The organism is Rhizobium sp. 21-4511-3d (genome assembly GCF_053522545.1).
Genome location: NZ_JBNWCF010000010.1, coordinates 1 through 55,556 on the forward strand (window position 1 = coordinate 1; position 55,556 = coordinate 55,556).

A 55,556-nucleotide genomic window follows, 5' to 3' on the forward strand; every position below is an offset into this window, starting at 1 on the left:
GCTATCAATCCCATCTGCAATCTCCCACGCATCCTTCAGATCCGGGGAGTGTGACATTCCAACTTTGCAGAAACAGGACATTCTAACTTTGTGGCTACAAGGATGTATCGCATAATCTATCTTATGGAACTTTATGTACGGCTCAAGGACGCGCTACACTTATAGGATATAAGCCCTAGCTCAAAAACGGCACCTGTCGACCTCTTCGAACCGAACCAGCGCTTCTTTCTTGCAGGCGGCTCCCAAAAACTCCTGAAGACATCAGGAGACCGACATGACGATCCCGCACCCTTACAGATACCCCGCCGCTGTCGATTTGCGCTGAGAGTTGGCTCTGACGCACTTTTGCTGATGTGCAGCCCCTACGACGCGCCTATCAACCGCGCCTGCAGCAGATCGAGTTTTGCTCTTCCGTACATCTGGCGCTTGATGAGCATCAAGCGTGTGATCTGACCTTCTGTTTGGCCGTTCGACCAAGGTGAGATAATTGCATTTCTGACGGCATCGAGGTCCTTTCCAATGCCCGCGGCAAACGATCCGACCAAGCTGCTCCTGGCAGCTTCCAGCCATTCGTCCAGCTTACGCGCAGTCTTCGAGCGGATCATGGACTGGAAGTCCCCGATGACCGTGCGGGCAACCACAAGGTCCGGGACGTTCACTTCGATCGCCGCGACGAGGATCGCTTCGGACTTTGCAAGGTCATCGCGCGCGGTGGTCATGAGCCGAGCGATGACACGTGCCGATGGCGTTCTGGCGAGCCCGCTCTGATTAGCCTTTTCCGCAAGACGACGGCGTTGAGCCCATTTCGATACGACGCCACTCTGTCCCGTAAAGCCCTTCGTCTTCAGTTCACGCCAGAGTGCCGAAGCGCGTTACGTGCCCCTTCTTCTCAGCGGTTGTGAGCCAAGGCAGCCAGCGATCCAGAGAGCTGGGCCGTGTTCGGAATACGTCGAGACGCTGCCCCCTTGAAACGCGAAAGAGCTTTCGGCTATGGGCGGTTTGCCGCACAATCTGCCGAATTGATGTTCCATTCTTCGACAGCTCACGAACCGCCTCGTTCGTTTCCTGGCGGCGTAGATACCCTTCATACTGCAGCTTTTCAGCGTATGTGAGAAGCTTGGGAGCAACAACATTGCTGCCGACCGCCTGCCTGATCTGTCGCATCGTCTTGCTGACTGTATCGAGGAAGGCTCGACTGGAATTTTCCATTAGATGCCAGCGATCAGCAACCTGCTCAGCATTGGGCAATGCGTTCGCTATGGCCTCGGCAACGGTATGCGCAACCCATTATTGAAACTAGCGTTAAATTCGAGCGGCCGTCCAAGCCTTGCCGTGCCAGGATCGCGTATCCTTCTGGTATCTCGTCCCTCCTGGGCTATCACCGGCGTTTTCCCCGTCCGGTCCAGAACCTCGATCGCCATTGCAATCCGTGGATCATCCAGCGGCCGCAGCTCGGCGGAATCCGCCCAATAAAGGTGGATCGATCATTCGCCTGTCTCGAAGGTGCCAGGCACCGTGACAGGAGCAAGCGCATCCTTGAGCGCGCTGTCGTCACCGTAACGTCCATTACGACGGACGGATTTCCGAAGTAGGGAGGCGCGACGGGTGACGCCCTGCCCCGACCACCCGCGCTATAGTGTTTCCCCAAGTCGTGCGCCGAACCCAAAAGCCCGGGCCGCCGGCCTCCGTTGAAGAAACCCTGTTGAGCTGAAAGCGGCTGCCTGAGCAGCCGCCAATAACAATCACTTACCAGCGGCTGCGTCTTCGATGACTTTCGCTACCTTCTCAGGGTGGGAGACCATTACGACATGGGACGCGCCCTTCACCACGACCGTCTCTTTGGAGTGAGCTCGTTCTGCCATCCAGCCCAGCGCCTCAGGTGGGATGTTCTTGTCCGCGTCACCATATACAAACCAGGAGGGGACCGTCTGCCAGCTTGCGACAGTCGAAGCCTCGCCGAGTGCCTTGTCGGCGATCGGTCGCTGGGTAGCAGCCATCAGTTTACCTTCACTTGCCGAGACATCAGCGGCAAACTGGTCGTGAAACTTATCCTGCTGGATGTAGAGATCTTTCGATCCATCATCCAGGGAAACGGGCTCTGCGAGTGTCGGTGCCAGCGTGCTACCGGGGAACTTCCCCGAAAGAGCGAGTGCTGTTTCGCCAACGTCAGGCGCAAATGCGGCGACGAAGACCAATGACTTCACGTTTGAGCTGCCCTTGGCTGCCTCGTTGATGACCGACCCACCGTATGAGTGGCCTACGAGAACCACGTTGGTCTTAAGGCCTGCCAGTACCTTGCGGACGTAATCGCCGTCGCCCTTCACGCTTCTCAACGGATTGGCGACTGCAACAACGGGATACCCGTCCTTCTCCAACCGAGTGATCACTCCATTCCAGCTAGAGGCGTCAGCAAACGCTCCGTGGACTAGCACCACCGTGGGCTTATCTGCAGCATGGGCACCAAACGCCAAGCCAACGGTCAATGCTGCTGCGGTGAAAACTTCTTTGAACATGGTCACTCTCCTATTTGATTGTGCACAATCTATTTACGCGCAATCGTTTGTTTTGCAAGTGTCGCATACGGCGATCACTCGGATTTGAACAGCTCGCGACTATCTGGCGCGCCCCGGGCATCGAGAACCCGACCTACTGCAACCGTTTCCCAAAACACAACGTACCCTCAGGGGGCATCCGCCGGTCTATCGCCATTATTGGCTCGACACTGGCCGTTACGGACCTCGCTGACCGCCTACTCGTACCCTGTCATCTCGAGATAACCTACGCCTGTGGTATAGCCTTCAAAAAAGATAGGGCCTTCCCAGTACGGCGTGGACGTAGCCATCCAAGATTGATCGTTCACCGGCTGAGTTTGAACATCAAGCGATTTCGACGGGACCTCAATCCGCCAGGACACCGGGACCTGCTTCCCATCGACCGTCGCGGTCCGCAGTGGGGTGAGACGAACTTGGTCTCCGGTCAGCGGCAATGTGCGCCCATCAGGAGAGATCCAGTTTGCCGAGATAAACCCGTTCTTGTCATCGCGGAGACGAAAAGCCATCAGCTTCTCGCCGCTCGCCAAGTGCAGCGAGAACCAATCCCACCCCGTCTGGTTCGAAGCCAGCGGTTGCGAGGACCACTCCCTGTCAAGCCACGCATTGCCACTCACTGTGATAGGCTTCCCCGACACCTCTATTGTTCCGGAGACTTCATAGAACGGCTGAGAATAGTAGTAGCTCGCCTGGCCGCTTGCCGACTTCACCGAGAACCCGTTGTCGCCCTGGAGCACAAGCGGACCGTTTGCCTTGAGGTTCAAAGCGTAATTAAAGTCTGGCCCAGCGGCTTTTAGTGAGAGGTTTGCCAAAGGATCGGAGCTGGAATTGTCGACGGCGGACATTGTCCATTCGTCTATCCAGGCGCGGAAGGGCGCAGCCTTGACCCCCGCTTGGCCCACGCCGCCACGGCCGAGCCGCTCCGCGACGTATTGGTGGTCGGGCGTCGTGACAGCGGCAAGTCCGATCCATATCTGAGGGTCAGCGAAGCCAGCCTTGCTTTCCGGGGCGAGTGCTGATCGGAAAAGTGTCCACTGCGCTCCGTATCGCTTGCCGTCCTGCCCCTTGAGATTGGCAGTGACGTACCACCATTCGATGCGATACTCCGGATGCGCCCCATGATCTCTCGGAAAAGATAGTTCATGGCCGCGCTCTGGAATAGCGAAGCCCTGGGCGTCCGATCCTAATCCAGCGAACCCTTGCCCTAGCGTTTCTCCCGCTGAACCCATCATGGCGGCGACCACCAAAATCAAAGCAGCTGCTCTACCGCTCATTGGCAAAAATCCTAAGCAGATCGGCCGGATTTATCGTCGCAAGGCGACGGACAGGAAGAAACACCGAAGCGAGCGCCGCAAGAAAGGCGATTGCACCAAGCAACAGCCAGTCCAGGGGGAATACGTACATCGGCAACCGCCATCCAAAGGCTTCAACATTCACAATTGCCAGCAACACCCACGCTAATACAAGACCGACGGGTATTGCCGCGATAAACGTAGCTAGCCACAGCGCCAACGTTCGGGCGACCTCATATAAAGCTGGATTACGCCGACGCACCCCATCGCCCAGACGGGCGCAAGTTGGGGAAGCCGGATTGCGGAAAGGGTCAGGAGACTGGAGAACATGGCGAAACCGGCTACGGCCAAGGTGAGGAAGTTTAGCGCATCAGTAACCTTGAATGTCTGGTCGAAAATCGCTCGCGATTGCCTCTTCAACGCGGCTTGATCTACGACAGCAGTCTCCGGGAGGCCGAAGTCCTCGATCAATTGTCGCTTCAGATCACCCGATTTATTAGGAGAAACACGCACGCCATATCGGAGCTTGGCGACCTGCGGGTAAGGAGCAGTCAAAGCGTCAATCCCGATGATGACCTGCCCGTTTGGGTTTCCATAGTCAGAGAAGACTCCGACGACTTTTGCATTCCAGCCGCCGGGCATGGCTAGTGCGTCACCTAATTTCGCCGCACCGCCCCGCCACATCTGCTCGTTGACGAGGGCACCCTCACCTTTTGCGATCGTGTCCCAGACGCCAACCTGTGATGCGATCAGCGGCCAATGCTCGTGGTAGGTCGGGTCGTCCGCGACCCCAAAGACCTGAATCTGCTCCCCTGCAACATCGCCCTCAGTGCTCCAGATTGGCAGGACGGAGGTCGAGTGCGAGGGAAGCCAAGCCCGCAACCTCGCCGCTTCGTCTTCATCCTTGGCGGTGACGTAAAGCTCGGCGGCGAGACGTTGATCGAGCCACCCGGTAAACGTCAGCCGGAAACTGGAAACCATGGTGCCAACGCCGATGTTAGCCGACAGCGCCAGCAAAAGTGCCATCAAAGCCAGCGACAACCCGGGAAGTTGAATACGCGTGTCAGCCCAGAACCATTCGGTCATGGCGCTGCGTGACAAACGCTGCATGCCGATCAATACGGCTGCTAAAACTGACGGAAGCATGAGTGCTGCGCCCAGCAACAGGCACCCTGACACCGCGAAACCAGCCACCAGGCCCGATGCGGTCAGCGCTAAAGCGCCAGCAAGTGACAGAAGTATCCCCCCAACCCCTGCTTGGATCATCAGTCCTCGCGCAGACGCCCGTGCCCAAGCTCGCGGTTGCGCCGCGGCGAGAATTGGGAGCTTCCAGACCCTGTAGAGGCTTTGAGCGGAAGAAATCGCCGCCCCAGCAAGCGCTATACCCAGTCCAGCAAGCCACCACTCCGGGCGGATCGAGAGCGACCCGGAGACATTGGCCCCGTAAAGTCCTCGAAGGGTGGCCGCGACACCCGGCATGAGAATCGACGCAATCACGTAGCCCAGTATGACCCCGATCACGCCAGATGCCAGAGCGAGCATCGAAAGCTCAACAACGAGCATCGCTGTCAGTTGACGGAGAGAGATCCCAAGGGATCTCGAAATGTGCCGCGTCGTTGCTCGAACGTAAGACCTGTTGCCGAGTAGACGATGAAAAGACCGACGACAAAGGACAAGAAACCAAAAGCGGTTAGGTTCAGATGGAAACTATCAGTCAATCGCGCGACATCCGGTTGCTCCGCCGGTCTGCGGACAACGAGCGCGGGTGAGAACTGGCCAAGGGAACTGGCAGCTAGACTTTGCTCCGGGGCAACAACGAGACGATCGATCCGACCGCGCTTGTCCAAGAGTCGATCTGCGACAGCGATGTCCACGAAGGCTGCGCCCTCCGGCACGTTCGCGTCAATCCGGACTTTCATATCCGTATTGCCACGGAGCTGTTCAGCTGTGGTGCTGGACACCAAAAGCTGCCCGCGCGGATCGAAGAAGCTCGTGAGCTCGCTTCCGCTCTCAATGGCGACCGTTTGGCTATCTCGGGGCATGGTCAAAGGGTCTATGCCGATTAACCGGATGCGGGCTGTCTCAAGGCGCACTATCCCTTCAATAACCGGCGAGACTTTGAGACCTGAGCGCCGAATCTTCCCATAGATCTCCGTGGAGATGCCGGTGCCGTCGTTAGCCACGATTTGCGCTAGCGCTCCCTGCTCTAAGACCGAAGCCGCCCGAGCATAACTTGCCCTTGCCTCGGTATTGATCGCTTGCACACCGGACCACAGTGCCGTTGCGAGCGCGATACCCATCACCAGCGTCAGGAGCTGCAAGGGTTTCCGACGCCAGTGGGACAGGAGGGCGCTGAAAGCTTGAACGCTCATTCGGCAATCTTCCCGCCTCGAAGGAGTACGGTACGATCCAGTCGAGCCGCTAAACGGGTCGAATGCGTGACAAGCAGCAGCGCCGATCCAGCGCTTCCCGCCAGATCAAGCATCAAATCAAGTACGGCGTCACCGGTTTGTTCGTCCAGATTGCCGGTCGGTTCATCGGCAAGGATAAGCCGAGGCTTGGCAGCGAGGGTTCGGCCTATCGCAACGCGCTGTTGTTGTCCTCCAGATAACTGTTCCGGGTATCGGGTAGTGTACTGCTCCAATCCCAGGGCCTCGATCAGCTTCCTTTCCCAGACGCTGTCGTGTCGCTTCGCCAGTTTCGCGTGGAAGGATATATTTGCAGCGACCGTCAAGGACGGAATGAGATTGAACTGCTGAAATACAAGGCCGACCTTGGTTCTTCGATATCGGGCCCGCTGGTCCTCGGAGAATGTGCTCAGATCGTCGCCGTCCATGACAACAGAGCCACTGTCTGCCCGATCGAGACCGCCTGCCAGATGAAGGAGCGTACTTTTGCCGCTTCCAGACTCTCCTGTAAGAGCGACGCTCTCACGGGCCGATACACTAAGGTTGATCCCTTTCAGGATCTCGATTGGCCCTTCAGTGGATGGGTATGATTTGCGAACGGCGTCAAGGGTGAGGATCATTGTTCGCTCTGGCCACTTTCGAGGAGAAGTCGATTTGACTGACCTATGCAGAAAGCGGCCTTTCCACAAGGCCGCAGCCGGTTGATTTCAAAGCGCTCGTCCTGTGGCGGTCCGAGGGCTCTGGTCTGGACGACCTGCAGCGAGGCTCACGCAGGAGGCGGCCATGCGCATGTCGCGGTACTCTCAAACATTTGCGAGCTCACAGGGTTCCACGGCCGGTGGTTCGATGCGCGTCCATAACCGGCCACTTGAAAGCAATGACTCGAATGCGCACATGAACAGAAAGAGAACTTCAATTGGGAGCCTTCTCATGTCAAACGGTGGGTCCATTTCGAAAACTGCTATCGACAACCTGGGGGCTATCGCGAGATTTCGCCGTCAGTACCGGTCAAATAGAGGTTGGCTCGTTGGCAACAAGCGGATCCCGTCAGGCGCCATCGCTGCACTCGAGCAGAAATCTCTCCTGAGGGAGGTTGCGTTCAACGGCGAACCGACTCTCATTTTGACTGAAGACGGGAAGCGGGTCCTTGCAGAACAATCGCGCCGATAGCGGAGTACGCGTTCGAGCAACTGACGATGGTGGGCTCGCGCATACACCCCAAACTTTCCATCGGCTTGAGCAATAGACCTACCCTGCACTGACCGATCCGAACCAGGCGCCGTCGTCACACTCTACTTCAAGCCTGAGATTGCGCTGCTAGATCGCGCTGCGATAGGAAACGGTAAGCTCGCCCCACTCGAATTAAGATTTCTTCTTGAGCGCGCTCGGTTTATGAGCTGCTTTTGCTCCGGTCTTCGAACTCTCGACGATGACCTGCGGGTCTGATCGGGACGCTTTTATCTGGTGACCTTTGATTTTTGTAGGGCTGGTCTGCTTCTTGACGACGGTCCCAGTCGTCTCACCCTGGCTGGTTTTCCAGACGACATGGTCGCCCTTCTTCAGGTCCTTGTTCATGACCTACTCCATTCAACGACGCGTTCGAATCTTCAGCGCTTCGACATTACTTGGCGGTGACACGCAGCGCCCCTAGATCGCCAAACGTCCGATGGAGCGTCGTGATCTTATCATCAGCTACGTCCGCTGAGACTTCGATCTCGCCACTAAGTGTAGCGTCTTCTCGTCCATCTTCATTTGCGGACGAAGCATCACCACCACTGGCCTCAACACCCGAGGAATTCTGACGACCGGCGGCTTGAACAAACACATCTGTCCGCTCGATACCGATCTTTTGCACCAGATGCTCGACCGCGAGGTCCGCTGCTTCGCGCGTTTCAAAGGTTGCGGTCACGGTTTTGTTTTTGCTTCCTGACATTTTCGTCCTCCTTCGATAGGAATAGAAGTATCATCTGAGAACTAAGTTCCCGCACGCCAAGCTTTCAGCAACCGCTAGGTGCTCGCGATAAAGCAGGATGAGCAAGCCGCCGAAATCAAAGCCGCTCCTTAAAGACGACGATGCGCCGATCAGATCACGGCCGCGCCGCAAACGTATTCCAGACCAGCCCGCCCTTCCGACTCGGTTCCAGAGAGTTGAACCTGCGCTGGCGCTGCTCAAACAGCGGGCCGCCTTCCAGTTTGAAGCTTGGGGAGCGTTCAAGGGAGCGATCAAATGCAAAGGTAGTGTGCGAACTTCTTGACCGACCACGTAATGGCCAAATCTGCGAGATCGATAGGCATAGTTATCCCTCCACCGCGATTGCGGCGCTGTAATTTGCGATCGTGTTAATGAATTACCGGGGTTCACGGCGACTATCGTTTCCAGTCCAATAAACCTGTCGTCCAGATCCAGGTGATGAAGCGCTATAAGAAGAGCGAGGCTAAGCCCGCGACGGGCTCGTCTCACGGAATACCATCAGCGCTTCCGCAACGGTTAGGCTTGAATGCTCATCCAGAGCCGCGAGCAATCGGATGCGATCCGACAATGCGGCTTCGTGCCGTGCGTAGCGCAAAAGATCCTTGGCGTTTTTCAACCGGACGTACGGGACAGCATCGCTTTCGATCAGCTCATATGCATGCCCTGCCTCGCGCACCCAGGGCGGTGGAGCGTCATCGCGAAGGCCATCAATTGCGAAGCTGACGTCGGCACGTTTGACGACGAAGTCTGGTTCGGTCAGAGGCAAAGATTGGCACGACCAGGCCGCGACGTCATCGTCGACGTCACGCAGGCAGCCAATATCGCGGGGGAGTTGATCCCGAAACAACACCGGGCCGACGCATCGTACGGTGCTCAATGGATAGTAAATTTGAATGGGATTATGCCGCGCAACAGTGCGCGAGGAAGAGATGCTCATCATGCGCCCGGCCAAGCAGGCCAATTATCGGACCGACTTGTTCCAATCCGATCTTTTCCCGACTTGCGACGTTATAAAGAAAAGGAGCGCAGATGGCCACACTGCGGTCGGAACAACTAGACCGATAGAACGATTTAGCTGGATCAACAGGAGAACGACATGACTGCGCATCGTGCTCAATGGAAAGGCCATCTCAAAGTTGGCGAGCTGACTTGCGCAGTAGGACTATACACGGCAGCGTCGACCTCGGAACGTATAAGTTTCCACATGCTCAATGGAAAGACGGGCAACCGCTTGAAGCGCGAGCTCATTGACAGCGAAACCGAAGAAGTCGTCGAACGTGACCAGCAGGTCAAAGGTTTCGAGACCGGGAACGGTGAGTACATTATGATCGACCCGGAGGAAGTTGCGGCAGTGATGCCGGAATCGGACAAGATGCTCGAAGCCGAGGCCTTCATTCCGTGCGGCGACGTCGATGATGTGTACTTCGACAGACCGTACTTCCTCGTCCCGGCGGATGAGGAAGCAAACGATGCTTTCACCAGCATTCGAGACGCACTAAGTAAGACCAATTCCACTGCGATCGCGAGGACGGTCTTGTTCCGACGCATGCGAACCGTGTTAATTCGGCCGCACGGAAGCGGGTTGATCGCCACTACCCTGAATTTTGACTATGAAGTCCGACCTTCTGAAGAAGCGTTTAAGGACGTTGCGAAGGTGAAGGTCGAAGGGGAGATGCTCGACTTGGCCAAACACATTATCGGAACCAAAATTGGCGATTTCGATCCCGGCAAGACTGACGACCGATATGAGACTGCGCTAGCCGCGCTCGTAAAGGCCAAGGCCGAGGGCAAATCGCTCCCGAAGCCTAAGCCGGTAAAGGTTTCGAAGCCCAACGATCTCCTGAAGGCCTTAAGAGAGAGCGCCGGCATGGGCAGCGGTTCCTCAGGGAAGCCGAAAGCAGCCAACGCAAATTCTGGCAAGAAGAAATCTTCAACCACTTCTTCTAAGTCCAAAACCACACATAGGAAGGCAAGCTGACAATGGCTCCGCGTCGTCCGTATTGGAGAGGCTACCTGAAACTGTCGCTCGTTACTTGCCCTGTCGCAATGGTGCCCGCGACGTCAGAAAGCGAGAAGGTTCGCTTCCATACCCTCAATGAAAGAACCGGCAATCGTGTTGTCTCCCAGTACATTGATAGCGTGACGGGCAAACCGGTCAAGGACGAAGACGAGGCCAAAGGATACGAGCGCGGCGAAGACGACTACGTCATTCTCACCGACGAGGACCTGGAATCCGTCGAGCTAGAGACCGTGCGCACCATCGATATCGAGAAATTCGTTTCGCGTGACAAGATCGAATGGATTTATCTCGATACCCCCTACTATCTCACCGCGAACGACAAGATCGGGGACGAAGCCTTTGCCGTTATTAGAGAAGCAATGAAAGCTCAGAATGTTGTCGGTGTCTCCCGTGTGGTTCTCGGCCGCCGCGAGCGCGCCGTTATACTGGAGGCACGTGGCGAGGGTATCGTTGTCTGGACGCTGCGGTATGGCGATGAAGTTCGGCCTGAGAACGAATATTTCACCGGTATCGACAAGAAATCGGACGCAGAGGGTGTCAACGCGCTCGAAAAGGTCATCAAGAAGCGTACCAAGAATTGGTCGCCAGAGATGGTGTCCGACCCAATCCAGGAAAGCTTGTTGAAGCTCATCGCCGAGAAGAAGAAGGCTAAGAAGCCATCGAAGAAAACAGCGGAAAAGAGCCGGGATGATGACAAAACAAAGTCCGACAACGTCGTCAACATAATGGATGCTCTGAAAAAGTCAGTCCAGAAGGAATTGAAGTCTCGCAAGGCTGGCTGACAAAGCCGTGGAGACCGCTCTCCGCAATCTGTTTCGAGCGCCGGGCAGCGTACGGTCCCCCAGTCAGGCGAGGTCCACCTTGGCCATTCACGGTATCGAAGCTACCGCACGCAGTCCCGTTTTTGCTCATCGTTTGTAGACCCGCTCACATCGGCGCACCTTGTTTTCTTCTCGTCCTCAGGCGTCGCATCCGGAGCTTTCTGGGCACCAGCGGCCGAGCCGAAACCGCTCGGGTTGGTGATGTCACCCTCAACAGACGATGAAGAGGAACTTGGGCCAGGAGTGGGACCAGCTTGGTCCGGGAGGCTTTCCGCCCCGGCCACACTGGCTGTCATAAGTGAAAGCGCTATCACCGCTGTGACTAAATTCAGCATTGTTTCAACTCCATCCTAGAGAGGGAAAACTTGGCCAGACCTTGGAGGTTCCCGAGGGCATTGGAAGCCAACGTTAGCGACGGAATGGTAAGCTGTTACGGGGAGCCCATTCACCGACGACACCTGCTCTGCCGTGTGAGTAATAGCAACGTTTTGCGCTTCGCGGTTACCCAGCGAATTCTACAAGTGGAAGCCATTGGGTGGCTGTGTCATTAACAATCATGCTGCCATCGTCGCCGATTCAACGCTTTCTGCGCCAGCGCGAGACCGAGCGCCTGACCGTTTCGCGCACCGTGCGCAAGGCCACCTTTCTCGTACATCAACGCTGAGCCGCTCGCCGTGCGCTTAATGAAGTGCGGAAGACGTAGGCGCGTTTGCTTTAGTGGAAACTAAGCCTACAAAATGTGTGAGAAGGTGTTCGGTGATTTCTGAACCGCTGGCACCTTGGTTGTAGAGCATAATGGCTCGATCACACAGAACGTTTGCTACCTCTTCTTCGAAAGGTACCGAGTAGAAGCTAAACCACTCGACAATCGCCTGAAGAAGCGGAGCTTCTGCATTCTCATTAACACTTTGCACAAGCCACCCCAATCGGTTTTCCTAAGGAACAGGTAGAGATCGCGGTCGGACAGGTTGGGTGCTCGCCTGGCGTTTCGTTGCCCGCAGCGAGAAACCGGAAAAACCGCTGCGTTCACCATCCCCGTCGCGTCCGGTTGACACAGCCGCGATCTCAGAAGATGAATGACCAGGCAGCGAAGACGTTCCGCTTTCATTTTATTTCGTACGAAAGCGCACGGTCTTCGAGGACATCTGGCCACAATACGTTCGACCTGCCGGTCGACCAATCTCACTCAGCGTCATTGAAGGATTTGCGGCGCTCCGTCTCCGGTCCCGCATGACACGGGTGACGGCGAGGGTCACCAGCATTGATATCCTTCGTCCTTCAACAATGGAGGCCACGAGTGGGTTGCTTGTAAACAAGGTAGCTATTGTCACGGGTGCATCGTCAGGTATCGGCCGCGCGGCCGCATTGCTGTTCAGCGCCGAGGGTGCGGCGGTTGTGCTTAATCGGAGAAAAACAGCAGCGCTCGGCCATGTGTTCGACAGCATTCGTGCTCTAGCAGGGACAGCTGATGCAGTTCCTGGCGACGTCGGCCTGCCGGAGACAACATGACAGGCTGGTAGCACTGGCGCATCAGTCCTTCGGACGGTTAGCCATCGCCTTCAACAACGCGGTTTTCATCGGCCCCCGAAAGCCGCTGGCCGAGGTCGACTTGACGGAATGGCACAATACCGTCTCGACAACGCTGACGTATGCTTTCCTTTGCTAGCCGTATCTAAATTCCGGCGATGCATCAGACTGGAGGCGGCAGCATCATCTTTAAATCGAGCGTTGTTGGCACGAGCGTCGGGCTCCCCGGTGCCACTGCCAAGGCGGCCTGATGGGTCTGGTGAAGGGTATCACGGCGGATTACTGCTGCCAGGGCGTTGGGGCGGCCCGGCTGCACGCGATCAAACGGATCTCACAACCCGAGGAAATCGCAAATGCCGCCCTCTTCCTTGCCATGTCGAGCTTTGTTATGGGTTCACCGCTTTACGCGAATGGTGGGAATTCCGCAGTCAAATGACAGTGGCCGCCGAAGGATAGCCGTACCGGCGGCGTTCCTCTACATCAGACGGCCCTGGCTAATCAGGGCCTTCCTGCATAAGCAGTGCGAATTCCTCGGCAATAGGGCTACATCCGACATCACCGAACGATCTTCAGCTCCATCCAGTCCGCTGTCATCCGTTCACACTGAATTCAAGTCGCGCCGAGAAGCCGAGATATCGATGCCGCAAAGGCACAGGTCGATGTCGTGCCAATCTTTGCCAGCCGGCAAAGTTACAAACGGATTTTTGTCTCGCCATACGAGGCCATCCCGACAAGCATAGCCAACTCGCGGGGCGTCTCGTAGATTGTTGCTCCATCCACAACCGAGTTACACCCATCAGACTTCTAGAAAGACTGTACGATATGTCGGCTGACGGTTCGTGTCACGGCGGCTAAATTTCCAAGGGGCGGATGGGATGCCAACCACCAATAGGCTTCGATAATATCGGCGCGAACCTAAAATTCGTTCCGCCACAACCCACCGAACCGCTCTGAACCACCCTTTTTTCGCCCTTCGCCCGGGTGTAAATCTCTTCGGGAAGAAGGAGATGCGATGAGTGATGCAGTAGTGATTGTGCCAAGCAAGACAGCTGACGTGGGCAGGCTGCTCAAGCTTGCCAGGCAAGACACACGCATAGCCGTTGAGGGAGAAAGCCATCCTCCAGTGATCTCCGCTTTCGTCACTCGTGTACGCGAGACGCTAAACCGTCTCGTAATGCCTACGGCGGGGCTCGTCGTGCTCCTGGAAGGTACTAAGGACATTGTCTCGGGTACCGAGCACCGAATTTATCGAAGCGGCGACGCCTTCATTCTCAATGCCAACGAGCATGTCGATGTGGTCAATGAACCAGATCATAAATCCGGCTTTTATCGAGCCCTCTTCGTGCGCTTTGATCGCGCTCTGATCAAAGAGGCCGCACGCTTGTGGCCACAGTTCGTGAACCAGGAGCTACGATTACGGGAGCCTCTGCTGACAGACGACCTTTGCTCCGCACTTCTCCACGCGGCCGAAGCCCTGTCTTATCAAACGCGAGTTTCCCGCAGGGTCGCAGAGCACCGCTTGCTTGAGGTGCTGCTGATACTGGCTGAGCAGGGCGCGATTTCGCTGACGCCGAAATATGTGGATGGTTCAGTGGTGGAGGCTGTGCGTCTCCTCGTTCGCCACCGCCTGCACTTCCCGTGGACCACGGCAGCAGTCTCTTCGGAATTCTCGATGTCTGAGGCCACCCTTCGCCGCCGCCTCAGCGCGGAGGGCCATTCGCTTGAGCACCTTTTGCTAGATGAGCGTATGAAAGCTGCCTTCACCATCTTGAACGACCGTGACGCATCCGTTGCCGAGGCGCTAGCGGCGACTGGCTATCAATCTCGTTCGCACTTTTCGAAGCACTTTCAGCAGCGCTTTGGTGCGACACCGTCAGAGGTACGGTTACACAGGTCACAAACGCGGCTGCCTGACTGAATCCGGCCCAAAGCTGATCGGTTCGGGTCCAGATTTTCGCAGGCGCATCGGTATCCTCACCAATAGAAACAGTGAGGATAACCACTATGCACCACTACCTGCGAACAATGAGCGCTGCCTTCATTGCAGCGTTTGCCACAACGGCGGCTGGATCATCCGACATTATCGGCCTCAAGGTCACGATTCCTGGTCTTGGCAAGGCTGGACGTTTGCCCGACAAGGCCGCCTTTTGCGCGCCGTCTACTGTCTCTGGAAACAACATCAGCCCACCAGTTACCTGGTCCGCAGGACCGGGCGGCACGCGCTCCTACGTCCTACTGATGACGGACCCCGATGTGCCGAAGGACTTCAGCCAAATCAACAAGTCCGGCGTCGTGATCCACCGCAATGATCCCCGTGTGTCGGTTTTTCATTGGGTTCTCGTAGACATTCCCGCCGATCTGCGGTCGCTTGCAGAAGGGATTGAAAGCGCGGGCCTGGTTCCGCACGGCAAACCAGTTGGCGAAACAGCGCACGGACGCAGGGGCGCTAACGTCTATTCCAGCTTTCTCGCGTCAGACGCCGAAATGGCTGGGACGTACGGTGGTTATGATGGCCCTTGCCCGCCAGTGAATGATGAGCGCCCACATCGGTACGTACTGCAAGTGTTCGCACTGGACGTACCTTCTCTCGGCCTCGGTGGTGTGTTCGACGGCGAGACAGTCACGAAGGCCATGAGGGGGCATATACTTTCTACGGGCATTGCTACTGCCACTTACTCGCTCAACCCGAGCATCACCCGGCAACAACATGGCCAGTAACAAGACGATATCGAGGAACCTGGGATGATTAAGAACGACGCTGCAGCATCAACTCTGTTTTCTCGTGACGCCGAAGGGTGCGACAGCCTGCGCCGACGGTTGATCCCCTGTTTCGATAAGTTCTACGGGACCGCCCTGGAGTTAACCAAGAATGGCAGACCTGTGCCAAGTTGACGGTGTTCGACATAGGGGCCGGGGCCGGCCTCCTCTCTGCAAAGGTCCTACAAGTCGTTCCAGGTTCAAAAGATTTGCAGTGCTCGGCGGATCATCGGCCATGCCAGAGCAAGCTCGCATTCGTCTCGGGACAAGCGTGGATCTGGAGTTCCGACATGCGGAGATGGCGGACGCAGTGCTTGGGCATGCTCGCCCCTTACTAGCCTTTGGTGCGGAGGTGACATTGACCTCAACCTGCAACATCACGGGCATTCCCGTTGGCCGCAATTTCCAACGCTCGGCTTACGTCGAGATCGGTCTGGCTCGGACCTGTTGCGCGTTCGCAGGTGGAGACAGCACGGCGAGCAACAGGATCGTCCCGGCGCATTTGGCCTGTTTGACGACGGAACTCGCGCCTAATCCAGGCCTTCGTCCATGGAGTGGACTTCAACGGCCTCAAATCTTTGAGACCTTGTACCAAATCGTATCTCAGAGCCGTGACCAACGTTCCCGATACAAGTTCGCATTTTTCAGAAACAAGCCAGATACGCCGGTTCCCTACACCCCCTCCGCCAAGTGTCGTCACCACGACATAACCCAAGGAGAGGCATCATGACTGCTATCAGAACATTGTCCCGCCGAAACTCGACAACCGGCCGTGCTTTCGCATTTGCGCTGGGCTCGATCATGCTGCTGCCGGTGGTGGCCCTGCAGGATGCAAAGGCTGCCGAGCCAATCACTACGACGTCCGCCGACAAGACATCGGACGACAGTATTCGCCCTTTCAAGATCGATGTGCCACAGTCCCAGCTCGACGACATGCGCAAGCGTATCGCCGAGACCCGTTGGCCGGACAAGGAAACCGTCGGCGACATCTCCCAGGGCATCCAGCTCGCACGCGTTCAGGAACTGGTTCGGTACTGGGGCACCGATTATGATTGGCGGAAGGCTGAAAAGGAGCTGAACGACCTTCCGGAATTCATCACCACAATTGACGGCGTCGATATCCAGTTCATCCATGTTCGCTCGCGCCATCCGAACGCCCTTCCCCTGCTCCTGACGCACGGTTGGCCCGGCTCCCAATTCGAGTTTATCAAGGCCATCGGCCCGTTGACCGAGCCCACCGCGTTCGCCGGTCGGGCGGAAGATGCCTTCGATGTGGTGATTCCCTCGATCCCCGGCCACGGCTTCTCCGGAAAGCCAACGGAACTGGGCTGGGGTCCGGATCGTGTCGCCAGGGCCTGGGACGTCCTGATGAAGCGGCTCGGATACAAGAATTACGTCTCGCAGGGCGGCGACCATGGATCGGTTATTTCCGATGCTCTGGCACGCCAAGCCCCTGAAGGCCTTCGCGGCATTCACCTGAACATGCCCGCCACCGTTCCTGGCGAACTGATGAAGGGCATCAACGCAGGCGACCCCGCACCGGCCTCCCTCGCGCCCGACGAAAAGGAGGCTTACCAGTCCCTGAGCACTTTCTTTGGCAGGAACGCTGCATACGGCGCAATGATGGTCACCCGTCCGCAGACCATCGGATACTCGCTGTCTGACTCGCCGGCTGGTCTGGCGTCTTTCATCTATGAAAAATTCGCTCAGTGGAGCGATAGCGATGGGGTGCCGGAACGCGTGCTATCTCGCGACGACATGCTCAACGACATCACCCTCTATTGGCTCAACAACGTCGGCGCATCGTCGTCCCGCTTCTACTGGGAAAACAACAACAACAACTTCAGCTCCGAGACCCAGAAGACCAGGGACATCAAGGTGCCGGTTGCCATCACGGCCTTTCCCAAGGAAATTTACAAGGCACCGGAAAGTTGGAGCAAGCAGGCATACCCGACGCTGGTCTACTACAATCAGGCCGCCAAGGGTGGACATTTCGCCGCCTGGGAACAGCCGCAGCTGTTCGCCGAAGAACTACGGGCGGCATTCAAGTCGATGCGATAAAAGCGCGGGGCAGCTCCTCAGGCTGCCCCCTTTCGACGAGGCTTGGCGGGCAATCCAGGGACTGGTGAGCGGCTGTGCGATCATAGTCATCCTTGGTCGCCATCACCGACATACGCCGGCGCCGGCCACCTTCGGGCCGCTCGATAAGGACCTCCTGACGGTGCTTCGACATATCAATCGCTACCAGCACGGCGTTTGTGGGAGTAGAAAGATATTTGGTCATGGCTTGTCGCCTCCAAAGTGTTGCCTCGACAACTTCACTTTAGAGACCTGTTGACCGGCCATGACCACCGCCGGCGGCGCGCTCCGCTACACACGGCTACGCGCGCCGCCGGCTCTGTCAGAGCAAGATTCCCGATGTGCTACGGCACGGAATTCACCTCGAATGCGATCCTCGCCTGGTCGAAGGATCACAAAGTCGACTGGCATTACATCGTGCCGGGAAAGCCAATAGCAACGCATTCCATAAGCACCAGGTAATATTTAAGCAATTTCTGCGCGTTAGGCATTAGAACATTTTACGAATGCGTTTCAGGTCAGATAGGAATGGGTTCCCATTTTCCGTATTTTCATTGTGTTTTTTCAAAATGCTGCGGACATTTTGCATGACTTCCTACAGTCTTCTTTGCGCGGGAGGAGGTGTAATGCGTCGATTAAGGGTTTGTCCCGGCGGCCGTAACGGACAACTGTTCTACCGCAACGCGATCTGAACGTCGGCTTCCCGACAAGTAGGATCGGTGCCCTTGCTAGCCCACGAGCTTATGTACCGTGCCCACGGTCATGTCCCCGACCAAAGCCGCAATGACGTCCAGGCCGTATGGCTTAGGTATGAATACGGTGTCGCCGGGGAGTTCTTCAGATTGGAGCCGATGTCCGCCCGAAGCGACGATGACGGGTACGTTCATGTGGCTCGTCGAAATCATCCTTGCGAGATCGAGACCGCTCAGGCCGCCCGGCATGTCGACGTCCGTGATGACGGCGTCGATCTTCCGTTGTCCGAGGACGGCCACGGCTTCAAGGACGTTGGCAGCCTCGACCACATCGTAGCCCTCGTCGAGAAGGGTGTCGGCGAGCATCATCCGAATCAGGAATTCATCATCGACGATGAGAACCGTAGGTTGGTACATGGCAGTCTCCGCTCCGTGGTCACGAGAGGAACTCGCGTATCCACATTTAGATTGCCCCTCGAAGCGGAGTATTTGCCGACATGTTTAATAAAATGCGAACGGTTGGGGCGCCGTGAGCGAGGATTTCTGCTTCTTCAGAGTTGGCGGATTGCTGCTTGGCCTGAAGCCCGGGCGAGTCTGCTCACCTTGCAGCCGGTCGCGAACGTCAATCTGGCGGATGGCTGGTATCTCCGGTCTTTCGATGTGCGCGACCCGAATTAGAAATAAGCTCAACGTGGCTCGTGGATCGGACAGCGGTTGAACCCCTGCCGGAACTGGGCGGAATGTTCGTAAGGCGCCTTGCGCGCGCGATTGATGTTGCCGAGCGGCTGGTGGGCGGCCAAGCCCGTCCAGACGCTGAAGCGCATCCGCTCATCGACCTCATCGACTTTCTCGTCGCTCCAGCTATCCTGCGGCCCGGCGCTAACGATCGCGACCGTGACGAAGGGCGCATCCGTCTCGTCCCACTCGACGGTCGGGTCTTCGATCGGTTGATCTTCAATGTTGCGACAGAGCTGAACCTGAAATTCCCATTGCGCGCGAATATCTCGCATCTCCGCCTGGACCGTCTCGCGGATAGCATTTTCGCTCACGCTGGTATCGATCTCGCGGCCCATCAATTCCGTGAGGCCGACCGATACGGGCTTCAGCCGGAATTTAGCGACATAGTCGCCGTACCGAAACGGCGTAACGCTGAAATAGGTCTCGCCAAGCGGATCGACATTCGGAGCACCTCCGAGCGACTGCACGGCCGGGCTGGATATGCCGACCGCCTCAAGACCCTTATTGGCCGTCTGGAGAACGCTAGAGAGTACCTCCTTTGTCCCTTCCATCCGGTCTGTTATCTTGGCGAGCATCTTCAGATTGCCGAGGAATTTTTCCGCATTCGGCGCCTGGAAAACCGGACCGTTGACCATCACGAAGTCCTGGGTCGAGCCGGCCGGCCGCATCGGAAAGCCTCGGGCCTTCGACGCCGACGACTTTCATGGCGAGTCCGCGCGGAAGTGCAATCGCGTCGGGCAGAATGTCGCCGGCATTCGTCGACATCCGCATATAGACGTCGTAGTTGCCCGAACGCGAGAAAAGGCCCTGGGCGAGTTCGGCAGGTAGGTTGTCCCTGACAATCATCTTGGCTTTAAGGATTCCGTGTGCCTTTGCATGCACGGACCGGACGGCGTGGCCATAGTCCTCAGCAGTCCGTTTCAGAATGACGTCGAAGGCGTCATTAAGACCGGAGACCACTTCCTGCTCGTTAGGGTTGATCTGTTCGAGATCCGCTGAGTAGCGCACAGGGGTGGCTGTCGTCATCACTTTGCTCCTGGGGGAAATTGCGACTTATGTGACAGAACGCCAGCCGAGTGGTCTTCGTTCCGAACCACGTGATTGTCGCCTCCAAACGGCGAAACCTTCACGGGAGACCCGCTATTGCTGAAGACAAATTGGCCAACCTGGCAATCTGTCTTCGAAATGCAGCCGCGCCTTTCGAATTGCTCCCGCCCGAACTCCAACTGGTTCGATAGAGCTAGTCTAGATACCCAAGAGGGGCTGCAGCAAGCGCAGTAGCCTGCTCGAAAACTTCAGTGGTGCGTCGGTAACCGCCAGGCAAATGCAGTCTTGTCCATGCCCGGCTCGCGGAGTGTGCAACACATCGGGATCAGCCATTTCCACATCGCCACGTCTAAACGTCGCAAATTGGTCCGAGAAACTTCCAGCAAGCACAAGAGTGAGCTCGTCGCCACGATGCGTATGCTCCGGGACCGGCAGGCCTGCAGGGATACGAAGCAGACGCACGGTTGTACTTTTATCTTCGGTTGGGACGATCATCTGCGCGGCGCCGCCCGTTCCCAGCGTCTTCCATTTAAGCCCTCCAGCGCGATCGACATACGATCGAAGCGGTTGCGGTAGCAACCTGTCACCTGCCGGCCGGCGAAGTGTCACAACGTTGGGAAACTCTTCATTTTCGATACGGCTTTTTAGGCGTGACCAGCTCTCAGCAACCGCATCATCGTCCTCAATAGGCTCTTCATTGTCCAGAAAGTGTCCGCCTATCGCCTCATAGACCCCAACGCGGCCACGGCATGAGGGACAAAGCGCAAGGTGTGTCGCAACAGCAACACTCCAGCCTTCGGACAGCCTGCCGGCGGCATAGAGCATAAGCATCTCGTCTTCGAGATGATGTCGGATTATCGGCTCTGCTGTAGTGCCCATCTTAGTTTCTCGCATGCCATTCGAATTCTTGATTTCACTGTCCCTAGCGGGATACCTAGCAATGAAGAAATCGCGGAGTGCGGCATTTCCTCGAAATATGAAAGCCGCAGGACTTCAAGGTGCTCATCCTTTAGAGACCCAAGTGCTCTGGTCAACGCCTGCGCGTCCTGAGCATTAATAATCGCTCGATCGGCCGCAATCTCCTCTTGCGGGACGAAGGCAGGATCATTCTCGTCCAACTCAGGCATCCGGCGCCTAAGAGAGTCGATATAGAGGTTGCGAGCAATCCTAAAGACCCAAGTCGATACCTGACCCCGCGCGGGATCGTACTGTTCAGCTTTACGCCATACCGCAAGCATAACCTCCTGGGCGAGCTCGTCGGCAATCACGAAATCCTTGGCGAGCCGTCGCATATGCGATCGCAACCGAGGGTAAATATGCTTATAAAGCTCCTCAAATGCTGCAGGATCGCGCGTCTGCGCCACCGCCTCCAGCAGTCTTTTCAATCTCGTCTGATCGTTTTCAGGCTCCTGGCCTTCCATGCTCTGCTTCCTCACGTGCACGCGAGGCATACGCTTTAATGCCGTTCCTGCAAACATCGTTGTTTCTCACCGGCGCTTCCCACTTGCATGTACGTGCCCAGTCACGCCTGGATCAAAATTTTGTTCGCTGTAACTATGGTTGCTGCTTTTTGTGACCGATGATCGAGTTTGTCCGGCAAGCTGCCGCATGGAAGGGCGCGAATTGTCCACCCCGATTCGGCCTTTTTACCATGCGAGGTGTCGCGAGCTCGACCGGTTGTTGAACGGACCGGCTCCAAGAAAACTTCGGATGCAAGCCCGACCTTCCCAAGTTCGACCCGGGCGCCTTCAACGCCGAGCCAAGGTGCAACCAGGACGTCCGAGGGGCACGGCTAGTTTTTAGACATCCATCGCGCCGGTTGAATGTCTGTCAAGGAGCCCTGACCGGGGCAGTCACCACAACGCGCAGCCCTGGACCATTTGGCTCCTCGTCAATGCTCCCTTGAAGGCGATCAATGATCGCAGCAAGCATGCGGGTTCCAAAGCCACTCCTCCCCTTGGGTAACTTGCCCTTCCCGCGGTCGGCGACAATGAGACGCAACGAATTCCGGTGCTGTTCAAGTTTGATCAGCAACGGCCCCGCGTCGCCGCCGTAGGCATATTTTTGTGCATTGATGACAAGTTCCGTCAACACGAGGCCAATGTTGACTGCGCGATCGGTAGAGACCAGAATGGGTGACAAATCTACATCGAGGCTTTCTGACCATTTCCTGTCCATCGTTGTGGACATGTCAGATAAGAGATTCTCGAGATAGCGTGAGAGGTCGACGATTTCCAGGCTGCCGTCCTGGTAAAGCCGACGATGCACGAGAGCGACCGCATTCAAACGGTTCTGAGCCTCGTTCAAGCTGACGCGGACCTCGTCGTTAACGGTCGCACGGCCTTGCATGCCTAGAAATGCTGATACGAGTTGCAGCGAATTCTGTACTCGGTGATTGACTTCCTTCATGAGGAAGTCTTTTTGAACGAGGAGGCTTTCATTTTCCTTCAAAGTGGTTGTCAGCTCGCGATTGAGCTCGCGGAGGCGGTGGTTATTCCGATGCTCCAGCATAAGCTTGACAATGCGCGACGCAACGTCCTCTTCAGCGTGACTCCACGGCCTCGCCCTTCCCCGGACGCTCTCGGACCATTCCTCGAAGGACGCGCGCGGTGTCAGCGTTGCACCGGCTTCCAGTGGCACGTCCTTATGCGGGTTCCCGGCCCACTTTAGAACCTCCACGTGTTCGGCCCGAAACCACATGAGAATTGTCGGGACTTCCGTCGACATCGTCACCGCAAGAAGGCCGCTGGCGCGATCCCGGTATGCGATGGCCGCCTCGAAAAGGCGAGACAGACTTGCAGTTGCGATCGGCTGCGTGGCGGCCGGCACGCGCGCGTAGCTCGCGATCTCGCGCACGTCGATCGGATCCGGACAAGCTCCATAGGTAAAGAGCTCGGTTCCCTGGACCGCGGCAAATCCGTCGGCCGCGAGAAGACGGGCGATTTCCGCGCCACCGTCACTGAAGAAGTCTTCAAGTGATCGATCACTACCAAGAAGGGAGATCACTGTATCTTCCTGCGAGCGGCTTCGAATGCGCTCGCGATACTGGGCCGCCTCTTCCTTGGCGCGGATTTGCCTGGCCAGCGCGTTGGACAGCGCTTGTCCGCCCATCCTCACGGCCAACGGAATTTCGCGCGGTTCGTGATGATGGCAGGCAATCAGCCCCCAGAGAACCCCGTCCTTAATAATTGAGAAGGATGCAGAGGCAGCAACCCCCATGTTGCGCAGATACTGCAGATGGACTGGAGATACGCTTCGTAGCGTCGAATCGCTCAAATCGAGTTCGCGTAAGTCCGTTGTGATCGAGTGAATGGGCTGTGGTTCGTAAGAGACATCGGGAATAACCCTGACGCGGTTGCGAACATAAAGTGCCCTCGCTTGTCTGGGAATATCGGAAGCAGGGAAGTAATGGTTCATGAAACTCGATGAATCCTTGTCGATGCTTTCCCCGACAACCACGCCGGCATCATCGTCGACAAACTGGTAGACCATCACGCGTCCAAAACCAGTCATCTCCCGAAAGACTTGAGCGGCGGCCTTGCAGAGTTCCTCGAGTTTGCTGGTCTTCTCGAAGGCTGAGGAAGCGGCGTCCAGTTCGACCAGGAACGGCACTGCCTGTACGGTATCTCGTTCTGCTCGATCAAGTTCCACAACCAGATAGTTTCCAGACCGGTAAGCCACGGCATTGAGTGGCCCGCAAGGCGCCTCGATGCGACCGAGAACCGAAAGAGCGCCGGCGCGGAGCTTATGGGCGAGCCCCTCTAAATCTAAACCCAAAACCTCGGATAGAGATTTACCGAGCGCGGGAGACGCAAGAAACCTTTCGGGCCGTCCTGCTACGCCGATACACGTCATAGAGGCGTCGCACACCAGCATGAGGCCATGGGCTTGTATTGCCCCCGGGATGTGGATGGGCTCAAGATCGCATGCGCTGGTAAGCGCAGGATCGATGTTTTGGTTGAGCATGCACGCCTCCTGACGCATTAGGTACTGCCACGGCCGCGGCTGCTTTGCGGACTGGATATACCAAAGCTTCAGGAAATGGTCATTCAAAAAGGACATGGGGCATCACCCGTTCAGATCGTCGAAAAACGCCATCTGGGTGCGCCATCTAGATGATTGCCGATCCTGAGGCCGGACCGATCTGCGCATACCTTTCTCGGAATGTGGAGGGAGTGGGGTGGCGCAAGATAGCTTTTCCTTGTAGCCCTTCTTTTACCGGGACGCGCGACAAGCAAAATTCAAAAGCCTAAAGTGCCGAGATCAGTTCGATAAGGGAAGAAGACAATCAAGCGGGCAGGGGCGAACGTCAAGATGGACTGGCTGCGCTATCTGATCACCGGCTATGAGCCATCCGACGTGCCACAAGTCCAGATGATGGGTTTCATGCAATCGCTCCTGGTAGAGGAGATGCTCACCAGCCCGATGGTGAACACCATAGCCATCTCTGACGCCGGACTGGCAAAGCGCACACTTTATGAACTAGATCGTTCGAATTTCACACGCGAAACCTACGATCGTGCCGTCAATGTATGGATGCGGTCAATTTCGAAATCCAGGGCCTCATTCACAAAGCCTGGGGTCGGCTATGAGCGTATTGAACGGAACTGTCTACCATCGATAAGTATCCCTTATCGATGGTGATTGCTTTCGAGGCGCGCCTGCGAGCGCTGCAATTGCTCGGCTTTTTGCGTGTCGCAAATCGCTGAAGATCGCGCCGGCGCAGAGACGCGCCGGGCCGCCTCGACAGCCCCGGGGATCGAACATTGAAGCTGAATCAGCTATTCGCTACGCGCGGCCGCTTGGTGACGTTGGGCGCGGGCCAACTCGACGAACCGGCGTTTGACCTCGGCAAACAGCGCGGGAGGCAAAGGGCCGTGGTAGCCCGTGTTAGTGTTGAGCGGCCGGATATTCGGTCCTGGCCAAACAAACCGGTTGCTTTCGGTCAAGACGATCCAGGAGCGGTCGTCATCGAGGCCCAGGCGCTGTTTGGTTGCCAGCGGAATTTCGATTGCGTCCGCAGGGTTGGATGGTGGGGTATGGAAAATCGGAGTACCCGCACGGCCGGTCTGCCGTCGTCAACATGCGCAACCATCGCCAACACAAGCACCGGCCGATCCTTGTCGCCCTCTTCGCGACCTTCGAGAAACTGCCAATGCCAGAGGTACGAGTAGCGAAAGAGCCAGCCGACTTTTGGTTCAGTCGGCAGCATGCTTGCCCGTCAGGACCTCAGCATTGAGATGATCGAGCGCCTCATCCATCTCGGACGCTTCGATCGCAGCAAGGTCGTCGTCGCCAATGGCGGAGGTCAGTTCGACGCGCCGTTCGCGTTTCGTCAGCCGCAGGTAATCTTCGTAAGCGATCAGGACCGTTTTCGGGCGCCCGTTTTTGGTGATGATCACCGGGTCACGGACGGCGGCATCCTGATAGGCGCCGAAATTTTTCGAGACCGTGGCCGCCGTAACTGTAGAAGTCATGTGAGAACTGCCTTTTTACGGAATATACGGAATTTACGGAAGTTTTGTAATCCCGGGCGGTGGCGGTCCACGCAACTCGAGTTACCGGTTAGCCGGCACCCCCGTGGTCGCTCCAGTATTTATGTCACGTTTCGGACAGGGGAAAGATGAATGCCTATCCTATTTGATGTGAACGAGGCTACCGAGCGGTTTAACGAACTGATTGAACGCACGCTGCGTGGTGAGGTCTTCGTGATCTGCCGGGGCGGCATACCGATCGCGGAGCTGACCGCGATCCCGAAGGCCGCAGGAACCATGGATGACCTCCGGGCGCTCGCAGCGGAAGGGCGCGCCAGCGCGCCGCCCGGCGCCAGCTCAAACCACGACGAGTTCTACGACGAAAACGGAATGCCGAGATGAGTGCCGTCGATCGCCGAGCCAGCGAGCTCGATACGATCGCCGCGGTCCTGCCGATCGAGCGGCGCGACGAGCCCGCAGAGCTACTGACCGACCAGGACGTCGAAACCCTTCGTCATCTCGTCAACGAAGGCATGGGCGCCAATTCGCTGAGGGCTCTCACCTCGGATCTGTCCTATCTTCAAGCCTGGGCACTGGCCGCGACGGCAAGCCCCCTCTACTGGCCGGCGCCCGAGGCGCTTCTTCTCCCGTCGATCGCCATCGATCTCGGCCGGACTAAAACGAGCGACGGCAGCCGCGAGGAGACCATCTATCTGACCGGCGCACCTGTCGATGCGAAGACGAGGCTGCTCCAGAGAGTGTCATGATCAACGTACTGACCGGCCTGAGCGAGGCGAACAGCAACGTTACCAATCACGCCTACCCGGCCGAATATCAACCGGACTATCCGCATGTCGGGCGCCTCTGGGTTTCGGCAACCGCAGATAGGCACGACAATTCCTTAAACGGTCGTTGTATACGATCAGGATATAACGATCCCGATCACCGACCCTCGTATCAGCCGGCGCGAGGAGGTGATGAACTACCTCGGTCGGACATTGAAGCAGACCGGCACATTTGAATTTCAAAATGGGTATCTCTCATGCGCCAAAAAGCAACCTGCTAATGATGGCTTGACTGAGGCACTCTCCAGCATCGAAGTCAGAGCGGTTGCACAGTAAGACCAGATTTCGCGTTCGTTCTATGCCCGGTTTGCGGCGGGGTCAGCGACCGCTTTTTGGATCGCAGTGCCTCTGACCTCGCGGACCGACTGGCAAAGTCTTCAAAGTGACGGTGTTTGCGACCGGTTAATCTGGCTCGGTTCGAAGCGAGTCGACTGTCGCGCGCGTAAGGCCAGCATGGCGTCGGAATAATACAGTCAGGCCGACGCGCGCTCGATTTCTGCTATCACCGGGCTTCGATTTCTCTTGTTGGCGCGAAAGACTGCTTCAGTAATCAGCGACAGAGGAAGACCAATGAAAAAAGGAATGAAGAAATAGATCGCGCGGAAGGCGACAAGTGATCCAATTGAGGCCTGGTCTCCCATTACATGGGTGACTGTGGCCTCCAGGACGCCGAGGCCGCCTGGAGCGTGCGTGGCGAGAATAGCGATATTAGCCAAGGTGAAGGCGGTCGCGGCCTTGAGATAGCTGACATCGCCGCCCACTGCCATCACTTCGCGCAAACATGCGGAGACCAGTGCAAAGTTGACTGTCCCGACGATCACTTGGAGGGCGGCAATCCGTAGCGTCGGCATCTGGAATGTCCATGAGCGGATGTGCAGCGGGGTCCTTAGAAAGGAAGCAAGCAGGAGATATGCCGCCACCGCGACTATACTTGCAATGCCAATCGATCTCACCGCTGCTTCACTGAGACCGAGCACCGCACTGGCGTCTGCAGGGTTCAATGTCAAAACGATGCCGGATAGCATTGCCATGCCGACACCGACTGTAACGCCCGACAGGAGAACGATTTTGGCGACATCCTCGGTGCTCAATCCCCAACGCGCGTAGTACCGGTATCGCAGTGCGCCGCTGCTAAGCCCCGAAAAGCCGACGCTTTGGCCAATCGACAGCGCGATGAAGGATGCCAAGCCGATCTTCGGGTAAGGAAGGTCGCTGTGAACATGACGGACGCCTGCCCAGTCGAAACCGGTCAGGCAAATATATGAACCGAAGGCAAAGAGCATCGCCAGGGCGAGGTTCTGAGCAGGAATCTCTCGAACGGAACCGATGACCTCCCGCAACGAGTATTCGCTGAATGTCTCGTATAGAAGGTACGCGGCGGCGCTGATACCAACTATGATCAGCATGTACGTCAATATCTGCCTGCCCGTCATCGCGCCAACCATTCCTGTTTGCGCTGCAACGGCGATCAGGATGCTTTGGTTCCACAAAACAGCGCCGCGCGCGCTCAAACCAATACTTGTCGCCTCTCACCGCACCAATCGATGACCGCTCCGACTGTTCAACCGGCGCCGGTGTCCGCCGATACGACCCGCCCCGGTCTTAGGCAAGGAAAATCGTTGAAGACGATATGAAGCGTTCTTCGCCGCGATTCATATAGTAAGCGGTCAGTACGCTGCCATCCTGTCGGCTTACCGCACGAGGATAACCGAGATCAGGCAGCAGGCCATCCGACCGGATAATGCTTTCCACCGACCAATGCGTGCCATTCGTCGTGCGCTTCATTCTTATGCCGGCGGGGCTGCCCCTGTAGCCATAGAGCAAGGCATATTCACCGCTGCCTATCGCGACCAAGGCGCCAGGATTACCGCCAGGCCCAGTGCTACCCCCAGCGGCTCCCAAGTCTTTCCGTAGTCCATTGACCGAAAGGCCTCAAGCCATCCGCCCTCCTCGATACCGCGGCCGCGTCGAACGACAGTCAAAACGGAACGATCTGGCAGTACGCTTGTGGGCATGATGGCATAGCCGTCACCATCGAATGGAAGATCGCTTTTCCAAGAAAAGCTTAACCCTCCATCGATCGTCTCAACGCACATGCACTGCCCTTCGTTGCCGTCTCTCTTGGAACGGCTAAGCATGAACAGTGCATGATTGCGGTCGATCGCGATCAGATCAGTTCGGGCCGCAACCCCGGTTTGATGCAGGCCAGTAAAGGCGTGAGGCCCACTCCACGTTCGTCCCCTGTCGCGGCTGACATAGAACCAGCTTTCAGCGCCTCCATCGATGCCTGTGCGGGCTGCCATGAATACGACTTCCGGATCCTGGAAATCGATTCTGGACGACTGGCTGCTTGACGGGAGTAGGTCTATCCTTGGACCGGACCGGAGTGATTGATCCACATGTTCGTTCGCCGACAGGCTGCGGCCGCCGGGCACGATCCCGCAGAAAGGTTCCGATCGCCATGTCCTACCTCCGTCGAGGCTCCGGCTCTGAACTGGCAGGCAGTCGCTATGCTTGTCGCGAGCATGTAGCCTGCCTTGGTCTCCAAGAACTCCAACCGCAAAAATGACAAGAGCTTCCCTCTCCCACAACCACATGCCGTAGTTTGCGGGCCAGCCGGCGAAACTCCCCTTTCTCGCGAACACATCATGATGCTTTACCGACGAAACCTGCATGTTACCGATGCCCGATCATCTTGATGGTCAGGATGAATGCAGATAGGCAGAAGCAAATCGAATTGGTCAGAATGATTGGAAGCTCGCCGCGAAGGACACCGAAGCCCGTCCACAGCGCGAAACCGGTAACTGTCAGAGCGTACATCCACCCCGAAATCGCCGCGGTGTCTCTCGTGCGGATGACCTTTGCGGCCTGGGGCACAAAGCTAATGACCGAACACGCGGATGCGCAATAGCCAACGATCGAAGGCGTATCCATTCTATCCTCCCGTATGCGGCCCCGTGCCATGCAAGGCTCTCAACAGTTTATATGCGCGACCCTCCCAAGGGGCGTAGATATTGAAGCCGGAGGGTGCGCAGTCCTCGGCTCGCGCTCCTCGCTTCCGCAGGTGGCCGCATGGGCCTTGAACCTGCAACGGCGCAGGTTGCTCCGATCAATCGAGATATGCTGGGCTGTCTGACTGCACGAAACCGCTGACCCTTGGAACAGATGATCCATTTCGAAGTTTGGCTACTGCTATATCGACACATAGGAGCAAATGATGAAGCACGCCCTCGCCATTGCCGGACTTTCTGTCCTGTTCGCCTCGCCCGTCCTCGCCCAGTCGGCAGCAGAAAAGACGGGCGTCAATTCAGTAATGGGTGTCGCCCCCAAAACCGAAGACTTCGTCACCGAAGCCGCAGGGAGCGACATGTTCGAAATTGAATCCAGCAAACTCGCCGCCGAAAAGTCACAGGATGCTGCGACCAAGAGTTTTGCGCAGCAGATGGTAGCTGATCACACAAAGACGTCGGACGAGTTGAAGGCACTCGTTTCTGGAGGAAAGGTGAAGGCCACCATCCCAGCTGCAATGAGTTCGGCACAGCAAAGCATGCTCGATGACCTCAAGAAACTTAACGGCGACGATTTCACGAAGCAGTATCACGCTGATCAGCAGGATGTGCACGAAGATGCCGTCGATCTCTTCAAGCGATATGGGGAGGAAGGTGACAACCCCGAACTGAAGGCCTGGGCAGCCAAAACGCGCCCTGCACTCGAGCATCACCTCAAGATGGCAACAGATCTGAACAAGTAATTCACAACCCGGCGTTACCGTGGGTAACGCCGGGTTCATCTTCGAGCTGCCTTGCCTATCTCGGCGCTTACGTCCGATTGTTACAATGCGACGTTGGCCCCTGCGGTCCGGCAAGGTCGCCACATCGGCTTTGCGATGGGATCGCACGAAGACCTAAGATCGATGCAGCACAACATGATCAAGGTAGACGTCGCGGATCAGAAGAAGTCTTTCGCTCGGGAACCATTGATCGCCAGCGTGGTTACGGTGTGTCACTCAGTCTGCCCCTCGTTGGTGCAAGCCGAGATGGTCTGGCCCGAAAGAGCGACCTTCATGTTGCTACCCATGAAGACAATGCGTCGCGCGCGAGCGCGACGCATTTTGTTTTTGCTGCGCTTCGATTGAGCATCAAGAAGGATCTCTGATCCCCCGGTTGACCTAGGTCTCACATGGCGCGGATGTCCGTAGACACCGCAGGCGCTCCATACGGATCGAAAGGAGTGTTGCCGGTAGCTGTTGTCCGCGCTGCTGTTGACTGAGCGAGACTGTGTCCGCGATCAGGTGCTAGCTTATGGAACAGCAAAGGGCCCCTCACCGTTATTGAGCCTGAGGTGGCAAGATGATGTTTTATTTCAATATCAGCTCCGACCGGGAGCGGGAAACGGACGCAGAAGGTATGGATTTGCCCTCCCTAGACCACGCGAGATGCGAAGCGCGGCGCGCCGCACGAGAAATGGTTGCCGAAATGGTTTTGCATAATCAGCCGATCGACGGGTTGTCGTTCGAAATCGCTGACGAGAAGGGAAGCGTACTGGACGTCATCAGGTTTCGTGACGTCATACGGATAGACTAGCGTCTTGGTTCACGTTTGGTCTGGCTGGAACCATCGCCGTCAACTGCGGTTCGTTTGCGTTAGCAAAGGCGAAGGTCATGGAACCAGATCGTGACATAGCAACCATATCGATCTATGCGGGCTTGAGGGGGTTATGCCCACGCTGCCAACGCGGCCACCTTTTTCGCGGTTACCTGTCGCTTGCACCGTCATGCGAAATCTGCGGGCTCGATTACGATTTCGCAGACCCCGCCGACGGCCCCGCGTTCTTTGCCATGAGCGTTGTTGCAGTTCCCGCGCTCGGTTTTGCGCTTTGGCTTCAGTTCAGCTTTAACCCGCCAATTTGGGTGCACTTGCTGTCAACGTTGCCGCTGACCGTTGCGGCATGCATGTCGCTTTTGCGACCACTCAAGGGATGGCTGATCTGCGCCCAATATCTTCACAAGGCGGCGGAAGGACATCTCGATCGAGATTGAGGCCTTTCGTTCTGGGGCGTTTACTGAAGCGGCGTTGACTGCTTGGTGATGCAGACGGAAATTTTGCAGCCTGGCGAGGACAACGCGACAAGGCTTGGGCCGGCCTCTGCCGGCAGAGATTGTCCGGGATGACATCCCTTTGCCTCGTCGCCCCAGCTTGGTGCGATCCCGTACCCGGGGCTCTACCGCCTTGCTGTCCAGATGTCTGAGTTGCAAACTGACCATCTCGCCGACTCATGCTACTCTCGTGATAAGAGGGCAGATGCATCGTTGAGGAAAAATAGGTAGGATTCTTTGGAAAGTCTCGCGTCTCCAATCTCGGGTCTGATTGTCGGTTTCCTGACGGGAGCTTCGCTGGTTGCGGTTATAGCTGTCGGGCTAGTGGCGCTAGGGGGCTGGAACTGGGGTCGCCCACCAATTGCTGCGGCGCGTACAGCATTGCGCGCTCTGCTTCTCTTGGATGATTTTGCAATCGCGTGCCACGCGGCTGCCTTCGACAAGCCGGAGTTCGATGAGGACGATCCGGAGCACTACTTCATGCATACTGACGAACCGATTTTCGCACTTCCCGCGGATATAGATTGGTCTATCCTCGGGACGGATTTGGAAGAAGCTCTCATCAGAATGCCCAATTCAACGCGAAACGTCAGTCACGCACTGGATCATCTCCAAACGCAGACGTCAGACGAGAAATATTTCGAAAAGCGGAATAGCGAGTACGTCCGACTCGGGCTTGCGGCATTCGAATTGGCTGATCGTATCGAACGAGAATTCGGGCTGTCACCGCTTGACAGGCCGGCATTCTTCCAGCCGCGCCAGGAGCTCCTTCGGGAGCGACAGAGACGCCGAACGTCCGATTTAGAGGACGCTTCCATCGCTCGCGCGGTTTTCGGTTCGAACGTCACATCGATCTTCACGGCAAGAAACGCCAAGAAGCCCGAAAGATGATGCTGAGGAGGTGCGACCCTGCTTGACACAGGCAGTCTCGCCTGTCCGAATATACTTCGGCTACAGACGTTCAAAAGCGCTGTCATAAAGGCCGCGTAAATCGTCAAAGACTCTCTCGTAACGCGAGCGGCGCGATCTAGGGGATAGGCCGACGATTGCGAGCGTCAATGCTGCCGTTGCTGCGGCTGCGGCCAAAAGGCTAGACATCGGGTAAAGCTTTACCCCCGCTTCCGCTTGCCGCGCTCCCTGACGAGCGCCACCTCTTACCATATCAGAAGCGGCGTTAAGCTGCTGACGCAGGTCTTCCAGCCGCTTTCGAATGATGTCAATTTCCTCCCCCGCGTTAAAGCCCGGCTCGGGCGGTATTCCGACTGAGGCGGTCGCTCTATCGATCACCGCCCGCGGCACGGTTTCTCCCAGGCGGGCGCCTTCAGCTATAAGAGTTGGTCGGACTTTGCTGTCTGTCATTTCATGTCTCCGTCGGCCGTTCCACTGCCAATGCCGATGTTCGTACATCTACGCTGCCGGAGGCAGATAGTTCCGCACGGCGCCGAAAGCATCAGGCAAAAGACGAAGAGCAAAGCGGTGTCTGCGAGCCCAGCGACAATTCAGCGGAGAGCCGCCGCTGTTTCTGTCGCCCGGGCGACCGGTACCAGTCCCCATCCAGCGCCGCACCGGCCGCCTTGGCGGCCTCTACGCGGAAAATCGCGATCTCCCGCCCCTTTCCTGTGTGGCAGCCGGATCGAGGCCGCCAACTAGCTTTTGATGCCAAGGCCCCCCCGGCGTGCCTCGCGTGCGCCATTGTTTGTCTTCGTGCAGCAGCGCGTCACCAATAATTGGCGTGTTTGCCACGTGAGGTGGCGCTGTCGCGCTCAGATCATGTGTATTTGGCTGCACCTTTCCATTCCTTTGTACGCTTCAGTACCGGAACAACGTCAGCGAGCAAACATTGTGGAAGCGCTGTGCCGTTTGGTGCTGCGAAATCTCAGGCCGGGGCGATTGCGGCCGCGGAAGCCAGTTCTGGAGGACTAACAATGGCAAAGACAAAGACCCTCGACGACCTTTTTCTCGACACGTTGAAGGATATTTATTTCGCCGAAAAGCAGATTCTGAAAGCATTGCCGAAAATGGCGCGGGCCGCTCAGTCGGAAGAAGGAAAGTCCGGATTTCTGCACCATCGCGATGAAACTCAAGGCCAAATCGAGCGGCTTGAACAGGTGTTCGAATTTCTCGGCAAGTCCGCCCGCGGCAAGACCTGCGAAGCGATCCAAGGAATTATTGCCGAAGGTGAAGAGATTATCGAGGAATACAACGGTTCTGACGCCCTCGATGCCGGGCTCATTTCATCGGCCCAGGCAGTCGAGCACTACGAAATCGCCCGCTACGGCACCCTGATTGCATGGGCCAATCAGCTCGGCTTGAAGGACGCCGTTGCGCTCCTTGAAGCAAACCTCGCGGAGGAAGTGGCCACCGACGAAAAGCTGACCGCGCTCGCCGGGTCGCAGGCGAATGTCAAGGCTATGGGCACAGCCTCGGCCAAGTGATTGCCTCGAGGGCCGTCTTTCAAGATGGCCCACCAATTTGCTCATCTTTCGAAGGACCACCCTATGGCCAAGCGCGCCACGAAAACCGACCGTTCAGGATCAACCGTGACCATTCATGACCAACAGCTTCATCGCGGAGCCGGTGGCGAGCTTCACCAGTTCGCTGAGGACGGTCATGATGTGCTGACGACCTCGCAGGGCGCTCCCGTCGCCGATGATCAGAATTCCCTGCGGGTCGGAGCGCGGGGGCCGCTTTTGGTCGACGATTTCCATTTCCGGGAAAAAATCTTCCATTTCGACCATGAGAGGATTCCCGAACGTGTCGTCCACGCACGTGGTTATGGTGCCCACGGCTTTTTCGAAACTTATGAGTCGCTCGCTGATATCACGCGCGCCGACCTCTTTCAGCGCGCTGGAGAAAAGACTCCGGTTTTTGTCCGGTTCTCGACTGTCGCCGGCAATAAGGGTTCCGCGGACCTTGCCCGCGATGTACGTGGCTTCGCCGTCAAGATGTACACAAAAGAGGGCAACTGGGACCTGGTCGGAAACAATATTCCGGTGTTCTTCATCCAGGATGCAATTAAGTTTCCCGATATGGTTCATGCTGCAAAGCAGGAACCGGATCGTGCTTTTCCCCAGGCGCAGACCGCTCACGACACTTTCTGGGATTTTATCAGCCTGACGCCCGAGAGCATGCACATGGTGATGTGGATCATGTCGGACCGGACCATCCCACGCTCGTTCCGCTTCATGGAAGGTTTCGGTGTTCATACATTCCGCTTCGTCAATGCAGACGGGCAGTCCACCTTCGTCAAATTCCATTGGAAGCCGAAGCTCGGCCTGCAGTCCGTTGCTTGGAACGAAGCGGTCAAGATCAATGGCGCCGACCCCGATTACCACCGTCGCGACCTGTGGCAGTCGATCCAGTCAGGTAACTTCCCTGAATGGGAGCTTGCCGTGCAGCTCTTCGACCAGAACTTTGCCGACAGCTTCGAATTCGATGTCCTCGACCCGACAAAGATAATTCCGGAGGAGGTTCTTCCGGTGCGCCCCATTGGCCGCCTGGTACTGGACCGCATGCCCGACAACTTCTTCGCCGAGACCGAGCAAGTTGCCTTCATGACGCAGAACGTCCCTCCAGGCATTGACTTCAGCAACGACCCGCTCCTACAGGGTCGAAACTTCTCATATCTCGACACCCAGCTTAAGCGGCTAGGCGGACCGAACTTCACGCATCTGCCTATCAATGCGCCCAAGTGCCCGTTTCACACTTTTCAGCAGGACGGGCATATGGCGATGCGAAATCCGAGCGGCCGCGCCAACTATCAGCCGAATTCGTTCGACGAAGGGCCAAGGGAATCGCCGGCGCGCGGATATCGGCATTTTTCGGCGGAGGAGCAGGGACAGAAGGTCCGGCTGCGTCCAGAAAGCTTTGCCGATCATTACAGTCAGGCGCGGCAGTTCTACGTCAGCCAGACCGGCGCTGAGCAGCGCCACATCGCCATGGCGCTAACGTTCGAACTGAGCAAGGTCGAGACGCTGGCGATCCGGGAGCGGATGGTCTCTCACCTACTCAACATCGACGAAACCCTCGCATCCACGGTGGCAGAAAAGCTGGGGTTCCAGGCGATGCCAAAACCAGCAGAAGCGGCGCTGCCCACCCGTCAGGACCTCGATCCTTCGCCGGCACTCAGTATCGTGAAGCGCGGCCCGAAACGGTTCGAGGGTAGAAAGCTCGGAGTCCTGGTCACTGACGGCACCGATGCGAAGCTGCTTCAGGCAATCATCAAGGCCGCTGGCAAGGAAAAGGCGATCGTGGAACTTATTGCGCCAAAAGTCGGCGGGGTGAAGGCATCGGACGGATCCTGGTTGAAGGCTCATCATATGATTGATGGCGGTCCTTCGGTGCTTTTCGACGCTGTCGCCGTGCTCGCTTCACACCAGGCGATCGATGACCTTGTCAAGGAGGCGACCGCACGGGATTTTGTTGCAGACGCCTTCCAGCATTGCAAATATATCGGCTACGACCAATCTGCGCTCCCCCTCCTCGACAAGGCAGGTATCTCACAGTCCCTTGATGAGGGTACGATTGCGCTCAGTGATCCTAAATCGGCGACGGAGTTTCTATCAGAACTCGGAAAGTTGCGGGTGTGGGGCCGCGAGCCGTCTTTGAAGCTTGGGAAAGCTTCGCCGCCTGTTGAGTGATCTCCGCCCGACAGGGCGGAGCCGTCTGCAAAGGCGCGATCGCACTTTATCGGGCAGCATCTTGCACTATTGCAAAAAAACAGGAGGACAATATGGAAGTGACAAGTACGAACATCTCAGAGCAGAGCGACGGCAAATTCAGAGTGGCGTTCAACGGAGAAGGCGGTGAATCCATCGTCGTACAGATGGTCGCTGCAGGCCAGCTCGACGATGAGACCGCGCTACAGAAGGCCAAGGAGTTGATGGTGCAGGTGGCGACGTTCGGGGTTGCTGTCGGAGAATCGGCCGACGCATCCGCGTCGGCCGATACGTCAGACATCCAGACCGAGGGTCTCGAAGAGACCGCGCCTGCGTCGGGGAATTTCGCATCTCCCAACTCAGTTGCCTGAGACATGGAGAGGCTCCGGCCGAGCGTGCTCGTGCTGGAGCCCGGCGGCGGGGCTTATCGGCAGTGCCGGGGCACGGCCTCACGAGCTCTTCACGGTTCGGGCAACACCTCCTGTGGCAGCATTGCCGGGCTCCCGTTGGGAGCACTCCAGCGTCTCGAGTGGACCATTGCGTGCTACCGACACCTGGTGCTGACGACGGCGACTTCAGGGTCATCCGAGTAGCCCTTAAGGGGTGGACCGAGATATAGGGAACCCGCGCGAATCCTCAGCGGAGCGATTGTCCGCCGCCTGCCTCGAGCATTGCTTGCCTTAAGGCTTCAGGCGTTGCCGGTTTCCCAACCCACAGAGCCGTTGCAAAGGCTTCAGAACCTTTTCCGACAACTTCGGCTCCCGCGTAAACGACAAAGGGAACTCCCCTCGCCGATAGTAAAGCCGCCACATCGCTGCAGACGCCATCGTTCAACAGAGGGTCTACAATTGCAATATCTGGACTGTGCGCCACGAGCCATGTGATCGCCGCAGCTCTGTTGTCCAAGGTTGTGACGGATTTCGCTCCAAGCGATGAGGCGATCTCTTCGATGTCCATCGCGATGAACGCTTCGTTCTCCAAAATGAGAACAGTATGAAATTCCACGTGGGCAGCTTCCGTATGGGCAGATAAGCTATCGCCGTACCCTATCTGCCGACGGGCGGGGTGTCAGCACCTTTCTGCTTTCGTACGATTTCGCACAATAGGCGAGGGGCGCCCGAAGTAAGGCCGCCCCGAGGTTCAGCGTGCGGTGTTACCGCAGTCCCAAAAAGCTCAGTATGGCCAGGATAATGACGACTGCACCGACAAGCCAGATCAAGTTGTTCATTCGATCATCCTTTCTAGGCTTATTGCTCAGGCAGAACTATCTTCTGCTGCGTTGTGTTCTTGACGGGCTTCTGTCCCGGTTCATGCGACATGGTGCGCGTCGTGCTCTGAAGCGTGTCGCCATTCGTTGTGGTTTGGGTTCTTGACTTGCTAAAGCTGCCCTTGTCGACAGCTTGGGATTTCGTCTGCGCCTTGAGCCGATCTGCATTGTCATTCACGTGGGTCTTGCTCATCGCCCTTCCGCCGTCTGCCGTAGCGCTGCCCCCAGAACCGACAGATGAGCTTGTGCCGCCGTCCGTCTGACATGATCCAGCAGTGCCAAGCGAACTGGCCGACGTTCCACCGGCGCTTGCGCTCCCACCGGTCGCAACAGTTCCTGCCGCGCTGCAGTCCTGTGCCGTCGCATGCACGGTGGCCAACAGGAATGAGAGTGCGATCGCGCTGAATAATTCTGGCCTTTTCATAATCGTCTCCTACTATTTGCCGGGCTTTATGATGGAGCAGGTTCCGTCCGAGCGCTTTGTGATGACGGTTCCGTCTGGTCGCGTTACGCTCGCGCTCGAGTAACTGTTGACGCTGCCGGACCCGGCTGAGGAGGTTGACGCAGAAGAGGAACTCGTCGAACCGCCCCGGCTTGTCGTTGACGCCGTTACCTGGCCATTTCCGGCGGTCACTGTGGTTGACATACCGGTCGACCCAGAGTGTTCCTCAGTCAAGGTGCAGCTGGTACCGTCGGCTAGTTTGATTTCTTCGGCGGCAACGCAGCTTGCGGTGACCATAGCCGCGGTCGCGATAAGAGTTCTGAATGTAGAAGTCATCTTGGTGCCTCCAACGGAGATGGCCGGCGTCCAAAGGCGCCGGCCGTTGCAGTTAGCAGGAGTGGCTGGTACCGTTTTTCTTCATCTGACCGGGCGCGCAGCCTTTCTTACCGTTGTTGTCATGGGAAGAGCCTGCTTGGCTCGAGCCGGTGCCGACGGAGCTTCCGCTCTCCCCGTTGCCGGCCGACGAGCTCCCTGTGCCGACGGACGAAGCGGAACCTGCATCGCCCGTGCCCGTAGCGGACCCGCCGGTTCCAACCGAGCTACTGGACGCTCCCTCACCAGCAGACGAACCGCCGGTGCCCACCGTCGAAGACGATCCGGAACCAGATCCAGCCGAAGAGCCACCCGTACCGACGGTGCTACTTGACGTTCCGCCGCCGGCAGATGAACCGCCGGTTCCCACTGTCGAGGAGCTTCCAGACGGGCAGTTGGCCGAGCCCGCCGGACAATCACCGCCTGTCGAACTTCCGCCGGTCCCAACCGTGCTGCTCGAAGTTCCTCCGCCAGCCGATGAGCCGCCCGTACCGACGGTACTGGACGATTGGGCAAAAGCGGTGCTTGCAAGCAGGGCTGCCGCGAAGGCGATGCTGGTTGTCTTGAACATGTAGGTTTCCTCCATTGAATGTCGAAGCGAAAGCCTTGTCGATGAGACTTGAGGCTGCCAGACAAACCACCATCAATGCAGGCTGTTCCTGACCACGGACCTCAGTCTAATGCCGATCCGGACCTTAGTCTGACATCGCGATTTGCGTTGTTTCAACCGCGGCTCTGACGGCTGGTCTCTGCTACGTGACGGAGCTTGAGCTTCAACGCCGGTCAATGATGCCGCTGGCCAGCAAGGATGGATTGTATCGTAATCGGAAACTGTCGCCCTTGGGAGGCATAGCCAACTTTCTCTCTTTGATGGAAGTGATCCGGGTAACCACCACGCTGCTCACGGTTTCCATCACTCGCGGGGTTCCAGTGCAGGAGACGTCGAGCCGAGTGCTACCAACGGCGCCGACACGCGTTCCTTGAAGACAGGAATTGACGAGATCGGGAAGGCCCGGTCGGGGATTTATGGCGCGATAAGCCCTTGCGCACGGCTCTCAATGGCGGTCCGCTCGGTTTACCCTTTGAAAAAGTTAGCAAAGAGTTCACTATGCAGGCGCAGTATCGAACGTAAAAAAGGCGCTAGCAATCCATTTCCAAGGGGTCCGCAGCCAATGACCGATGTTTGCGCTGAACTGAGCATTCCGCCCGTCCGGTAGTCGGGGAATTTCTCTTCCATCGGTCGATCACGCAATTACTGATAACAGAACCGGGCCCCCTCGCCGACATTTGCGCGGGCAAGCTCAATTATTCAAACAGTCTTTGCCGATCCGCATCCAATCTCGATTGATTTTCCCACAGCAGGATCATCCTCGTCTTCGACGCTGACGATCCGCTCGTAAGCAATCTCCTGGCCTGGGGCCATAGTGCCGCTCCTGGAGCCAGAGCCACAGGTCGTGAAATCCACCCGAATGAGACCACCTAGATAAGATCATCGACGAGGAACCTCAGGCCGCAACCTGAAACGGGCTTCCCAAGCCGTGTCTTCAATGTGGACCAGCGCCGCCATTTGCCAATTCCTGTCAGTCATGTTCCCCATGCTCTTGCCATGCGGTGTCAAGGAAGCTGGCCTGCTTGGGAGCGCTTGGGTGTCGAGAGAAACCGAGGGTGCTTGGGGATTGTCGTAGGTCGGGGTATTCATTCTCGTAATTTTTGATATAGTCCAAGCTGTTGTGGGGAGTAGGCGTTATGAAGAGTCTGGTGCCTGAAGCTTTCTATTGGGCTCGTTCCGAGGAGCACACCGGGGGGAAGACAACAATCGTCCAAGTCTCGACGGTTTTTGGCGACGATCCGGATTTCTGGACCCTAGCGATTCCCGGTTCCGAAGAGCATTACATGACAAGTGATTTCGACATCATTGCGCTTGTCGAGCCACTTGAAGGACATTCTCTTCGGCAAGCTGCTGAGTAGTTTTTGTTTCGGACCGCCCGCGCATGCAATGGACTTTTTGGGGCCGTTAGAGTGCTCCTGTCGGCTCCAGCCGGACAGCATTAGCCATCATCAATATCCGAGTCACCATCCGTCCGATGGTGGCTATCCGGTTGCATTTTTTTGGATTGTGAGCGACCGGATAGCCGCCGCCAATGTCCTGACGCCTGTCAGGTGGGCCCTCTCGATATCGGATTCTATTTATAACGGTCGAAAGCGGTCGTGTATGTCACGAGCGGGTCCGCGTCTTCCCACCCGTAAACCTCCGCGCGGAGATAATTGATCTCCTCTTGCACAGCCTGTTCGTCGACTTCGGTCCACCATGACTTCGGCCCGCCATCACTTCCGTCAGACCATTTGTAGCCACGCTTCTTCAATTGATCCTTCATCTCGAACGGACTGTGTTCAGCAATGATACGCGCGCGCTGGCGCTGGCTCGACCGGTAAAGTTCCGAAAAAGGCGAACTGTCGCTTTCACCGTGACCACGATCAAGGATCTCCAGCAGCGCGAAGCAGTCGTCGACCGCTCGATGAGCCTCGTGAAAGTAGCCCGCCTGCCCGATCAGGTATCCGAGCTTGGTACCATCGAAACCGCGGGCAGCCCAATCAATCTCCGACACCGAACAGGCCCAGGCCTTTCGGTGGAATACAGGCGAAAAAGCTTCCAGAAATGGCCTGTCGAACGCCGCAAAGTGCGCAATGATTAGATCCGCGGGCTCGATCAGCGATCGCAGTCGATGGGGGTCGACAATGTGGCCGGCCACCATGTCGTTAGTAATTCCGGTGAGCCGGGTGATTTCGTTCGGGATCGGCTTCGTCGGCTGGTGCAATGCACCGTAGACGTCAGTGACGTCGCCGATTGCTCCGAGCGCGTCAAATGAAAAGCTGACGATGCCAATTTCTATCACTTCGTCTTCGCGATGGTTAAGCCCAGTCGTCTCGGCATCAACGATGACGCCCCTCATAGGAAAGCCCGCTCGTGGATCCGGCGCTATCGGTCTCGGCTCTAGCTTACTGCGGACGCGATAGCGACCAGTCGCCTCCAGTTGGCGAACCAGTTCGTCATGGCTAGTAGCGGGGGCCCGATTCACTGCCCGCCGCCGCCGCGGGCCAAGCGCGGAAGCCTCGCTTTCATCTGGAAAAAAATCGAACTGCTGCATCACTCGTCTGTCTTGGATCCATTGCCGAGAACGAGCCATAATCGATTCCGTGGCTCAGTTCAGGGGAAATAGCTGACGGGTTAGCACATAGACCGGACGGCAGAGACGCTCAGGCATGGCCACAGTGGCAGGGAGCGAGACAAGCGCGCGCGAGCTGCCGCCCGTTCGACATCAGCGGCAAGAGCGAAGATTTTGTCGACACGGATCGACTGAGCCAGATGGAGATCAACCAAGACGCAGTGAGGGCCAGGGGCGCTGTCCTTTTTCCTAGGGCGAAATAACGTTTAGTATGGCGTGGATGGAAAGGAAGACGATAGGGTAGTCATTTCTGTCAGCTCCCTGCCATGCGACGCCTTTGAACGAGGCTAGCGACCGGCTTGGGAATCCTCGGGAATGGCCGCAATTGCAGCTTGACTTAGTCAGCGAGCACCGGACCAGGTGAAGGACCACCCAATATTTCAAACCAGGCGTTTTCGGGCATGCCGTAGAAGTCGCCGGCCAGCGTTTCCAGGCCCGGTCGGTCGTTGATAAAAATATTGCCACGATTGGCTCGGACCAATCTTTCTCCCTCCAGGAGATGCAGGGCTATCGTGACGCCTGGACGGTGAGCGGCAACTTGGCGCGCAAGCTCTTCATGGGTTATGGGGATGCTGTCGCCATCCAAGCGATCATGTAGCATAAGCAGCACACGGGCAATATTTTGTGGGATGTCACCTTGGCGCCCGCTCATCGCAATCATTCCCATCTGCACGTGGCGCCATTCAAGATAACGGCAAATGCGGTCTCGAAACCGTGCGCTCTTGCGTGAAAATGCGATGAAGTCAGGAGCAGCGATCTCGTATCCCGATCCTTCAATGCGAACTTTGACCGGCATGTAAGTGGTAAAGACACCGTGGAGCAATTGGGCGCCGATCATGCCCTCCCGTCCGATCATTGCAACTTCAACGTCCAGTCCGGGACGATCCTGGGCGAGAATCGACACGACGCCGTCTTCGATGAAGATGACGTTGTCCACATGATCTTGCGCCCTCAACAGAAGGTCGTGGCGGGCAAGCTTCCTGCGCTTTAGAAGAGGAGCGAGCGCTAGCCTATCCTCCGCTGGCAAGAGCGCCAGTAGCTTGTTTTGAAAAATCGAAAGCATCGATAGAATATGAAACTGCGTTTGAGTCGCCGCCACCCATTGTACGTTTTTGTACATCAGCCCGAAGAAGCCCTTCGATCCCCTCTATTTTCACAGCCGTCTCCATGACGGTGGGCCGGCTCATGGTTCGGCGATACCTGCTGACGGTTTCTTCGGAACAAACTGGCCGATCTACGCCATCGGGGCGTTCAGTGGTGGCGGTAAGCACCGCCTTGATACGCCTCCGTGCCTCGCTACTAGAAGGTCTTATTGCCAAGCGTTGTGACAACAAAATTACGCAGCGGGGCGTCACCACGTGGCGTCCCTTCCCCGGTCGTCTTGCAAAAGCTAATCAGGCCGAGCTCGTCAAGCCGATAGCGAATTTCGCGTGCGCGGTGGTTTCGCCAGCCGGTTCGTCGGTCTTCTTAAAGCCGCGTTTCGATTGGTATCAAATAGGTTGTCCAGCATGGCTATTCCTATCGCGGTGGAGGTTCAAAATGTCCCAGATACCGTCAAGGTCCCCACAACGAGAACTGGTAGCTTGTCCGGCGACGGTCGGCAACTCTTCGACTACACCGACCGACCAATTTGCCTAAGATAGGCAATGACGGCATCCTTGTGCATCGTCAAATCGATTCCGCGTGCCGGGTCGCGCGCATCCAGCAAGCCTGAAGCGTCGGCAGGATCTAGAATGAGGATCACGTTATTTTCCGTGACGTCCACGGCAAACCCTTCGCGCAAGAGGCGGTCGACATATGTTGTCACGCTATCGTCAGCCATCTGATCCTCCATACTGCTTGCAGCGCTTCTGAAATGAACAAGGGAGCAGGATGTTCCGTGCCGGACCCCTCATTGGGGATCCTGTCTCAAGGCGATGCGATCGTCCAAGTCAAGACCACGGTTAACGAGCACGTTCGTGGCGGCAAGCATCTGGCTATCAGCGCGGCTTGTCTCTACGCACGTGCCGTACCGCAAGGCCGCGAGGATCAATGGACCCGGGTGTCGGCCTTGACGATAAGCGCAGCACGCAGCGCAGCTTTGATGAACGCCTTGCGAGCCTTGCCGGCCTTCGCCTCGCTCCGTTGGGAAGCGAGGCAGGCGACGAGTGCTGTGCGCCACATCGCGTCGTCTGATGATCTCGGCCACCTTCTCGACAATAGGAGCTCCGCAAGATCTGTGACGGAGACCGCTTTGTGCCAGCGATCCGACCCGTCAAACCTGATCGCAATGCTTCTGATCTTGACCGGCGAGGAAACAAACATTTTGAACTTTCCTTTGTCGTAAGGCCTAGCCGGCTCAGAAGGAGATGGTTCCACCGCGTCAATGGGAACCCACCCTCAGCGGCGTCCGCTCCAGCTTGGCGACGATAGGACAGATCCTTTCGTCAACGTGTGGACTTTCACGCGACCGTGCGGCAACACAGCTCTCGACCGTACCTCGCATCAACGCATTGAGGATAGGATTTGCTCGGTCGAGGACACCTCGACTTGAACACTGAATCTTGAGCCGAGCAAATCGAGGGTTGAATCGTGAGTGTTGTCGGCTCCGCTGCAAACCGCGTCAGCCGGTATGATTACATGGTATCCAAGGTCCACAGCGCCAAGCACAGCTGCCAGAACACAGACGTCGGTTTCACCGCCGGTGATGACAACAGTGTCGACATGTTCGTGGGTCAGAATTTGGTGAAGATGACCGCTCACCCATGGCGAATATGTGGTCTTGGTGAAAACTCTTGCCGGCGGCACGAAGCATCCCAGTTCAGGCACGAGATTCAGCAGTTCGTCGGGAAGATTTTCACGTGTCATGCACTCCCATTTGGCATAGTACTCATGCCACCTTCCGGGCATCTGCGAACCGTGTTGCGGTGTTAAGAAGCGGGTGAAGACGGTTCGTTCAGCAAACCGTCCGGCCAGCTCGACAACTTGGCCAGAAATCTTTGCCATCCAAGGAACCTGCCATGGCGTCGGTTCCGCGAACATTCGCTGCATGTCGATGCACAAATGGACCCAAGTCACTAGCGTCCTCCGGTTTCCAACAGTGCCGAGTGGCCAGGAAAGGACGAACCATGATCCGTTGAGGAAGTTCCGTCGCGTCTTTTTTCGTGCGATTTTGGACAGAGGGCTTTTCGAAGACGATGAAATCGGAACTATCAGCTCACCTGATTGTTCAAGGGTTTCGACCTGCAGTTATTGGTCAATCCCACTCGGCGGGCACAGGCTACTAGCGTTCGCTTGCCTCCTCAAGAGTTTGTAAGTCCCGTCGTTTCTCGGCCCGGAGGTGCTTAGTGTCGCCTGAACAGAAATCCATCATCGAAGCCCTTGGTGTGCATGAACATTTCGATGCGGAACACGAGGTAATACGGAGATGTTCATTTCTGGAAGACTACTGCATAGCAGCGTCGCGTCGGTCATTCGTGCTTGGGATCAGCGGCGGCGTCGACTCACTGACGGCAGGTCTTCTGGCGCAAAAATCTGTCGCCAGGCTCAGGAGCGGCGGACATCAGGCGGAGTTTATCGCGGTTCGGCTCCCGTACGGCGATCAGGCCGATAAGTCCGACGCGCAGGCTTGTCTCTCGACTATTCAACCCGATCGCGTCATTACAATCGATGTCAAGCCGGCGTCAGACGCTATCATGAGTGAGATCAGTCGCAACGCTCCGGGGATCGTCGATGGCGATCGTTACCAGTTCCACCTGGGGAACATCAAAGCCCGTCAGCGTATGATCGCACAATATGCGTTGGCGGGCGCCACTCGCGGGCTTGTTATCGGCACCGATCATGCTGCGGAAGCTTTGATGGGGTTCTATACAAAGTTCGGCGATGGGGCCGCGGACGTGCTCCCCTTGGCTGGTCTTAACAAGCGTCGCGTTCGGGCACTCGCCAAGTTTTTGGGCGCACCGGAAAGCCTTGTCCTGAAAGTACCAACGGCCGATCTGGAATCGGACGCGCCGCTTAAGCCTGACGAAGATGCCTACGGGGTGACATACGACGAGATCGATGATTTTTTGGAAGGGCGAGAGATCAGCGTCACCTCTAGAAATCGCATGCTGGCAATGTATTATGCTTCGGGACACAAGCGGACGCTGCCAGCCACTCCGATCTGATTTTTCGTCAGCCTCTTTCCGCTCTGGTAGCGCCGCGCGGGCGCTATTCACCTTTATCTTGAGCAGCAACGAGCTGCTCGCTGATCAGGCTGACATGTGGGAGCTGAATTCCCGCAAACCGATGTCTTTGTCATCGGTGCAAACTTCAGCATGATTGCATCTCGCTGGGTTGCGGTTGGCTTCGATCGCTTGGAAAAGGCAGAGGCTTTCAAGCATAGATACGTGGATCGACCAGCCAGTGCGGAGTTTGAGTATAAGAGCGACAGGAGCAAGAGTGACTGAGCAATTGCCGCGCTAACTCAACGGATTGGGGTCAGCGCCTGCCATAGGGCGTTTTGGACCGCAGGATCCTGTTTGCCGATCGCGTCCATCAGCAAGCGCATCCGCTCACGCAGGCTGTGCACCTGGTCGACGAGCTCGATGACCACATCAACGCCGGCGTGATTGACGCCCATGCTTTCGATGAGATCGAGGATCAGACGCCCTCTCGCAAGGTCAACGTCCTCATAGGAACGGGCTTGCGAAGAACTGCCGGGGATAATCCATCGCTCCTCCACCCACATCTGAAGAGTTGAACTTTCGATTTGCAGGATACGACAGTACTCAAGATCGTTCATCGCCTCCTCCTATAAGCCCCTCGGGTTATGGGATTTACCAGCTTCCCACCGGGTCATGAAGTCCGTCAACTCTGCGTCCGGTGTCGCCGGCAGAGCGATTTTCAGGACGACATATTGGTCACCATGGCCACCGTGCTTGTTGGGAAACCCCTTGCCTTTGAGACGAAGCCTTCTGCCTGTACTGGAATATGGCGGAACCGTAACGGACACCGTCCCCGACAAGGTGGCGACTTCGACCTTTCCACCCAGAACGGCCTCCCGAAGGGAAATCGGCAGGTCAATCCTGACATCATCTCCCTCAAGAGAGAACTGGCGGTCAGGAAGAACGTGGATCTCGACGAGGGCGTCGCCCGCGGGTCCGTTATTGTACCCAGGGGCGCCCTTTCCCCGCAAGCGCAAGATCTGTCCGTCGCGAGCCCCTGCCGGGATTTTTAGCTCAAGGGTGCCGCCTTCTGGCAGGGAAACGGTGCGCTTGGCGCCATTGGCAGCCTCGCGAAGCTCGAGTTCCAGCCGGTAGTGCGTATTGTCTCCAGGGTACGGTGCGGTGCCCCTGCCCCCTGCCCCCGAAAAGAAGCTTGAGAAAATATCGTCCCGATCACCAAAATCGGCAAACCCACCGGGATTATGGTATCGAGAGCGGCTATGCTCCCCTGATGCATAGTCGCGATAGTAGCTACGTTTTCCCTGCTCGCCACCGGTCTCGTCGATTTCATGCCTATCGAACCTCGCACGCTTATCCTCATCCCCTAAGATCGCGTAGGCGGCGGAGGCTGCCTTGAACTTTTCTTCGGCTGACGCGTCACCCGGATTGAGGTCGGGATGCAGTTTTTTGGCGAGCTTTCGGTATGCGGACTGTATTTCCTTCTGCGTCGCGTCTTGTGAGACGCCGAGCGTTTCATAAGGATTTGCCATCAATCTTTGCCCTGCATCGTCATCGCCTAAGAAATAGTGCCGGTGACTTTTACCTGCAAGGCCTTCGGGGACGTCATCCCGGATGGCAAAATGGAAGTGTCCTCAGGCGCGTGGGCTGCGGAGGCCTTGGGCCGAACGGCCTGGAATCTGCGCGATCCTCGCAACGGCGCATCGGCGTCAGGCAGGAAGTCCTGCCTGGCCTTCAGGTCGTGATCTGCACGGACGAAATTGCCAGAGCATGGCACGGCGCCGACAATGGTCGGGGGACCACTCTTGGTCGTTGACAGTGTCGTAGAGCCAAAGAGGACGCCAATGCCGGGAAAGTCGCCAGCCGTGGATCGCAGCTTAGGCGCTGGTCCTCGTGCCACCCTGCCTACTCTTTAGCCATCTCACCACCCTGATTTCTTCCTCATCCATCCACTGCAGCAGCCGCGCGCTTCTAGTCGTCAGCTTTAGGACGTCTCCAAGCGTACCAGCTTGAAAGTCCTCAAACACCGCCGGATGAATATAGGATGAGCGGCAGACCGAACGGGTGTTCACAAGTTTGGCAGCAACCTGATCAACGGCATCGTTGAGTTGTCGTGCGAGCGCCCGCTTCGTTGTCGCAGCTTCCAGCGATGCCAGAACCTCCACCGCCATACAGGTTGCACCCCATGTTCGAAACTGACGGGAGCTAAAGTCGTCGCCGGTGATATCCTTGATGTATGCGTTGACGTCGTGTGAGGAGATTTGGCGGCATCCGCCTTGATCACATACATACTTAAACAGGTGTTGCCCTGGAAGCTCTTGCAGCTTTCTGACGACATTTGCAATCCGGCGATCACTATGGGCAAGGTTCCATTCCTTGCCGGATTTTCCCTTAAAACGAAACTTCACGCTTCCGCCCTCGACCTTCACATGACGGCTTCGTAGCGTGGTGAGCCCAAAGGAGTTATTCATCTGCGCATAGGCGGTATTTCCGATGCGGATGTACAGATTGTCGAGCATCCACACAACGGTTGCAAGCGCTTTGTCCATGTTTAGGCCGCGCGATCGAAGATCGAAATCAACCCTCTCGCGAAGATCGGGAAGGCGGCCGGCGAACGCGCCGAGCCGCTCGAATTTTGCTTTCCCACGTTCAGCATGCCACTCGGTATGGTACCGATACTGCCGTCGGCCTCGCGCATCTGTTCCGATCGCCTGCAGGTGGGAGAGCGGGTTGGTAGAGATGATGACGTTGGTATAAGCGGGAGGGATGGCCAACGCGTTTAGGCGCTCTATTTCGGAAGGTTCCGTTATCCGACGCCCGTCGGGTCGGTAATACAGAAATCCGCTGGCCCCAGGCTTTCGCGTGATACCGCTCTCCAGCCCTGGAATGTAGACAAGTCCGGAAGCTAGTTTCGCCTCCGCATCCATCGCATCGATCTTCGCAAACATCTCGTTCATTTCGCTCTAACTCGAATTGAAGTCTCCGGTTCCAGCTGGCGGGACAGATCGACGGCTCTGTTAAAGGAAAAGTCACGCTGACAGTTGTTGCAAATCCGATATCTCAAACAAATGGCGCAGCAAGGTCTCGGTAACCCGGTGCTGACCCGAGCGCGTTCCAGCGTCTTGGATTTAAGGCAGCATAGAATTGAAAGGTAAACTGCGCGCAGGCGGCCGCGCGCAGTACTTCTTTCTCAGGGGCTTCAGCCAGCTTTTTGAAGCTTGAGTTGAGCGATCCCAGCCGCGATATTGAGGCCGACGCCGCCCTCGGCACTGATTGGCTGCAAAGCGAAGTTCTTTGAGCTGCCACCGACCAGGGCGTTAGCGCCGAGACCGAGTCCGACCGACGCTCCGGCTGATGCTCCGACATACCTGCCGGCAAGCGCCCCGTCGCCGACACGCGTGGGCACGGTGTTGACGACCAGCCAGCTCAAATAACGCTTGCCGGTCACGCCCACGTCGACACCCAGCCTTCCAATCGTCCCGACATACCGTTCAATCTTGCCGGATCGCTGTTTGAAGGAGCACTCCAGTTTACGGTTCGAGCCGATGACCATGCCTATGCCTCCAGCCACCTCACACTGGAGCGTGCCGAGGCGTTCCTTCGGCTGATCAGCGACGACCTGTTTGACATGCTTTGAGCCGTGGTGTTGCCGCATTGTGGCAGCATCGGCCGAGCCTGCAAAAGCCATAGCGACCACTGCGGAAGCGAATAGAGCAGATTTCATTGTCATCTCCTTTTAGAAATAGTCCAGCCGCCTAACGCGCGACTTTGGTTTTGGTTCAGCCGGTTGGATGTGGAGAGGGTTCAACGGTGATGGCCTGAACCGGAACCTGCAGCGGTTCGTTTGCCGATGTGGCCGCGTGCGGCGGTGCGCGATTGATTTGCGCTCAATCGCACGAGGTTGCGCATCATCATGCGCGTGAACGGATCGGCGTGCCACCCTTCACGGGCGCGACGGCTATGCGAGCACAGGAACTGCCGCGGCAATGGATGGCGACAACGGCAGGACCGAATAAAAGCGTGCCGATCTCCATGTCTCGCTTGGGTCAGGGATTACGTGATTGGCTGTAGACAGACGCCGCTCTGCCATCTGGCCGGATCATGGACCCGTCTAAGCCCGGCTATCGCGAGTAAGGAGCACTGGACGACTGGTCTTATCGCTCTTCCAACGAAAAGCAGCCTGGACCGTGGTGCGGCCGGGCTGCTAAGTGAGACGCTGCGCCAGAACAAGCGCAGATGACGATTACTTCACGCCGAGCTTCTTACGCAGGTCTACATTTTCAGCCCGGAGCTTGTCGCCAAGTTGCTTGCGCAGCACCTGGTTCTCTTCTTCGAGTTTGAGCAAATCGGCCATCTCATCCGCAGAGGCGACAGGGCGGGCGGTCGCAGAGATCGTGCGCTTTCGTCCACCAATCTGGGTCGCTTCAGACTTGGGCTTACCCTTACGGCCGGCCGGCGCTGCCAAAGCTAAAGGATTATCCTCTGCAGCTTTGGCGGCTGATCTCTTTTTGCCGCGGCTGGTCGCGGCACTGCTGGTCTTCTCAGCTGGTGAGGACGTTGAAACCACCGCCGGCTTGCGAGGCGCGCGTTTCTTTTTTTGGGGAGTTGTTACGACTTCGGCAGTGGCCGGGTCTGACGCTGGGGCTGGATTTGTATCGTTAGCCATGGGTTTCTCCGTTTCAGGGCGAATTTGTTGTAGGATGTCCAATGGCAACGGTCGACAGGACTACCAGGACGCTCGGAAGTGTAGTTCGGGAAACTTGTCCGAGAACGACGTGTTTAGCGGAGCCACCCAAAATTGATTTCGGACCTCGCTTCGATCGTCTCGCTGGCATTCCCGCCGTTTAAGTAGCAGGAGATTGGGACAAAGAAGCTGACACTCGTCGTACGCCACGGGCTGCTAGGCGCGACCCTGCATCGCCTGCTTCATCATTAGTGTGTACTCATCCATGTGGGAGGTCTCATGCGCGTCTGGCCGGGTTAGCATTTGCGCATGTTTCGGATCGCCGCCCTCGGTATATTGGCGTTTCGGCTTGCTCGCGCTGGTCGAACCGGCGTCCCCGCAAGTTAATTTCTCGCGTGCCATCATCAAACTCCGTGCGTTTCAACCGAATTGATCACGAAACGGTGTAGCAACAAACTCGTTCCACGGACGCGATCGACGAATGCGTCAAGGGCGCTAATCGAATTCGTCATCGCAGCGAACGGTTCGGCTGTGACGGCTAAAGCCACGGCGGTCGACGGCGTTGACGAAAAGTTAAATGATCACTTGCACACGTCGAAGCAGGAAAGGCAGCAACATCAGCTGGCAACGAGCATGATTATCGATACAGCTGGCTCCAATCGTCTAAACAAAAGTCGCCGGCACAAGGGCCGGCGACTAGAAAGTCCTGGAGCTTTTACCAGGTCTGACGGCCATACCAGGCGTCAACGTCCTTGTTGGCACGATCCTTCTCGTAACCATAGCGTTCCTGGATCTTACCTTCGAGCTGGTTGCGCTTTCCATCGATTACGTCAAGATCATCGTCAGTAAGTTTTCCCCACTGTTCCTTGACCTTGCCCTTCATCTGCTTCCAATTGCCTTCGACGCGGTTCCAATCCATCGGTGTTTTCTCCTTCTATGTTAGGACGAAACGCGATGGACGCGCGCTCGTTCCAGCCGCTGATGTTGATTTTCGAAATTGACCATGGCACTGGCAGTGTCGGGAACGGCCAAACTTCCGGTTGCATGCCCATGGGCCCCTCGACCATGGCTCAGCCGGCCCCACAATCTTCTAGCCCCTGCGGCTCACAAGCCTGGCCAGCATGGCGGTTATGATAACGCTCGCTGCAACCCACGCCAGGGAACGGCCATTTTCCCGTTCGTCCACCGCATTTCTTCGCAGATGTCCAAAGGATAGTTGCTCGCGGAGATCTGCGACTTCCTTACGAAGCCATGCGAGCTCTTTACGGGCGGCGCGAAAAACCTCGTCGTCGTCGTCTTCCAAGACGCTCGGGCCACCATCATCCTCCAGTTCCTCGAGATATTGTTCCAGTTCCGCGCGAGACGAGAACCCCTTGGCTCTAATGTCGGTCATGATCGTTTTCCTGTCGCAAGGTTTGAGGGTTTGCAGGGTTAAACGCTGATTGCTTGAAAAAGATGCACCACCTCAGGGCTGCAGAACTGGCAGGGCTGCCAACACGCAACGCCGCTTGGAGAGCCCCACAACCGGAGATATGTCCAGACCATCCTTGCCTGCCATGATTCCTGCCCCATCTAGGAGTCTCGAACAGTAGGAGCCGGGTCATGACTTGCCGCGAAGCGCTGACCGGGAAGCGTATTCTCCTGGTTGAAGACGATTATTACATGGTGAGCGAGTTAGCACAGCGTCTCGCGGCGATGGATGTCATCGTCGCTGCGAAATGCCCAGGTGTTGCAGAGGCTCTGGGGGCGATCGCGGCGTCAACTGACCTCGATGCCGCTATATTGGACATCAATCTGTCGGGCGAGATGGTCTTCCCCGTAGCAGACAGGCTGGAGCGGCTCGGCATCCCTTTCATTTTCGCCACCGGCTACGACCCGGATGTCTTACCCGATCGCCACGCTGACAAAATTGTGTTGCGCAAACCCGTCGAGGTCGAGAGTTTGGCGCTTGTCTTGTCGGACGTTGCGCGTCAAAGAACCGTCTCGATCGAGGAGGCACTACAAAACGATCTTCTCGCCCTTCTTCCCGCACACACTCTGAAGGAACTTTTGCCGCTCCTGAGCAGGATGAGCGTGCCAAGGGGGGCTGTTCTTGAAGTTGCCCATCAGACGATCAGCCGCGTCTACTTCCCGCTCGATTGTGTCGGTTCGCTCATCGCCGTCGGGAGCGGTGACGCCAGGATTGAAACAGGGCTCATCGGCAGGGAGGGGATGACAGGCTTCGGGATCGCGCTCGGCGATGAGCGCACGCCGCACGAACTTGTCAATCAGATTGAAGGCTTTGCTCTCGCCATAGCCGCCGACGATTTCAAGCTCGTGCTGAAGGACGCTCCCGAACTCGATCTTCTTGCAGGTCGGTTTGCACGATGCCTTGGCATACAAGTGAGCCATACCGCTCTCGCCAACGGCAGGTTCGACATCCGCACGCGGCTTGCCCGATGGCTGCTGATGGTGGACGACCGTACGTCCAAGAGCGGCTTTGACCTCACTCACGAATATCTCTCCATCATGCTTGGCGCCAGAAGGCCATCAGTGACGGAAGCAATTCACGTATTAGAAGGAGAAAGGCTCATACGATCCACTCGAAGTCACCTCGAAATCCGCGATCGACCAAAATTGCTTCAGTTCGCAGGCGAGTCCTATGGCACTCCGGAAGCGGAGTATCGCCGCCTCATGTCATTGCCGATCGTCGCAAAACCGCTGGCCCGACTCGCCGCTGTCGGTTGACGAACCTCGTTCGATGATGGCGATCCAAGGTTAAGCTGATCTGCGCTCAGGCCCGAAGCCGAAAGCTGCGAGCATATCATCGGGTGGCTGGGGCCTGCCAAAGAGATAGCCTTGACCGGTTGCGCAATGGAACTCGCGAAGAAGCGCTTGTTCAGCCAAGCCCTCGACGCCTTCAGCGACGATCTCCAGCCCCAACCCATGGGCAAGGGAGACGATTGCCTTGACGATCTCGAAGACCCCGTGGTCCGCAGTCATCCTGCGAACAAATGACTGATCGATCTTAAGTTTGTCGAGCGGCAAATCAGCGAGATAGCTCATAGAGGAATAACCCGTTCCAAAATCGTCGAGTGCAATGGAAACACCGATCGCGCGAACCGCAGCCATTTTTGCCTGCGATCGGCCGCCATTGTCGAGGAACGCAGATTCGGTCAGCTCGACACAGAGTCGTGACGCCGGCAACCCACTCCTGGACAAAGCAAGGCTAATTTCCCCTTCCACATCGGCGCGCTCGAACTGAATTGGCGAGATGTTGACCGATACAGCACCCGTTGGCCAATGCATGGCGTCCGCACAAGCCTGCATCAGCACCCAGCGGCCGATATCGCAAATTATCCCGGAAGACTCTGCAATTGGGATGAACTCCGTCGGTGGGACGATGCCGAGTTCGGGGTGGCGCCAGCGCAAAAGTGCTTCCGCGCCGACGAAATGTCCCATCGCCAGGTCCACCTGAGGCTGGTAGAGCAGAAAGAACTGCCCTTCGCGCAGCGCACCCCTCATGTCGGCTTCGAGACGTCTGGAGCGGGCTTGTTGGAGCGCGACGGCCGGATCATAGATCGACCAGCGCCCTGACGTTTCCTTAGCGATGTCAAGCGCGGATTCGGCTGCGCGCAGAGAACTCGCCGAATCGACAAGCTCGGTGCGTGCTACGCCGAGCCGGACGACAACGGTGGCGGACATCTCGTCGAAGACGACAGGCTCCTCGAAAAGAGCCAGCAAAAGATCGGCTTGAGACGCCGGGTCGGCATCATCCCCGGCTCTCAGGATCGCGAACAGGTCGCCATCGATTCGCGCCAGCAGATCGCCTGGGAAGCTGGCGGCGAGCCGGGAAGCTACTGCCTTCAAGAGCTTGTCACCGACATCGCGGCCCAAAGTCGCGCACACGTCCGAGAAGCGTTCGATATCGAGAACCGCCACTACGCCGCCGCGTCCTTTAAGGCGTGCGAGGAACTCGCGGCGATTCAAAAGCCCGGTTAGCTCGTCCTTCTCGGCCATCGACTTGAGCTTCGCCTCGTATGCCTTGCGGGCGGTGACATCGCGGATAATGACGCACCCGCCGAACGAGGGTGCCGCTCGAAATCCCTTCTCCTCGACCGGAGAAAGGGTGATCGCCGCTTCATAGTTTGTTTCGCTTTCACCCCTGCGTCTGACAAACTCTACGATCGTGCTTTGGATCCTGCCGGGATCGGCCTCGTATAAAACAGCAAGATCACGGATCGCCGCCGTCACCGACTGTTCTGCGCTGCTCAGCAGGTTTGCGCCGGCCCCGACTCTCAGGATCGATTTGGCAGATTCACTGATTTCTGCGATTTTCATGTCGCCAGCGAAGGCAACAATTCCATCGGAGCTGTCGGCAATGATACGCCGCATGAGGCGGCGGGCGTTGCGGGCGTCGATGTTTGCAAGCGTCACCATCATCTGACCGAGATCTACCCGTTCGTTCAACGCGAGACCGCTTGCGAGCGCGAGCAGAAGCCAGGAGACAGTCGTCCCTGTCACGATGGCATAATCTTTCTGGAGAGCGTAGGCCGTCAATTCGCAGACGGCGCCTAATGTCAAGGCGAGCGCCGAAAGCTTGGCCAATCCAACGGAACGCGACGACAGGACGGCAGCGATTAGCGCGGCAGCAAGGAGAAGCTCCAATGGCCCTTGATCGACTTCGGTCAGGAGGCGGGCCTGGATCAGCGTCTCGGCTGCGAGAACATGAATAAGAGGTCCCGGCAAAACTCCATGCACCGGGACCGGAAAGATATCCTTCAGTTCGGTTGCAGAGGCGCCGACGACAATGGAACGTCCAGCAAGCTGACCGGCTGCTACCTTGCCGGTAAGGACATCCGCCAGTGAGTAAGTGGGCACGCTGCCGGGCTCAATCGAAAAGTCGATCAGCCGATGCCCTGACGTCTCCGGGCTTGCGCCGAGAGCCGAAGCTGCAGATGGCGTTGAAATGCCTTCGAAGGCGCTGCCTAAATCGAAATTGCGCACCGCGCCGTCGGCGTCTGTGGAGACGTTCGCAAATACCGGCCAGGCGTTGGACAGGAGCCGGGGGATGGGCCTGGTGACCACCGTCTCTCCTGAGGCCGCGGCGATCTGCTGGCGGAAGATCGGTAGAAGAACGCCTCCACCGGCGCGCTCCAGTGCCAATGCGATCGCGTTATCGTCATCGGCATCGGAGGGGGTGGAGAAATCGATATCGAGGAAGATGTCTGCTGCATTTGCAGCGATCAACTTGTCCAGAAGCGTGGCATAGATGCTGCGAGGCCAAGGCCAGACGCCGACCTCGTCAAGCGTTCGCTTGTCGATGGCAATGAATACAATCTTGCCGGAGGCTTCCCTTGGCGCCCATTGAAACCGCTTGTCGATCAGCCTTTGGTTGAGCGCCGTTAGCGCGGTCAGGCTGGGGGCGACGACCGGAAGTGCAAGCATGACGGTGATAAGCGCGGCGCGAAG

The 55,556-nt window shown here is 57.1% G+C and carries 54 protein-coding genes and 6 pseudogenes (1 of these 60 running past the window's edge); 20 read left to right on the plus strand and 40 right to left on the minus strand.

The window, feature by feature from the left end:
* Window positions 1–362: 362 nt before the first annotated feature.
* From ACQZ5H_RS21215 to ACQZ5H_RS21250, 8 genes and pseudogenes are all read right to left on the minus strand, one after another.
* On the minus strand, window positions 363–848 hold the full coding sequence (locus ACQZ5H_RS21215; protein ID WP_203431624.1) for a transposase: 486 nt from the start codon (window positions 846–848) through the stop codon (window positions 363–365).
* A 1-nt stretch (window position 849) separates the two neighbouring features.
* On the minus strand, window positions 850–1,248 hold the full coding sequence (locus ACQZ5H_RS21220) for a hypothetical protein (protein WP_165402641.1): 399 nt from the start codon (window positions 1,246–1,248) through the stop codon (window positions 850–852).
* Between the two features lie 494 nt (window positions 1,249–1,742).
* Window positions 1,743–2,513, minus strand: coding sequence for an alpha/beta fold hydrolase (locus ACQZ5H_RS21225; protein ID WP_148195155.1), 771 nt, complete (start codon window positions 2,511–2,513; stop codon window positions 1,743–1,745).
* A 236-nt stretch (window positions 2,514–2,749) separates the two neighbouring features.
* The gene (locus tag ACQZ5H_RS21230) at window positions 2,750–3,823 is read right to left on the minus strand and encodes a lipocalin-like domain-containing protein (RefSeq protein ID WP_449098978.1); all 1,074 of its coding nucleotides are present in this window, start codon (window positions 3,821–3,823) and stop codon (window positions 2,750–2,752) included.
* Window positions 3,813–6,213, minus strand: a pseudogene (locus ACQZ5H_RS21235) (ABC transporter permease). Before ACQZ5H_RS21235 ends, ACQZ5H_RS21230 begins: the two are co-directional and overlap by 11 nt.
* On the minus strand, window positions 6,210–6,869 hold the full coding sequence (locus ACQZ5H_RS21240) for an ABC transporter ATP-binding protein (protein ID WP_112716129.1): 660 nt from the start codon (window positions 6,867–6,869) through the stop codon (window positions 6,210–6,212). The pseudogene ACQZ5H_RS21235 and the gene ACQZ5H_RS21240 overlap by 4 nt, the downstream one beginning before the upstream one ends.
* Before the next feature lie 742 nt (window positions 6,870–7,611).
* On the minus strand, window positions 7,612–7,824 hold the full coding sequence (locus tag ACQZ5H_RS21245; protein WP_449098979.1) for a DUF2945 domain-containing protein: 213 nt from the start codon (window positions 7,822–7,824) through the stop codon (window positions 7,612–7,614).
* A 46-nt stretch (window positions 7,825–7,870) separates the two neighbouring features.
* Window positions 7,871–8,182, minus strand: a complete 312-nt coding sequence (locus tag ACQZ5H_RS21250) for a hypothetical protein (protein ID WP_449098980.1) — start codon at window positions 8,180–8,182, stop codon at window positions 7,871–7,873.
* Window positions 8,183–8,279: 97 nt separating this feature from the next.
* On the opposite strand from ACQZ5H_RS21250, the pseudogene ACQZ5H_RS21255 reads away from it, so the two are divergent.
* A pseudogene (locus tag ACQZ5H_RS21255) lies at window positions 8,280–8,423 on the plus strand (non-homologous end-joining DNA ligase); the annotation flags it as partial.
* Between the two features lie 261 nt (window positions 8,424–8,684).
* Here ACQZ5H_RS21255 and ACQZ5H_RS21260 read toward each other — a convergent pair.
* Window positions 8,685–9,161: a hypothetical protein gene (locus ACQZ5H_RS21260; RefSeq protein ID WP_449098981.1), complete on the minus strand. Its 477-nt coding sequence runs from the start codon at window positions 9,159–9,161 to the stop codon at window positions 8,685–8,687.
* 156 nt (window positions 9,162–9,317) lie between these two features.
* Here ACQZ5H_RS21260 and ku (ACQZ5H_RS21265) point away from each other — a divergent pair, with 156 nt between their 5' ends.
* From ku (ACQZ5H_RS21265) to ACQZ5H_RS21290, 6 genes and pseudogenes are all read left to right on the plus strand, one after another.
* The gene (gene ku / locus ACQZ5H_RS21265) at window positions 9,318–10,199 is read left to right on the plus strand and encodes a non-homologous end joining protein Ku (protein WP_203431558.1); all 882 of its coding nucleotides are present in this window, start codon (window positions 9,318–9,320) and stop codon (window positions 10,197–10,199) included.
* A gap of 2 nt (window positions 10,200–10,201) precedes the next feature.
* Window positions 10,202–11,023 (plus strand): non-homologous end joining protein Ku, encoded by an 822-nt coding sequence (gene ku / locus ACQZ5H_RS21270; protein WP_130279506.1) that lies wholly within the window; start codon window positions 10,202–10,204, stop codon window positions 11,021–11,023.
* Between the two features lie 1,323 nt (window positions 11,024–12,346).
* Window positions 12,347–13,025 (plus strand): annotated as a pseudogene (locus ACQZ5H_RS21275) (SDR family NAD(P)-dependent oxidoreductase).
* A 576-nt stretch (window positions 13,026–13,601) separates the two neighbouring features.
* Window positions 13,602–14,507: a helix-turn-helix transcriptional regulator gene (locus ACQZ5H_RS21280; RefSeq protein WP_203431560.1), complete on the plus strand. Its 906-nt coding sequence runs from the start codon at window positions 13,602–13,604 to the stop codon at window positions 14,505–14,507.
* A gap of 86 nt (window positions 14,508–14,593) precedes the next feature.
* Complete coding sequence (locus ACQZ5H_RS21285) at window positions 14,594–15,307, plus strand: YbhB/YbcL family Raf kinase inhibitor-like protein (protein WP_130279508.1); 714 nt, start codon at window positions 14,594–14,596, stop codon at window positions 15,305–15,307.
* An 840-nt stretch (window positions 15,308–16,147) separates the two neighbouring features.
* On the plus strand, window positions 16,148–17,407 hold the full coding sequence (locus tag ACQZ5H_RS21290) for an epoxide hydrolase family protein (RefSeq protein ID WP_449098982.1): 1,260 nt from the start codon (window positions 16,148–16,150) through the stop codon (window positions 17,405–17,407).
* Here the strand turns inward: ACQZ5H_RS21290 and ACQZ5H_RS21295 are convergent.
* The 7 genes from ACQZ5H_RS21295 to ACQZ5H_RS21325 form a co-directional block, all read right to left on the minus strand.
* Window positions 17,391–17,630: a hypothetical protein gene (locus tag ACQZ5H_RS21295; RefSeq protein ID WP_449098983.1), complete on the minus strand. Its 240-nt coding sequence runs from the start codon at window positions 17,628–17,630 to the stop codon at window positions 17,391–17,393. The two genes, ACQZ5H_RS21290 and ACQZ5H_RS21295, sit on opposite strands and share 17 nt — an antisense overlap.
* A gap of 523 nt (window positions 17,631–18,153) precedes the next feature.
* Window positions 18,154–18,534 (minus strand): response regulator, encoded by a 381-nt coding sequence (locus ACQZ5H_RS21300; protein ID WP_203431561.1) that lies wholly within the window; start codon window positions 18,532–18,534, stop codon window positions 18,154–18,156.
* A 269-nt stretch (window positions 18,535–18,803) separates the two neighbouring features.
* On the minus strand, window positions 18,804–19,406 hold the full coding sequence (locus ACQZ5H_RS21305) for a hypothetical protein (RefSeq protein ID WP_449098984.1): 603 nt from the start codon (window positions 19,404–19,406) through the stop codon (window positions 18,804–18,806).
* Complete coding sequence (locus ACQZ5H_RS21310; protein ID WP_449098985.1) at window positions 19,378–19,881, minus strand: hypothetical protein; 504 nt, start codon at window positions 19,879–19,881, stop codon at window positions 19,378–19,380. Before ACQZ5H_RS21310 ends, ACQZ5H_RS21305 begins: the two co-directional genes overlap by 29 nt.
* 219 nt (window positions 19,882–20,100) lie before the next feature.
* Complete coding sequence (locus tag ACQZ5H_RS21315) at window positions 20,101–20,781, minus strand: ChrR family anti-sigma-E factor (protein ID WP_130279511.1); 681 nt, start codon at window positions 20,779–20,781, stop codon at window positions 20,101–20,103.
* Window positions 20,757–21,323, minus strand: coding sequence for an RNA polymerase sigma factor (locus ACQZ5H_RS21320; protein ID WP_165402643.1), 567 nt, complete (start codon window positions 21,321–21,323; stop codon window positions 20,757–20,759). Before ACQZ5H_RS21320 ends, ACQZ5H_RS21315 begins: the two co-directional genes overlap by 25 nt.
* Before the next feature lie 409 nt (window positions 21,324–21,732).
* A complete protein-coding gene (locus tag ACQZ5H_RS21325) occupies window positions 21,733–23,964 on the minus strand; it encodes a histidine kinase dimerization/phosphoacceptor domain -containing protein (protein WP_354541172.1) in 2,232 nt (743 codons plus the stop codon).
* Window positions 23,965–24,183: 219 nt separating this feature from the next.
* Here ACQZ5H_RS21325 and ACQZ5H_RS21330 point away from each other — a divergent pair.
* Window positions 24,184–24,494 (plus strand): annotated as a pseudogene (locus tag ACQZ5H_RS21330) (plasmid partitioning protein RepA); the annotation flags it as partial.
* A gap of 189 nt (window positions 24,495–24,683) precedes the next feature.
* Here the strand turns inward: ACQZ5H_RS21330 and ACQZ5H_RS21335 are convergent.
* Window positions 24,684–25,114, minus strand: a pseudogene (locus ACQZ5H_RS21335) (plasmid maintenance toxin (PemK-like)).
* Entirely contained in the window at window positions 25,101–25,379 is a 279-nt protein-coding gene (locus ACQZ5H_RS21340) for a type II toxin-antitoxin system Phd/YefM family antitoxin (RefSeq protein WP_112716099.1), read from the minus strand. The pseudogene ACQZ5H_RS21335 and the gene ACQZ5H_RS21340 overlap by 14 nt, the downstream one beginning before the upstream one ends.
* Window positions 25,380–25,529: 150 nt before the next feature.
* On the opposite strand from ACQZ5H_RS21340, the gene ACQZ5H_RS21345 reads away from it, so the two are divergent.
* Together ACQZ5H_RS21345 and ACQZ5H_RS21350 are read left to right on the plus strand one after the other, a co-directional pair.
* A complete protein-coding gene (locus ACQZ5H_RS21345; protein ID WP_112716097.1) occupies window positions 25,530–25,778 on the plus strand; it encodes a type II toxin-antitoxin system Phd/YefM family antitoxin in 249 nt (82 codons plus the stop codon).
* A pseudogene (locus ACQZ5H_RS21350) lies at window positions 25,775–26,110 on the plus strand (integrase); the annotation flags it as partial. The gene ACQZ5H_RS21345 and the pseudogene ACQZ5H_RS21350, both read left to right, overlap by 4 nt.
* 584 nt (window positions 26,111–26,694) lie before the next feature.
* On the opposite strand, the gene ACQZ5H_RS21355 reads toward ACQZ5H_RS21350, so the two are convergent.
* The 4 genes from ACQZ5H_RS21355 to ACQZ5H_RS21370 all read right to left on the minus strand — a co-directional run bounded on the left by ACQZ5H_RS21355 (window position 26,695) and on the right by ACQZ5H_RS21370 (window position 29,155).
* On the minus strand, window positions 26,695–27,654 hold the full coding sequence (locus ACQZ5H_RS21355; RefSeq protein ID WP_112716181.1) for a lysylphosphatidylglycerol synthase transmembrane domain-containing protein: 960 nt from the start codon (window positions 27,652–27,654) through the stop codon (window positions 26,695–26,697).
* 169 nt (window positions 27,655–27,823) lie between these two features.
* Window positions 27,824–28,006, minus strand: a complete 183-nt coding sequence (locus tag ACQZ5H_RS21360) for a hypothetical protein (protein ID WP_246777747.1) — start codon at window positions 28,004–28,006, stop codon at window positions 27,824–27,826.
* Window positions 28,007–28,062: 56 nt separating this feature from the next.
* Window positions 28,063–28,524 (minus strand): sialidase family protein, encoded by a 462-nt coding sequence (locus tag ACQZ5H_RS21365; protein ID WP_246777748.1) that lies wholly within the window; start codon window positions 28,522–28,524, stop codon window positions 28,063–28,065.
* Window positions 28,525–28,897: 373 nt separating this feature from the next.
* The gene (locus ACQZ5H_RS21370) at window positions 28,898–29,155 is read right to left on the minus strand and encodes a SemiSWEET family sugar transporter (protein ID WP_112716093.1); all 258 of its coding nucleotides are present in this window, start codon (window positions 29,153–29,155) and stop codon (window positions 28,898–28,900) included.
* A 283-nt stretch (window positions 29,156–29,438) separates the two neighbouring features.
* Here ACQZ5H_RS21370 and ACQZ5H_RS21375 point away from each other — a divergent pair, with 283 nt between their 5' ends.
* From ACQZ5H_RS21375 to ACQZ5H_RS21390, 4 genes are all read left to right on the plus strand, one after another.
* Entirely contained in the window at window positions 29,439–29,972 is a 534-nt protein-coding gene (locus tag ACQZ5H_RS21375) for a DUF4142 domain-containing protein (RefSeq protein ID WP_112716091.1), read from the plus strand.
* Between the two features lie 598 nt (window positions 29,973–30,570).
* Entirely contained in the window at window positions 30,571–30,804 is a 234-nt protein-coding gene (locus ACQZ5H_RS21380) for a DUF6894 family protein (protein WP_203431562.1), read from the plus strand.
* A gap of 77 nt (window positions 30,805–30,881) precedes the next feature.
* Window positions 30,882–31,259, plus strand: a complete 378-nt coding sequence (locus ACQZ5H_RS21385; protein WP_112716085.1) for a DUF983 domain-containing protein — start codon at window positions 30,882–30,884, stop codon at window positions 31,257–31,259.
* A gap of 294 nt (window positions 31,260–31,553) precedes the next feature.
* The gene (locus ACQZ5H_RS21390; protein WP_112716083.1) at window positions 31,554–32,207 is read left to right on the plus strand and encodes a hypothetical protein; all 654 of its coding nucleotides are present in this window, start codon (window positions 31,554–31,556) and stop codon (window positions 32,205–32,207) included.
* A gap of 60 nt (window positions 32,208–32,267) precedes the next feature.
* On the opposite strand, the gene ACQZ5H_RS21395 is transcribed toward ACQZ5H_RS21390, so the two are convergent.
* A complete protein-coding gene (locus ACQZ5H_RS21395; RefSeq protein WP_449098986.1) occupies window positions 32,268–32,675 on the minus strand; it encodes a hypothetical protein in 408 nt (135 codons plus the stop codon).
* 566 nt (window positions 32,676–33,241) lie between these two features.
* Between ACQZ5H_RS21395 and ACQZ5H_RS21400 the strand changes: the two genes are divergently transcribed.
* The 3 genes from ACQZ5H_RS21400 to ACQZ5H_RS21410 all read left to right on the plus strand — a co-directional run bounded on the left by ACQZ5H_RS21400 (window position 33,242) and on the right by ACQZ5H_RS21410 (window position 36,345).
* Window positions 33,242–33,751, plus strand: a complete 510-nt coding sequence (locus tag ACQZ5H_RS21400) for a YciE/YciF ferroxidase family protein (protein WP_203431563.1) — start codon at window positions 33,242–33,244, stop codon at window positions 33,749–33,751.
* A 63-nt stretch (window positions 33,752–33,814) separates the two neighbouring features.
* On the plus strand, window positions 33,815–35,956 hold the full coding sequence (gene katE / locus ACQZ5H_RS21405; RefSeq protein WP_112716077.1) for a catalase: 2,142 nt from the start codon (window positions 33,815–33,817) through the stop codon (window positions 35,954–35,956).
* Window positions 35,957–36,048: 92 nt separating this feature from the next.
* Window positions 36,049–36,345, plus strand: a complete 297-nt coding sequence (locus ACQZ5H_RS21410; RefSeq protein ID WP_130279517.1) for a hypothetical protein — start codon at window positions 36,049–36,051, stop codon at window positions 36,343–36,345.
* Between the two features lie 265 nt (window positions 36,346–36,610).
* Here ACQZ5H_RS21410 and ACQZ5H_RS21415 read toward each other — a convergent pair whose 3' ends face one another.
* The 4 genes from ACQZ5H_RS21415 to ACQZ5H_RS21430 form a co-directional block, all read right to left on the minus strand.
* Window positions 36,611–36,979, minus strand: coding sequence for a response regulator (locus tag ACQZ5H_RS21415; RefSeq protein WP_112716073.1), 369 nt, complete (start codon window positions 36,977–36,979; stop codon window positions 36,611–36,613).
* 242 nt (window positions 36,980–37,221) lie between these two features.
* Window positions 37,222–37,668 (minus strand): hypothetical protein, encoded by a 447-nt coding sequence (locus ACQZ5H_RS21420; protein WP_413709013.1) that lies wholly within the window; start codon window positions 37,666–37,668, stop codon window positions 37,222–37,224.
* 9 nt (window positions 37,669–37,677) lie between these two features.
* The gene (locus ACQZ5H_RS21425; RefSeq protein ID WP_449098987.1) at window positions 37,678–38,019 is read right to left on the minus strand and encodes a hypothetical protein; all 342 of its coding nucleotides are present in this window, start codon (window positions 38,017–38,019) and stop codon (window positions 37,678–37,680) included.
* 52 nt (window positions 38,020–38,071) lie between these two features.
* Window positions 38,072–38,626, minus strand: a complete 555-nt coding sequence (locus ACQZ5H_RS21430) for a hypothetical protein (protein WP_246777749.1) — start codon at window positions 38,624–38,626, stop codon at window positions 38,072–38,074.
* 1,175 nt (window positions 38,627–39,801) lie between these two features.
* Between ACQZ5H_RS21430 and ACQZ5H_RS21435 the strand changes: the two genes are divergently transcribed.
* Window positions 39,802–40,023 carry a hypothetical protein gene (locus ACQZ5H_RS21435; RefSeq protein ID WP_112716065.1) on the plus strand — a complete coding sequence of 74 codons (222 nt, stop codon included), beginning with the start codon at window positions 39,802–39,804 and terminating at the stop codon, window positions 40,021–40,023.
* Between the two features lie 215 nt (window positions 40,024–40,238).
* Here ACQZ5H_RS21435 and ACQZ5H_RS21440 read toward each other — a convergent pair whose 3' ends face one another.
* The 5 genes from ACQZ5H_RS21440 to ACQZ5H_RS21460 all read right to left on the minus strand — a co-directional run bounded on the left by ACQZ5H_RS21440 (window position 40,239) and on the right by ACQZ5H_RS21460 (window position 44,336).
* Window positions 40,239–41,204, minus strand: coding sequence for a 3'-5' exonuclease (locus ACQZ5H_RS21440; protein WP_449098988.1), 966 nt, complete (start codon window positions 41,202–41,204; stop codon window positions 40,239–40,241).
* A gap of 412 nt (window positions 41,205–41,616) precedes the next feature.
* On the minus strand, window positions 41,617–42,399 hold the full coding sequence (locus ACQZ5H_RS21445) for a Crp/Fnr family transcriptional regulator (RefSeq protein WP_203431566.1): 783 nt from the start codon (window positions 42,397–42,399) through the stop codon (window positions 41,617–41,619).
* Window positions 42,400–42,891: 492 nt separating this feature from the next.
* Window positions 42,892–43,101, minus strand: coding sequence for a hypothetical protein (locus tag ACQZ5H_RS21450; protein WP_246777750.1), 210 nt, complete (start codon window positions 43,099–43,101; stop codon window positions 42,892–42,894).
* 206 nt (window positions 43,102–43,307) lie between these two features.
* Window positions 43,308–43,583, minus strand: a complete 276-nt coding sequence (locus ACQZ5H_RS21455) for a DUF982 domain-containing protein (RefSeq protein WP_112716059.1) — start codon at window positions 43,581–43,583, stop codon at window positions 43,308–43,310.
* Between the two features lie 180 nt (window positions 43,584–43,763).
* Window positions 43,764–44,336 (minus strand): cysteine hydrolase family protein, encoded by a 573-nt coding sequence (locus ACQZ5H_RS21460; protein WP_449098989.1) that lies wholly within the window; start codon window positions 44,334–44,336, stop codon window positions 43,764–43,766.
* Window positions 44,337–44,605: 269 nt separating this feature from the next.
* Between ACQZ5H_RS21460 and nadE the strand changes: the two genes are divergently transcribed.
* Complete coding sequence (nadE, locus tag ACQZ5H_RS21465) at window positions 44,606–45,424, plus strand: ammonia-dependent NAD(+) synthetase (protein ID WP_203431567.1); 819 nt, start codon at window positions 44,606–44,608, stop codon at window positions 45,422–45,424.
* Between the two features lie 299 nt (window positions 45,425–45,723).
* On the opposite strand, the gene ACQZ5H_RS21470 is transcribed toward nadE, so the two are convergent.
* The 7 genes from ACQZ5H_RS21470 to ACQZ5H_RS21500 all read right to left on the minus strand — a co-directional run bounded on the left by ACQZ5H_RS21470 (window position 45,724) and on the right by ACQZ5H_RS21500 (window position 51,498).
* Complete coding sequence (locus tag ACQZ5H_RS21470) at window positions 45,724–46,041, minus strand: chaperone modulator CbpM (RefSeq protein ID WP_199629675.1); 318 nt, start codon at window positions 46,039–46,041, stop codon at window positions 45,724–45,726.
* A 9-nt stretch (window positions 46,042–46,050) separates the two neighbouring features.
* Window positions 46,051–46,956 (minus strand): DnaJ C-terminal domain-containing protein, encoded by a 906-nt coding sequence (locus ACQZ5H_RS21475; RefSeq protein ID WP_203431568.1) that lies wholly within the window; start codon window positions 46,954–46,956, stop codon window positions 46,051–46,053.
* A gap of 342 nt (window positions 46,957–47,298) precedes the next feature.
* Window positions 47,299–48,378 carry a DNA topoisomerase IB gene (locus tag ACQZ5H_RS21480; protein ID WP_449098990.1) on the minus strand — a complete coding sequence of 360 codons (1,080 nt, stop codon included), beginning with the start codon at window positions 48,376–48,378 and terminating at the stop codon, window positions 47,299–47,301.
* A 242-nt stretch (window positions 48,379–48,620) separates the two neighbouring features.
* Window positions 48,621–49,145 carry a DUF992 domain-containing protein gene (locus ACQZ5H_RS21485; protein ID WP_203431570.1) on the minus strand — a complete coding sequence of 175 codons (525 nt, stop codon included), beginning with the start codon at window positions 49,143–49,145 and terminating at the stop codon, window positions 48,621–48,623.
* A 519-nt stretch (window positions 49,146–49,664) separates the two neighbouring features.
* Window positions 49,665–50,087, minus strand: coding sequence for a hypothetical protein (locus ACQZ5H_RS21490; protein WP_203431571.1), 423 nt, complete (start codon window positions 50,085–50,087; stop codon window positions 49,665–49,667).
* A 733-nt stretch (window positions 50,088–50,820) separates the two neighbouring features.
* On the minus strand, window positions 50,821–51,024 hold the full coding sequence (locus ACQZ5H_RS21495; RefSeq protein WP_203431572.1) for a CsbD family protein: 204 nt from the start codon (window positions 51,022–51,024) through the stop codon (window positions 50,821–50,823).
* 171 nt (window positions 51,025–51,195) lie between these two features.
* Complete coding sequence (locus ACQZ5H_RS21500) at window positions 51,196–51,498, minus strand: hypothetical protein (RefSeq protein ID WP_203431573.1); 303 nt, start codon at window positions 51,496–51,498, stop codon at window positions 51,196–51,198.
* 209 nt (window positions 51,499–51,707) lie between these two features.
* Between ACQZ5H_RS21500 and ACQZ5H_RS21505 the strand changes: the two genes are divergently transcribed.
* Window positions 51,708–52,832: a helix-turn-helix domain-containing protein gene (locus ACQZ5H_RS21505; RefSeq protein ID WP_449098991.1), complete on the plus strand. Its 1,125-nt coding sequence runs from the start codon at window positions 51,708–51,710 to the stop codon at window positions 52,830–52,832.
* 30 nt (window positions 52,833–52,862) lie between these two features.
* Here ACQZ5H_RS21505 and ACQZ5H_RS21510 read toward each other — a convergent pair whose 3' ends face one another.
* A protein-coding gene (locus tag ACQZ5H_RS21510; protein WP_246777752.1) for an EAL domain-containing protein crosses the window boundary here: on the minus strand, window positions 52,863–55,556 show its 3' portion. Its footprint extends 60 nt past the window's final position; only the last 2,694 of its 2,754 coding nucleotides appear in the window; its start codon lies off the right edge, out of view; its stop codon occupies window positions 52,863–52,865.

What these genes read in the sequence shown, in the direction of transcription:
- ACQZ5H_RS21225 (WP_148195155.1), bottom strand. Translation starts at nt 2,513, where the DNA reads ATGTTCAAAGAAGTTTTCACCGCAGCAGCATTGACCGTTGGCTTGGCG.
- ACQZ5H_RS21230 (WP_449098978.1), bottom strand. Translation starts at nt 3,823, where the DNA reads ATGAGCGGTAGAGCAGCTGCTTTGATTTTGGTGGTCGCCGCCATGATG.
- ACQZ5H_RS21240 (WP_112716129.1), bottom strand. Translation starts at nt 6,869, where the DNA reads ATGATCCTCACCCTTGACGCCGTTCGCAAATCATACCCATCCACTGAA.
- ACQZ5H_RS21245 (WP_449098979.1), bottom strand. Translation starts at nt 7,824, where the DNA reads ATGAACAAGGACCTGAAGAAGGGCGACCATGTCGTCTGGAAAACCAGC.
- ACQZ5H_RS21250 (WP_449098980.1), bottom strand. Translation starts at nt 8,182, where the DNA reads ATGTCAGGAAGCAAAAACAAAACCGTGACCGCAACCTTTGAAACGCGC.
- ACQZ5H_RS21260 (WP_449098981.1), bottom strand. Translation starts at nt 9,161, where the DNA reads ATGATGAGCATCTCTTCCTCGCGCACTGTTGCGCGGCATAATCCCATT.
- ku (WP_203431558.1), top strand. Translation starts at nt 9,318, where the DNA reads ATGACTGCGCATCGTGCTCAATGGAAAGGCCATCTCAAAGTTGGCGAG.
- ku (WP_130279506.1), top strand. Translation starts at nt 10,202, where the DNA reads ATGGCTCCGCGTCGTCCGTATTGGAGAGGCTACCTGAAACTGTCGCTC.
- ACQZ5H_RS21280 (WP_203431560.1), top strand. Translation starts at nt 13,602, where the DNA reads ATGAGTGATGCAGTAGTGATTGTGCCAAGCAAGACAGCTGACGTGGGC.
- ACQZ5H_RS21285 (WP_130279508.1), top strand. Translation starts at nt 14,594, where the DNA reads ATGCACCACTACCTGCGAACAATGAGCGCTGCCTTCATTGCAGCGTTT.
- ACQZ5H_RS21290 (WP_449098982.1), top strand. Translation starts at nt 16,148, where the DNA reads ATGCTGCTGCCGGTGGTGGCCCTGCAGGATGCAAAGGCTGCCGAGCCA.
- ACQZ5H_RS21295 (WP_449098983.1), bottom strand. Translation starts at nt 17,630, where the DNA reads ATGACCAAATATCTTTCTACTCCCACAAACGCCGTGCTGGTAGCGATT.
- ACQZ5H_RS21300 (WP_203431561.1), bottom strand. Translation starts at nt 18,534, where the DNA reads ATGTACCAACCTACGGTTCTCATCGTCGATGATGAATTCCTGATTCGG.
- ACQZ5H_RS21305 (WP_449098984.1), bottom strand. Translation starts at nt 19,406, where the DNA reads ATGGAAGGGACAAAGGAGGTACTCTCTAGCGTTCTCCAGACGGCCAAT.
- ACQZ5H_RS21310 (WP_449098985.1), bottom strand. Translation starts at nt 19,881, where the DNA reads ATGACGACAGCCACCCCTGTGCGCTACTCAGCGGATCTCGAACAGATC.
- ACQZ5H_RS21315 (WP_130279511.1), bottom strand. Translation starts at nt 20,781, where the DNA reads ATGGGCACTACAGCAGAGCCGATAATCCGACATCATCTCGAAGACGAG.
- ACQZ5H_RS21320 (WP_165402643.1), bottom strand. Translation starts at nt 21,323, where the DNA reads ATGGAAGGCCAGGAGCCTGAAAACGATCAGACGAGATTGAAAAGACTG.
- ACQZ5H_RS21325 (WP_354541172.1), bottom strand. Translation starts at nt 23,964, where the DNA reads ATGTCCTTTTTGAATGACCATTTCCTGAAGCTTTGGTATATCCAGTCC.
- ACQZ5H_RS21340 (WP_112716099.1), bottom strand. Translation starts at nt 25,379, where the DNA reads ATGACTTCTACAGTTACGGCGGCCACGGTCTCGAAAAATTTCGGCGCC.
- ACQZ5H_RS21345 (WP_112716097.1), top strand. Translation starts at nt 25,530, where the DNA reads ATGCCTATCCTATTTGATGTGAACGAGGCTACCGAGCGGTTTAACGAA.
- ACQZ5H_RS21355 (WP_112716181.1), bottom strand. Translation starts at nt 27,654, where the DNA reads ATGACGGGCAGGCAGATATTGACGTACATGCTGATCATAGTTGGTATC.
- ACQZ5H_RS21360 (WP_246777747.1), bottom strand. Translation starts at nt 28,006, where the DNA reads ATGAAGCGCACGACGAATGGCACGCATTGGTCGGTGGAAAGCATTATC.
- ACQZ5H_RS21365 (WP_246777748.1), bottom strand. Translation starts at nt 28,524, where the DNA reads ATGGCAGCCCGCACAGGCATCGATGGAGGCGCTGAAAGCTGGTTCTAT.
- ACQZ5H_RS21370 (WP_112716093.1), bottom strand. Translation starts at nt 29,155, where the DNA reads ATGGATACGCCTTCGATCGTTGGCTATTGCGCATCCGCGTGTTCGGTC.
- ACQZ5H_RS21375 (WP_112716091.1), top strand. Translation starts at nt 29,439, where the DNA reads ATGAAGCACGCCCTCGCCATTGCCGGACTTTCTGTCCTGTTCGCCTCG.
- ACQZ5H_RS21380 (WP_203431562.1), top strand. Translation starts at nt 30,571, where the DNA reads ATGATGTTTTATTTCAATATCAGCTCCGACCGGGAGCGGGAAACGGAC.
- ACQZ5H_RS21385 (WP_112716085.1), top strand. Translation starts at nt 30,882, where the DNA reads ATGGAACCAGATCGTGACATAGCAACCATATCGATCTATGCGGGCTTG.
- ACQZ5H_RS21395 (WP_449098986.1), bottom strand. Translation starts at nt 32,675, where the DNA reads ATGACAGACAGCAAAGTCCGACCAACTCTTATAGCTGAAGGCGCCCGC.
- ACQZ5H_RS21400 (WP_203431563.1), top strand. Translation starts at nt 33,242, where the DNA reads ATGGCAAAGACAAAGACCCTCGACGACCTTTTTCTCGACACGTTGAAG.
- katE (WP_112716077.1), top strand. Translation starts at nt 33,815, where the DNA reads ATGGCCAAGCGCGCCACGAAAACCGACCGTTCAGGATCAACCGTGACC.
- ACQZ5H_RS21410 (WP_130279517.1), top strand. Translation starts at nt 36,049, where the DNA reads ATGGAAGTGACAAGTACGAACATCTCAGAGCAGAGCGACGGCAAATTC.
- ACQZ5H_RS21425 (WP_449098987.1), bottom strand. Translation starts at nt 38,019, where the DNA reads ATGACTTCTACATTCAGAACTCTTATCGCGACCGCGGCTATGGTCACC.
- ACQZ5H_RS21430 (WP_246777749.1), bottom strand. Translation starts at nt 38,626, where the DNA reads ATGTTCAAGACAACCAGCATCGCCTTCGCGGCAGCCCTGCTTGCAAGC.
- ACQZ5H_RS21435 (WP_112716065.1), top strand. Translation starts at nt 39,802, where the DNA reads ATGAAGAGTCTGGTGCCTGAAGCTTTCTATTGGGCTCGTTCCGAGGAG.
- ACQZ5H_RS21445 (WP_203431566.1), bottom strand. Translation starts at nt 42,399, where the DNA reads ATGTACAAAAACGTACAATGGGTGGCGGCGACTCAAACGCAGTTTCAT.
- ACQZ5H_RS21450 (WP_246777750.1), bottom strand. Translation starts at nt 43,101, where the DNA reads ATGGCTGACGATAGCGTGACAACATATGTCGACCGCCTCTTGCGCGAA.
- ACQZ5H_RS21455 (WP_112716059.1), bottom strand. Translation starts at nt 43,583, where the DNA reads ATGTTTGTTTCCTCGCCGGTCAAGATCAGAAGCATTGCGATCAGGTTT.
- ACQZ5H_RS21470 (WP_199629675.1), bottom strand. Translation starts at nt 46,041, where the DNA reads ATGAACGATCTTGAGTACTGTCGTATCCTGCAAATCGAAAGTTCAACT.
- ACQZ5H_RS21480 (WP_449098990.1), bottom strand. Translation starts at nt 48,378, where the DNA reads ATGAACGAGATGTTTGCGAAGATCGATGCGATGGATGCGGAGGCGAAA.
- ACQZ5H_RS21485 (WP_203431570.1), bottom strand. Translation starts at nt 49,145, where the DNA reads ATGAAATCTGCTCTATTCGCTTCCGCAGTGGTCGCTATGGCTTTTGCA.
- ACQZ5H_RS21490 (WP_203431571.1), bottom strand. Translation starts at nt 50,087, where the DNA reads ATGGCTAACGATACAAATCCAGCCCCAGCGTCAGACCCGGCCACTGCC.
- ACQZ5H_RS21495 (WP_203431572.1), bottom strand. Translation starts at nt 51,024, where the DNA reads ATGGATTGGAACCGCGTCGAAGGCAATTGGAAGCAGATGAAGGGCAAG.
- ACQZ5H_RS21500 (WP_203431573.1), bottom strand. Translation starts at nt 51,498, where the DNA reads ATGACCGACATTAGAGCCAAGGGGTTCTCGTCTCGCGCGGAACTGGAA.
- ACQZ5H_RS21505 (WP_449098991.1), top strand. Translation starts at nt 51,708, where the DNA reads ATGACTTGCCGCGAAGCGCTGACCGGGAAGCGTATTCTCCTGGTTGAA.